General features: G+C 39.6%; 49 protein-coding genes, 1 riboswitch and 2 other annotated features (1 of these 52 running past the window's edge). Of the genes, 30 read left to right on the top strand and 19 right to left on the bottom strand.

Going from position 1 to position 52917, the window contains the following annotated elements; genetic code table 11:
* The first annotated feature begins 241 nt into the window (after window positions 1-241).
* The 13 genes from N780_RS02880 (at window position 242) to N780_RS02820 (ending at window position 16049) form a co-directional block, all read left to right on the top strand.
* Window positions 242-1891, top strand: a complete 1650-nt coding sequence (locus tag N780_RS02880; protein WP_036779769.1) for an acyl-CoA mutase large subunit family protein — start codon at window positions 242-244, stop codon at window positions 1889-1891.
* Window positions 1892-1911: 20 nt separating this feature from the next.
* Entirely contained in the window at window positions 1912-2739 is an 828-nt protein-coding gene (gene mce / locus N780_RS02875) for a methylmalonyl-CoA epimerase (protein WP_036779766.1), read from the top strand.
* A complete protein-coding gene (locus N780_RS02870) occupies window positions 2739-4286 on the top strand; it encodes an acyl-CoA carboxylase subunit beta (protein WP_036779764.1) in 1548 nt (515 codons plus the stop codon). The genes mce and N780_RS02870 overlap by 1 nt, the downstream gene beginning before the upstream one ends.
* An 88-nt stretch (window positions 4287-4374) precedes the next feature.
* Entirely contained in the window at window positions 4375-5502 is a 1128-nt protein-coding gene (locus N780_RS02865; protein ID WP_036779762.1) for a M20/M25/M40 family metallo-hydrolase, read from the top strand.
* 205 nt (window positions 5503-5707) lie between these two features.
* On the top strand, window positions 5708-6316 hold the full coding sequence (locus N780_RS02860; RefSeq protein ID WP_036779760.1) for a spore coat protein: 609 nt from the start codon (window positions 5708-5710) through the stop codon (window positions 6314-6316).
* Window positions 6317-6663: 347 nt separating this feature from the next.
* Window positions 6664-7869 (top strand): MFS transporter, encoded by a 1206-nt coding sequence (locus tag N780_RS02855; protein WP_036779758.1) that lies wholly within the window; start codon window positions 6664-6666, stop codon window positions 7867-7869.
* A 179-nt stretch (window positions 7870-8048) separates the two neighbouring features.
* Window positions 8049-8558, top strand: a complete 510-nt coding sequence (locus N780_RS02850) for a hypothetical protein (RefSeq protein ID WP_036779755.1) — start codon at window positions 8049-8051, stop codon at window positions 8556-8558.
* A gap of 269 nt (window positions 8559-8827) precedes the next feature.
* A complete protein-coding gene (locus tag N780_RS02845; RefSeq protein ID WP_036779752.1) occupies window positions 8828-9406 on the top strand; it encodes a hypothetical protein in 579 nt (192 codons plus the stop codon).
* A 24-nt stretch (window positions 9407-9430) separates the two neighbouring features.
* Window positions 9431-9658, top strand: a complete 228-nt coding sequence (locus tag N780_RS02840) for a hypothetical protein (RefSeq protein ID WP_036779749.1) — start codon at window positions 9431-9433, stop codon at window positions 9656-9658.
* Window positions 9659-9877: 219 nt separating this feature from the next.
* A complete protein-coding gene (locus N780_RS02835; protein ID WP_036779747.1) occupies window positions 9878-11149 on the top strand; it encodes a DNA polymerase IV in 1272 nt (423 codons plus the stop codon).
* A 250-nt stretch (window positions 11150-11399) separates the two neighbouring features.
* Entirely contained in the window at window positions 11400-12101 is a 702-nt protein-coding gene (locus N780_RS02830; protein ID WP_036779745.1) for an ABC transporter ATP-binding protein, read from the top strand.
* A complete protein-coding gene (locus N780_RS02825; protein WP_036779743.1) occupies window positions 12098-14374 on the top strand; it encodes an ABC transporter permease in 2277 nt (758 codons plus the stop codon). The genes N780_RS02830 and N780_RS02825 overlap by 4 nt, the downstream gene beginning before the upstream one ends.
* 110 nt (window positions 14375-14484) lie before the next feature.
* Window positions 14485-14733 (top strand) — a binding site (T-box leader).
* A 95-nt stretch (window positions 14734-14828) separates the two neighbouring features.
* Entirely contained in the window at window positions 14829-16049 is a 1221-nt protein-coding gene (locus N780_RS02820; protein WP_036779739.1) for an MFS transporter, read from the top strand.
* 43 nt (window positions 16050-16092) lie between these two features.
* Here the strand turns inward: N780_RS02820 and N780_RS02815 are convergent, their stop codons facing one another.
* From N780_RS02815 to N780_RS02795, 4 genes are all read right to left on the bottom strand, one after another.
* Window positions 16093-16533 carry a hypothetical protein gene (locus tag N780_RS02815; protein WP_156969060.1) on the bottom strand — a complete coding sequence of 147 codons (441 nt, stop codon included), beginning with the start codon at window positions 16531-16533 and terminating at the stop codon, window positions 16093-16095.
* Between the two features lie 464 nt (window positions 16534-16997).
* A complete protein-coding gene (locus tag N780_RS02805) occupies window positions 16998-18683 on the bottom strand; it encodes an O-acetylhomoserine aminocarboxypropyltransferase/cysteine synthase family protein (protein WP_036779731.1) in 1686 nt (561 codons plus the stop codon).
* Window positions 18684-18795: 112 nt separating this feature from the next.
* A riboswitch (SAM riboswitch) is annotated at window positions 18796-18907 on the bottom strand.
* Window positions 18908-19015: 108 nt separating this feature from the next.
* Window positions 19016-19906 (bottom strand): manganese catalase family protein, encoded by an 891-nt coding sequence (locus N780_RS02800; protein ID WP_036779729.1) that lies wholly within the window; start codon window positions 19904-19906, stop codon window positions 19016-19018.
* A 21-nt stretch (window positions 19907-19927) separates the two neighbouring features.
* Entirely contained in the window at window positions 19928-20143 is a 216-nt protein-coding gene (locus N780_RS02795) for a YuzF family protein (RefSeq protein ID WP_036779726.1), read from the bottom strand.
* Window positions 20144-20295: 152 nt separating this feature from the next.
* Here N780_RS02795 and N780_RS02790 point away from each other — a divergent pair, with 152 nt between their 5' ends.
* Together N780_RS02790 and N780_RS02785 are read left to right on the top strand one after the other, a co-directional pair.
* The gene (locus N780_RS02790; RefSeq protein ID WP_036779724.1) at window positions 20296-21423 is read left to right on the top strand and encodes an HAD family hydrolase; all 1128 of its coding nucleotides are present in this window, start codon (window positions 20296-20298) and stop codon (window positions 21421-21423) included.
* A gap of 190 nt (window positions 21424-21613) precedes the next feature.
* Complete coding sequence (locus N780_RS02785; protein ID WP_036779721.1) at window positions 21614-21979, top strand: hypothetical protein; 366 nt, start codon at window positions 21614-21616, stop codon at window positions 21977-21979.
* 15 nt (window positions 21980-21994) lie between these two features.
* On the opposite strand, the gene N780_RS02780 is transcribed toward N780_RS02785, so the two are convergent.
* From N780_RS02780 to N780_RS19395, 7 genes are all read right to left on the bottom strand, one after another.
* Window positions 21995-22423 (bottom strand): BrxA/BrxB family bacilliredoxin, encoded by a 429-nt coding sequence (locus tag N780_RS02780; protein WP_036779719.1) that lies wholly within the window; start codon window positions 22421-22423, stop codon window positions 21995-21997.
* Window positions 22424-22444: 21 nt separating this feature from the next.
* A complete protein-coding gene (locus N780_RS02775) occupies window positions 22445-23584 on the bottom strand; it encodes a conserved virulence factor C family protein (protein ID WP_036779717.1) in 1140 nt (379 codons plus the stop codon).
* A 253-nt stretch (window positions 23585-23837) separates the two neighbouring features.
* Window positions 23838-25421 carry a phosphoglycerate dehydrogenase gene (serA, locus tag N780_RS02770; RefSeq protein WP_036779714.1) on the bottom strand — a complete coding sequence of 528 codons (1584 nt, stop codon included), beginning with the start codon at window positions 25419-25421 and terminating at the stop codon, window positions 23838-23840.
* Entirely contained in the window at window positions 25414-26565 is a 1152-nt protein-coding gene (locus N780_RS02765) for a pyridoxal-phosphate-dependent aminotransferase family protein (RefSeq protein WP_036779713.1), read from the bottom strand. Before N780_RS02765 ends, serA begins: the two co-directional genes overlap by 8 nt.
* A 60-nt stretch (window positions 26566-26625) precedes the next feature.
* Window positions 26626-26851 (bottom strand) — a binding site (T-box leader).
* A 64-nt stretch (window positions 26852-26915) separates the two neighbouring features.
* Complete coding sequence (locus N780_RS02760; protein WP_052114845.1) at window positions 26916-29093, bottom strand: FUSC family protein; 2178 nt, start codon at window positions 29091-29093, stop codon at window positions 26916-26918.
* Window positions 29094-29285: 192 nt separating this feature from the next.
* Window positions 29286-29435, bottom strand: coding sequence for a hypothetical protein (locus N780_RS20010; protein WP_198135819.1), 150 nt, complete (start codon window positions 29433-29435; stop codon window positions 29286-29288).
* A 47-nt stretch (window positions 29436-29482) separates the two neighbouring features.
* Window positions 29483-29809: a CHY zinc finger protein gene (locus tag N780_RS19395; RefSeq protein ID WP_084599276.1), complete on the bottom strand. Its 327-nt coding sequence runs from the start codon at window positions 29807-29809 to the stop codon at window positions 29483-29485.
* Between the two features lie 178 nt (window positions 29810-29987).
* Here N780_RS19395 and N780_RS02755 point away from each other — a divergent pair, with 178 nt between their 5' ends.
* The 4 genes from N780_RS02755 (at window position 29988) to N780_RS02740 (ending at window position 33311) form a co-directional block, all read left to right on the top strand.
* Entirely contained in the window at window positions 29988-30311 is a 324-nt protein-coding gene (locus tag N780_RS02755) for a PadR family transcriptional regulator (protein WP_036779712.1), read from the top strand.
* Window positions 30304-30861 carry an HAAS signaling domain-containing protein gene (locus tag N780_RS02750; RefSeq protein ID WP_036779711.1) on the top strand — a complete coding sequence of 186 codons (558 nt, stop codon included), beginning with the start codon at window positions 30304-30306 and terminating at the stop codon, window positions 30859-30861. Before N780_RS02755 ends, N780_RS02750 begins: the two co-directional genes overlap by 8 nt.
* Window positions 30858-31757, top strand: a complete 900-nt coding sequence (locus tag N780_RS02745) for a DUF4097 family beta strand repeat-containing protein (protein ID WP_036779709.1) — start codon at window positions 30858-30860, stop codon at window positions 31755-31757. Before N780_RS02750 ends, N780_RS02745 begins: the two co-directional genes overlap by 4 nt.
* A 453-nt stretch (window positions 31758-32210) precedes the next feature.
* The gene (locus N780_RS02740) at window positions 32211-33311 is read left to right on the top strand and encodes an AI-2E family transporter (protein WP_052114844.1); all 1101 of its coding nucleotides are present in this window, start codon (window positions 32211-32213) and stop codon (window positions 33309-33311) included.
* Window positions 33312-33351: 40 nt separating this feature from the next.
* Here N780_RS02740 and ykzP read toward each other — a convergent pair whose 3' ends face one another.
* On the bottom strand, window positions 33352-33519 hold the full coding sequence (gene ykzP / locus N780_RS20005) for a protein YkzP (RefSeq protein WP_036779706.1): 168 nt from the start codon (window positions 33517-33519) through the stop codon (window positions 33352-33354).
* A gap of 49 nt (window positions 33520-33568) precedes the next feature.
* On the bottom strand, window positions 33569-33796 hold the full coding sequence (locus N780_RS02730; RefSeq protein WP_036779704.1) for a hypothetical protein: 228 nt from the start codon (window positions 33794-33796) through the stop codon (window positions 33569-33571).
* 161 nt (window positions 33797-33957) lie between these two features.
* On the opposite strand from N780_RS02730, the gene N780_RS02725 reads away from it, so the two are divergent.
* Entirely contained in the window at window positions 33958-34179 is a 222-nt protein-coding gene (locus N780_RS02725) for a hypothetical protein (RefSeq protein ID WP_036779701.1), read from the top strand.
* Window positions 34180-34206: 27 nt separating this feature from the next.
* On the opposite strand, the gene N780_RS02720 is transcribed toward N780_RS02725, so the two are convergent.
* A complete protein-coding gene (locus N780_RS02720) occupies window positions 34207-34959 on the bottom strand; it encodes a TraR/DksA C4-type zinc finger protein (RefSeq protein WP_036779698.1) in 753 nt (250 codons plus the stop codon).
* A gap of 219 nt (window positions 34960-35178) precedes the next feature.
* Here N780_RS02720 and N780_RS02715 point away from each other — a divergent pair, with 219 nt between their 5' ends.
* From N780_RS02715 to N780_RS02695, 5 genes are all read left to right on the top strand, one after another.
* On the top strand, window positions 35179-36372 hold the full coding sequence (locus tag N780_RS02715) for a dicarboxylate/amino acid:cation symporter (protein WP_036779694.1): 1194 nt from the start codon (window positions 35179-35181) through the stop codon (window positions 36370-36372).
* Window positions 36373-36517: 145 nt separating this feature from the next.
* Complete coding sequence (locus N780_RS19135) at window positions 36518-37891, top strand: DUF6792 domain-containing protein (RefSeq protein ID WP_052114843.1); 1374 nt, start codon at window positions 36518-36520, stop codon at window positions 37889-37891.
* Between the two features lie 160 nt (window positions 37892-38051).
* A complete protein-coding gene (locus N780_RS02705) occupies window positions 38052-39704 on the top strand; it encodes a PTS transporter subunit IIBC (protein ID WP_036779851.1) in 1653 nt (550 codons plus the stop codon).
* A 3-nt stretch (window positions 39705-39707) separates the two neighbouring features.
* On the top strand, window positions 39708-40502 hold the full coding sequence (locus N780_RS02700) for an endonuclease/exonuclease/phosphatase family protein (RefSeq protein WP_036779691.1): 795 nt from the start codon (window positions 39708-39710) through the stop codon (window positions 40500-40502).
* 18 nt (window positions 40503-40520) lie between these two features.
* On the top strand, window positions 40521-42182 hold the full coding sequence (locus tag N780_RS02695; protein WP_036779688.1) for a glycoside hydrolase family 13 protein: 1662 nt from the start codon (window positions 40521-40523) through the stop codon (window positions 42180-42182).
* Between the two features lie 111 nt (window positions 42183-42293).
* Here N780_RS02695 and N780_RS02690 read toward each other — a convergent pair whose 3' ends face one another.
* The gene (locus tag N780_RS02690) at window positions 42294-43655 is read right to left on the bottom strand and encodes a DUF2254 domain-containing protein (RefSeq protein WP_036779686.1); all 1362 of its coding nucleotides are present in this window, start codon (window positions 43653-43655) and stop codon (window positions 42294-42296) included.
* Window positions 43656-44052: 397 nt separating this feature from the next.
* On the opposite strand from N780_RS02690, the gene proC reads away from it, so the two are divergent.
* From proC to N780_RS02665, 5 genes are all read left to right on the top strand, one after another.
* Window positions 44053-44892 (top strand): pyrroline-5-carboxylate reductase, encoded by an 840-nt coding sequence (gene proC / locus N780_RS02685; protein WP_036779683.1) that lies wholly within the window; start codon window positions 44053-44055, stop codon window positions 44890-44892.
* 34 nt (window positions 44893-44926) lie between these two features.
* Window positions 44927-46060 (top strand): glutamate 5-kinase, encoded by a 1134-nt coding sequence (gene proB / locus N780_RS02680; RefSeq protein WP_036779680.1) that lies wholly within the window; start codon window positions 44927-44929, stop codon window positions 46058-46060.
* Between the two features lie 20 nt (window positions 46061-46080).
* Window positions 46081-47340, top strand: coding sequence for a glutamate-5-semialdehyde dehydrogenase (locus N780_RS02675; protein WP_036779677.1), 1260 nt, complete (start codon window positions 46081-46083; stop codon window positions 47338-47340).
* Between the two features lie 141 nt (window positions 47341-47481).
* Window positions 47482-48069 (top strand): GDSL-type esterase/lipase family protein, encoded by a 588-nt coding sequence (locus N780_RS02670; RefSeq protein ID WP_052114841.1) that lies wholly within the window; start codon window positions 47482-47484, stop codon window positions 48067-48069.
* Window positions 48070-48403: 334 nt separating this feature from the next.
* Entirely contained in the window at window positions 48404-49582 is a 1179-nt protein-coding gene (locus N780_RS02665; protein ID WP_036779675.1) for a pyridoxal phosphate-dependent aminotransferase, read from the top strand.
* Between the two features lie 398 nt (window positions 49583-49980).
* On the opposite strand, the gene N780_RS02655 is transcribed toward N780_RS02665, so the two are convergent.
* The 4 genes from N780_RS02655 to N780_RS02635 all read right to left on the bottom strand — a co-directional run.
* The gene (locus tag N780_RS02655; RefSeq protein ID WP_036779670.1) at window positions 49981-50595 is read right to left on the bottom strand and encodes a PH domain-containing protein; all 615 of its coding nucleotides are present in this window, start codon (window positions 50593-50595) and stop codon (window positions 49981-49983) included.
* A 44-nt stretch (window positions 50596-50639) separates the two neighbouring features.
* Entirely contained in the window at window positions 50640-50999 is a 360-nt protein-coding gene (locus N780_RS02650; RefSeq protein WP_036779667.1) for a Lin0512 family protein, read from the bottom strand.
* Window positions 51000-51606: 607 nt separating this feature from the next.
* Complete coding sequence (locus tag N780_RS02640) at window positions 51607-52605, bottom strand: sodium:calcium antiporter (RefSeq protein WP_036779660.1); 999 nt, start codon at window positions 52603-52605, stop codon at window positions 51607-51609.
* Window positions 52606-52648: 43 nt separating this feature from the next.
* Window positions 52649-52917: the 3' portion of a histidine phosphatase family protein gene (locus N780_RS02635; RefSeq protein WP_036779658.1), read on the bottom strand. The gene runs 307 nt beyond the window's last position; 269 of the gene's 576 nt are visible here — the last part of the coding sequence; the start codon falls outside the window, past its right edge; the stop codon is at window positions 52649-52651.

The following is a 52917-nucleotide window of genomic DNA, read 5'->3' as shown; positions in this document are numbered from 1 at the left end:
CGGTCCTTTCCGGCTTAAACATCTCATCTTCAAGTCTTCCACATAAGGGAGCTTATATGGAACAAATAATAAAAAGCAATGAGCCTAGAGGCTAGGTAGATATTAAGAAAGATAATGAGTAATCATTCATTTTCCCCCATTTTTCATGATACAATGAAATTGTCGAAAAATTGAAAGGGTTTTCTTGGTGTTTATCGAATAGTATTCAAAATGACAAGATTTTGATAAAGGGGGCGTTCGTATGGGTTCAACCTATAATGAACATAAAAAAAAATGGGAAGAGCAGGCCAAAAAGGCGATTGAACGATTTCCAGAGCGTAAGGATTCGTTTGAAACGAGTTCCCATATTGGAATCGATCGTTTATACAGCGGTGAAATAAATGAGAAATATGTCGAAAATATAGGGTTTCCCGGGCAATATCCATATACTCGAGGTATTCAACCTACGATGTACAGAAGTCGTTTCTGGACGATGCGTCAGTATGCGGGTTTCGGGTCTGCTCAGGAAACGAACGAGCGATTCCGTTACTTACTAGACCAAGGACAGACGGGCTTATCAGTGGCATTCGACTTGCCAACTCAAATCGGATATGACTCTGATGATCCGATGGCAGAAGGGGAAGTGGGAAAAGTAGGAGTGGCCATCGATAGTTTAGCTGATATGGAAACGCTATTTGACCAAATCCCGCTTGATAAAGTAAGTACATCCATGACCATAAATGCGCCAGCATCAGTTTTATTGTGTATGTATATTGCGGTTGGTGAAAAGCAAGGTGTTTCAAAGGAGAAATTAACAGGCACGATTCAAAACGATATCTTAAAAGAATACATTGCTAGAGGTACATATATTTTTCCTCCTAAACCATCCATGCGTATTATTACAGATATCTTTGGTTACTGCCAGGAGTATTTGCCTAAGTTTAATACAATTAGTATATCTGGATACCACATTCGGGAAGCGGGTTCTACTGCTGTACAAGAGGTAGCTTTTACGATTGCAAATGGACTGGCTTATGTAGATGCAGCAATTGAATCAGGCTTAAAAGTAGACCAATTTGCACCACGTCTTGCGTTCTTCTTTAACGCACATAATCAATTTTTTGAAGAAGCAGCTAAATTTAGAGCAGCTCGTCGGGTGTGGGCAAAGATTATGAAAGAACACTATAAAGCAGAAGATCCAAAAAGCTGGAAGCTCAGGTTCCACACTCAAACAGGTGGATCTACCCTTACAGCTCAACAGCCTGATAACAACATTGTTCGTGTCGCTCTACAAGCTCTGTCTGCAGTAATGGGAGGAACTCAGAGTTTACACACAAACTCACGGGATGAAGCATTGGCCTTACCGACTGAAGAGTCTGCACGGATTGCATTAAGGACTCAACAGATCATAGCGAATGAAAGCGGCGTTGCAGATACGGTTGACCCGCTAGCTGGTTCTTATTATGTAGAGGAACTGACTGACAAGATTGAAGAACAAGTCAATCAGTACTTAGAACAGATTAGAGACATGGGGGGTGCCGTTCAAGCTGTTGAAGAAGGATACATGCAGCGAGAAATTCACCATGCGGCATATGAAACGCAGAAGAAAATAGAGAGTGGTGAAGAAGTCATCGTTGGTATGAACCAGTATAAAATTGACGAAGAAGTGAATCCAGAATTATTACGTGTTGATGAAGCATTAGAAAAGGCACAAGTTCAGAAAACAGAAAGCATCCGAAACAATCGTGATCAGGCTAGAGTTGAACAAGCGCTCAATCGAATTAAAGAAGCCGCTCAAGATCAGACGGATAATCTAATGCCACATATTTTAGAGGCCGTGAAAGCCTATGCAACTGTAGGTGAGATCTGTCATACATTGAGAAGGGAATTTGGAGAGTATATTGCACGCTAAACTCGATAGGGGGAAAGGTTATGAATCGGAAAATTCGCGTACTTATTGCAAAACCTGGACTTGATGGGCATGATCGTGGAGCGCTCGTTATATCCCAAGCATTACGAGACCATGGCATGGAAGTAATTTATACAGGACTTCGTCAGTCACCTGACCAAATTGCACAAGCCGCCATACAAGAAGATGTGGATATAGTCGGGTTATCTTCTTTATCAGGAGCCCATAGATCACTTTTTCCTAAAATTGTCGATACACTAAAGAAATATAATGCCGCGGACATCCCTGTCTTTGGAGGTGGTGTTATTCCACCTGAAGATATTCCATATTTAGAGGAGAAAGGTATTAAGAAGATTTTTACGCCAGGAAGCTCAACAGATGAGGTAGCGAAGTACATTAGGCGCCTTGTGGATCCGGACAAGTCAGAAAGCGTGAAGCCTCCTGAGAAAATTGCTCATATAGGAATCGCGGTTCATCATATCGAACAAGCGCTTCCTTTCTACACAGATACGTTAGGTCTATCTTTGAAGCATGTGGAAGATGTGCAAAGTGAGGGAGTAAAGGTGGCGTTTTTGCCAATTGGCGAAACCCAAATCGAACTATTAGAGCCTCTTAATGAAGATTCTCCTATCCACAAGTTTATAGAGAAGAAGGGAGAAGGGATCCACCATATTGCTTTTGAAGTTTCAGATATTAAAGACCGTTTGAAAAATTATAGAGAAGACGGCGTTCCTTTATTAAATGAAGAGCCAAAAAAAGGAGCCCATAATGCAGATGTTGCGTTCCTGCACCCTAAAGCATCTCATGGTGTGTTATATGAGTTATGCCAACACGGAGGTGAAAAGTCTTAATGGATATCTATGATAAGATCAACGAATTGTATGATAAACGACGTGCTGTTGAGATGGGAGGGGGAGACGAACGAATCCAAAAGCAACGCGATAAGGGTAAAATGACAGCTCGTGAGCGTATTGATTACTTACTTGATGAAGGAAGCTTTGTAGAGTTGAATCCTTTTATTGAACATCGCGGTACTGACTTTGGCATGGGAGGGAAGGATGCTCCTGGGGAAGGCGTTGTAACAGGGTTCGGTAAGATTAAAGGGAATGATGTATATTTATTTGCCCAGGATTTTACCGTTTTTGGGGGTGCTTTAGGAGAAATGCACGCTAAGAAAATAGCAGCGGCTATGGACTTAGCTGTAAAGAATGGTGTCCCTTTCATCGGCTTAAATGATTCAGGCGGAGCTCGTATACAAGAAGGAGTCACATCTCTAGATGGGTATGGTCAAGTTTTCTACAGAAACTCGATCTATTCCGGTGTCATTCCTCAAATATCTGTCATAATGGGACCTTGTGCAGGAGGAGCTGTGTACTCTCCCGCTATTACAGATTTCGTTATTATGGTAGAAGAAACCTCGCAAATGTTTATTACAGGACCTAAAGTAATTGAGACCGTAACAGGCGAGCAAATCTCTTCTGAGGACCTTGGTGGTGCGCATGTACATAATAGTAAAAGTGGGAACGCGCACTTGAAAGCAAAGACTGAAGAAGAAGCGTTAGATCAAGTTCGATCCTTAATTGATTACCTTCCTGCTAATAATAATGAGAAGCCACGCCAAATTGAAATGGATGACGAGGATCACTATCGTTCTAACTTAACGGATTTAATACCGTTTGATCCAATAAGGCCATACGACGTTCGGACAATACTCAATGAAGTAGTGGATGAGGACTCTTTCTTTGAAATTCATCCTGACTTTGCCAAGAACATCGTTGTTGGGTTTGCTCGTATAAAAGGAAAAACGGTGGGTCTTGTATGTAACCAGCCCAAAGTCATGGCTGGAGGGCTTGATATCGATTCTTCTGATAAGGCCTCAAGATTTATACGTTTTTGTGATTCGTTTAATATCCCTCTCATTACCTTTGAGGATGTGACTGGATTTTTCCCTGGTGTCAAACAAGAACACGGGGGCATTATTAGACATGGCGCCAAAATTTTATATGCATACTCAGAGGCAACGGTTCCTAAAATCACGGTCATTACCCGTAAAGCATATGGTGGTGCGTATGTTGCATTGAATAGTAAATCAATTGGTGCTGACCTCGTCTATGCATGGCCAAATGCCGAAATAGCGGTCATGGGGCCAGAAGGAGCAGCGAATATTATTTTTGCTAAAGACATTAAAGGAAGCGAGAATCCTGAAGAAACACGCCAAGCTAAAATCGATGAGTATCGGGAGAAGTTTGCGAATCCTTATGTAGCAGCCGGACTAGGTATGGTGGATGATGTTATTGATCCAAGAGAAACTCGAATCTCACTTATCCAAGCCCTTGATATGCTAAAGAATAAACAAGAAGATCGTCCGAAGAAAAAGCACGGAAATATTCCATTATAATAAACATCGTTTGACACTTGAGATGGCTTTCGCTAACGTACTAATAGAGAGTCATCTCTTTTTTACATAATTGAAGGAGGCAACAAACATGCTTACAGTGAATCGCGATCGTTTGATTGAAGAATTTCTGGAACTGGTACAAATCGACTCTGAAACCGGAGACGAAGCGAAAATAAACGAAGTATTAAAAACCAAGTTTACAGACCTTGGTGTCGAAGTATTTGAAGATAATGCGAAAGAAGTAACGGGTCATGGAGCAGGAAACTTAATATGTACGCTTAAAGGGAATAAAGAAGGCGTTGACACTATATATTTCACTTCCCATATGGATACAGTTGTTCCAGGCAACGGCGTAAAACCAACTATTAAAGATGGGTATGTTGTTACTGACGGGACCACGATTCTTGGAGCGGATGATAAAACAGGCCTAGCTGCCATTTTTGAAGCGATTAAAACCCTTAAGGAAAATGAAGTAGCACATGGCGATATTCAATTTATTATCACAGTCGGAGAAGAATCTGGTCTAGTTGGAGCTAAAGCGCTAAAGCCTGAGCATTTAACGGCGAAATACGGTTACGCTCTTGATAGTGACGGGAAAGTCGGTAATATCGTAGTAGCTGCGCCAACGCAAGCGAAGCTAAATGCCGTGGTGAAGGGGAAAACAGCTCACGCCGGAGTTGCGCCTGAAAAAGGAATCTCTGCCATCACCCTTGCAGCACGTGCTGTTTCTAAAATGCCACTAGGACGTATTGATGAAGAAACGACTGCTAATATTGGACGTTTTGAAGGTGGTCAGAAGACGAATATTGTGTGCGACCACGTTGAGATCTTAGCAGAAGCACGTTCTCTTGTGCCGGAAAAAATGGAAGCGCAAGTAGAGAAGATGAAGAAAGCTCTAGAAGAAACGGCCGATGAAATGGGTGGCAGTGTTGATATCGAAACAGAAGTTATGTACCCAGGCTTTAAGCATAGCGAAGGAGAAGAAGTTGTAGAGGTTGCTCGTCGTGCAGCGAAGGCAATTGGACGTCCTACTGAACTTCTGACTAGTGGTGGAGGAAGTGATGCGAATATTATTGCAGGGCATGGAATTCCTACGGTCAACCTTTGCGTAGGGTATGAAGAGATTCATACGACGAATGAACGTATGCCTCTTGATGAATTGGAGAAAACAGCTGAAATTGTAGCAGCGATTGTGCAAGAGACGGCGAATAATTAATTTACAGGGCTTCTATCTCTAAGGATAGAAGCCCTTTTTGTTGTTTGGAAAAAAGCTACTCTATTATTGTTTCAACTTATTGAAACTGTTACGAACATAGCGATTCACTTGCGTTATGAACAGGGTACTTTCACTTTCGTCTTTTACATAGAACCTTTTCTATAAGTGAACACTATCCATTGACTTAATTTATAGGAGGGGTATCATGCAACAACAGCCAAATTCAAATGATAATTCGAAAACAAACGCTCCATCTACAAATCATGGAGGTCATGAACTTTTTGACGCGCATGAAATCATTGCTTCAGTTATTAGCTTAATGGATCAATACCAAATGTATGAGCAACACATTCAAGATCAAAAGTTGAAGGACATTCTAAATCGCCAATATACATTTATCGAGACCATGTATAATACAATCGTCGAGAGCTTCAGTACAGGGAATAAGCCATCGGTTTCAACTCAAGTTTATAAAATGGAAGAGGATCATACAACCGTTTACGGATTAAAGCCTGGACAGCCTAAAAAGCCAAATCAATCCGTACAAGAACTATCGGATAAGGGGCTATCTGCTTACATGTTAGGGCAGACAAAGTCACTGGCTTCTTTATTCTCCATGACCGCGTTGGAAATGACAAATCCCGTACTGAGACGAGTTATTGCAGATAGCGTACCGAATTTGATCGAAATGTCTTATGAAATATTCTTATATCAGAACAAGCATGGCTATTATCAAGTACCTCAATTAGCTCCTCAAGATATGAACCAGATGCTACAAAGCTATGCCCAAACAAATCAACAACCTATGCAATAACGAGTAAGAAAGGATCACCATGTAGGTGGTCTTTTTTTTGTTACTAAAAAAATTTATTGCTCTTAACCCTTGGCAGTTCTTAAACGTTACCGCTGGGTATCTATGCTACAAGAAAGTACGTACTTTTTTCTTTATACCTTAAACGGCATAATAGCAATTGTTGCAAAGGTGGTGAGCCAATAGGCTAGTCGTTAACAATGGTTAAAGACTGTTACTTTTTAGTGCCTACCGTACTTTAAAGTACGTACTTCCGTAATGAAGAAGTACATTGCATAATGTGATTTACGCTCGAAAGGTAATGGCGCCTTACCTTTTAGTTGAAAACATTTTAAAGGAGGATCTCTTTCATGAGTTCTAACGCACAAACTGCAAATCAAACTCAAAATAAAGGAGGCACTCTGGCGCTCTTAGCGCTAGCGATTAGTGCATTTGGTATTGGAACAACAGAATTTGTTCCTGTAGGACTTCTCTCATCGATTGCTGATGATTTATCAATATCGATTACGCTGGCAGGTTTATTGATCTCAGGTTATGCAATAGGTGTTTCAATTGGGGCGCCGGTTCTTACCGCATTAACCTCGAACATGAATAGGAAAACGCTTCTCATGTCTTTAATGGTTTTGTTTATAGTGGGTAACTCAGTAGCTGCATTATCAACGAGTTTTACAGTCTTATTTATAGTTCGCTTTATTACGGCTTTCTCACACGGAATATTCTTTTCTATTGGCGCAACGATTGCTGCCGATTTAGTTCCCCACCATAAGCGGGCCAGTGCGATTGCCTTTATGTTTACAGGACTTACAGTTGCAACTGTAACAGGCGTTCCACTTGGGACATTTATTGGACAAGCCTTTGGTTGGAGAGCAACATTCTGGGGTGTAGCTTTACTTGGTCTAATTGGTGTTATTTCTAGTGCCATATTAGTTCCAAAAGACCTTAAAGAAGCACCACCAGCTAAATTTAGTGAACAGCTTAAGATATTAACTAATGGAAAATTGATCTTAGCTTTTGTTATTACAGGCCTAGGGTATGGAGGGACGTTCGTAGCCTTTACGTATCTATCTCCGATTTTAGAAGATATCACAGGATTCAGCGCAAGTTGGGTAAGCATAATCTTAGTACTTTACGGACTTGCAGTCGCAATAGGTAACACTATTGGTGGTAAAGCATCTAACAAAAACCCACTTAAAGCTCTGTTTTGGATGTTCGTATTCCAAGCTATTATATTATTCATTTTAACGGTAACAGCGCCATTTAAAGTGCTTGGTTTAATTACAATTTTCTTTATGGGTCTGTTTGCATTCATGAACGTTCCTGCTCTGCAAATCCTTGTTGTGAACCTAGCTGAAAAATATGTACCATCTGCTGTCAACGTTGCCTCGGCGTTAAACATTGCAGCCTTTAACGTTGGTATTGCGATCGGTTCTTTCGTTGGTGGGTTAGTTGTAGACTCTATCGGCCTTGAGCACACTCCATGGGTCGGTGCGGTCATGGTAGTAGGAGCCATTCTATTAACAGCTGTTCTTCGATCAATGGAACATAAAGTAGATTAACGTTTCCAGAAATGGGGAGGTTATATGAACTCGCTATTTATAAAAGAGTAGATCCTCACTTCCAGCCTCACAGAAGTAAGGGCTTAAAGATACACCCTGATTTTTGTGATGAGTCAGGGTGTATTTTATTGCATATGGTTCCAGTTTCAGGATAATATGAGGTCAGGGGGGAGGTACTAATGGTTCAAGAAAAACGTCGTAGTCCTAATTATCTGTATATCGCTCTTTATTTTCTTGGTTTGGGAATCATGATTTGGGTTCTTAAAAACATCTCATTGAGTCATGCTTTGTGGTACGGAGTGCCTTTATTGTTCTTAAGCTTACTCATCGCATACTTTAGTTCTAAAAAGGTCAAATCTAATGTACATAAGTATCTGCAAGAAAAAGGAGTGACCCACGGCATCATTTTTCCGATCATAACGATCTTGCAGGCGGTTTGTTTTATTGTGTTTCTTTCTCTAGATCGCGGAACGGTAATCATTAATGGCCAAAAGGCACCTGAAGATTATATGTATACCGAATTCAAATCGAAAGCAGCTTTAACAGGCTTATTCTTTTTGATGGGGATTCGAACTATTCTCACAGGATGGTATGAGAAGAATAAAGCTTCGATTTGGGGTGGCCTAGGTATCATTTTGTTTTCCATTGTTGTGGTATACAGGCAAGAATTAGCCTCTGCCATATGGTAAAGGTGTCGAAACATAATTAGCTTACACTAGCGAAAGGGGAGCACTGTTAATCGGTGCTCTTCTTTTTGCTATTATTGGAAATAAGCCGATATAACTAAAGGGGGTATATAGGCTATGTCTAAAGGTACATGCGTTCGCATTTAAAATAGTCTTTTGACCTATTGAAATGTGACAACCTATAATGCTATATATTCAATTGTTCTAAAAATGATTGAAAATTCTAACAATAATAGTATTATTAGGTTAACACTATAGAGAAGGGTGATGATATGGATCAGGTTTATTCACTAGTCGAGCTGTGGGACATCTTTAAGTTGGCGATTTTAGTAAGCTTAGTGGGGGCTTTGATTGGTCATTATAAGAGAAATGCTTGTATTTTACTACCGATTGTTAGTATTGATTTTAAGTTCAAGGGGTTTGAGGAGTGGAACCGTTCTTCCCATCGGGGATTGATCAAGTGGCTTATGCTTGTTGTGACGATTGCGAATGCTTGTATTAGTTTCCTTTTATTTTTAGTAGGAATTCGGTACGGAGATAATAAGAATACAGATCCAATCTTATTTGAGCTAGGCGTAATAGGAGATTTAATCATTGGAGTCGGCGCTGGTATTATTGCAAAGAGTACTGTGACGTTGACAGGGACTGAAAATCAGCTTTCCATTATTGTGACGTCGTTACTTGCAGGTTATGCAGGGTTATCGTACATTCAAAAGTATCAAAAAGAATCTCTTGAAAATGCTTGTATTGATTATGAACAAAAATTAGCCTGTTCAGAAGAGGATCGAAGTCCACATGTGTACCGTAAGAAAGACTCTTCCGATGAAATTGCGGCAACAAAGGAACCATAAATACTCCACGGAAAGAGGTTTGTTATGAAAGTCCGATTAACTCAAGAAGAGAGAGAGCAACTGGAATCATATTTAAAGGTACTTCAAAATCCTTTTGAATCCATTGCGAAGCGCAGGCTTGCGAAAAGTAAGTTTGATATGATTTACAATCGAGCAGCCACAAGAACAGCGAATTCGCTAGGTTCTTGTGTAAATAAAGAAAATCAAGCTGCTTGTTCAAACGAAGGGGAAGAAAATCCTTCCAACCTGTAGAGAGAAGAACCAAACTCCCTATAGTTGGAAGGGTTTTTTTCTGCTTCATCGCTTTACTAAGATGACGCGTGCCAGACCCCCTTTACGGTAGTAAAGGGGGTCTGGCACGCGTTCATTCTTTACTGTGTTAAACCGTGAATTGATGGGAAAGCGTAAGAGAGGTATATATGTTACAATAACCATAGAACGAATGTTCGTTAGAGAGGAGGTGTTCTGGTTTTGTCGAAGTGGTATCCGAAGAAAGGAAGAGTCATTTTTCATGTGGATATGAATAGTTTTTATGCTTCTGTTGAGATGGCGTACAATCCTGAATTAAAGGGGAAACCTCTTGCAATTGCAGGAAACCCTGAGGAACGAAAGGGGATTGTAGTTACCGCAAGTTACGAAGCCAGGGATAAAGGTGTGAAGACGACGATGCCTTTGTGGCAAGCAAGACGACTTTGTCCCAATATGATTGTTATGCGTCCTAATTTTGAACGTTATCGAAAAGCATCAAGGGAAATGTTCTCTATTCTTTCCCAGGTCACGCCTCTTGTACAGCCTGTTTCGATTGATGAGGGGTATATGGATATAACAGATTGTGCTGATCAGGGCACCCCTCCAGAGATTGCAAAGTGGATTCAAGATTCCGTTATGGAACAGCTTGAACTTCCTTGTTCAATAGGGATTGCTCCAAACAAGTTCCTTGCCAAGATGGCTTCGGATATGAAAAAGCCAATGGGAATAACTGTACTAAGGAAGCGTGATATTCCTAGTAAATTGTGGCCAATGCCCGTTCGGGAGATGTACGGTGTCGGAGAGAAAACAGCTGAGAAATTAAATGCCAGCCATATCGAAACAATTGAAGACCTGGCAAAAGCCGATGTTTATGCTTTAAAAGCGAAGCTCGGTATTAACGGAGAACGACTACAAAATCGTGCGAATGGAATTGACGATCGTCTAGTTGATCCAGATGCAGTGAGTGAGTTCAAAAGCATTGGAAACTCTCAAACATTGCCCCATGACACAACGGATGATAATGAGATTACGAAATTACTGCGGCAGTTATCACAAAAAGTAGCGGACCGGATGGAGAATAAAGAAGTCGTTTCAAGAAATATTCAGTTAATGATTCGCTATCATGATCGAAAGACGATAACAAGGAGTAAGCAATTACCTGAATATATAAGCAAAGTGGAAGAGATCTATCAATATGCAATGAAGCTTTGGGAAGATCATTGGAACGGAGAGCCTATCAGGCTTATGGGAGTCACAGCACAAGACCTCAGTGAAAAGCAAGATGCGACCATGCAACTTGACTTATTCACATATGAGCACGAAGCGAAAAATGAAAAATTGTATTCTGCTATCGGAGAACTTACTGATAAATATGGCACCAATCCTTTTAAGAAATTAAAAGATAAACCAAAGGCAACCCCAACAACGAGCTTTCAAAAGGACTTTCTTGATGACTTCAAAAAAATAAACCGAACTGACAAAGGAACAAACTAGCTCACATCGCTAGTTTGTTTTTTTAGTGATGCGCAGTAAGAAAGCGTGCCAGACACCCTTTAATCAATTAAAGGGTGTCTGGCACGCTTTCTTACTTTATATAGGTAAAGGGATAAAGGTTTTGAAGTGAAACGGATTATTTAGTTCAAAAAATATTGTCTTCTTTCATATACTAAGGTAAGATGAATTCAGGAGTAGAAATGAAATGATTTTATATATATATTTCAAATTTTAAATTGGAGATGATTATATGAGTATCGTGCTATCAAATGTGAATAAGATTTATCAAAGTGGTGAAGTAACTGTTCATGCGTTAAAGAATACATCTATTGAAATTGCTGACAAACAAATTGTGGCTATTCTCGGACCATCAGGTTCTGGTAAATCTACATTGCTCAATGTAATTGGTGGCATTGACCGTCATGATGAAGGGGAAATTACAGTTCATGATAATAAATTAACGAAAATGAAAGATAAGGAACTAACAGAATACAGAAGGCACACCCTAGGTTTTATCTTTCAACAGTACAATCTAATGCCAACATTAACAGTTGAAGAAAACGTAGAAGTAGGAAGAGAGTTAAGTCAAAATCCTCTAAAGATGAAAGATACGTTAGAGAAGGTTGGCATGTGGGACAAAAAGGATAAGTTCCCCTATCAATTAAGTGGGGGAGAACAACAGCGCGTTGCAATCGCGCGAGCCCTTATAAAAAATCCTCGTGTTCTTCTGTGTGATGAACCAACAGGGGCATTAGATGAAGAGACAGGAAAGAAAATCCTTAGTCTTTTAAAATATGTAAATGAGGCGTATGGAACAACCGTCTGTATTATTACTCATAACAACGGTATCGGAGAGATGGCTCACAAAGTAGTTAGAATGAAGAGCGGTGAAATTATTGAGCACTATTATAATGAGAAACCAGTTGATCCAGAGAAGGTGAAATGGGTATGATCCTTAGAAAAAGCATTCTTCGTCAATTTAAAGAAAAGAAGTTTCAGTATTTTGGAGTAATCATTCTTTTAATGTTATCCATTATGCTTTATGTGTCCATGTCGATGGGGATCTCAACTTTGGATAACCGAAATGATCAATTTAAGGAAGAATTCATGCAAGAAGATTTTCATATGATTTTAGCTAATAAACTTTCTTCAGATCAGCTTGAAAAATGGGAAAAGGAATATAATCTTTCCTTAGAAGAACGACTTTACGGAGATGTTTCTTACAAGGATAGCGATACAACTCTTAGGTTATTCTCAAAAACAACCGAGATTAATATCCCTTATGCCTCGAAAGGGAAACTGCCTGAAGAGGCAGGTGAAGTCGCTCTATCTCCAGTCTTTGCAAAAGCTCATAACATCGCTGTCGGAGATGAAATCGATATAAATAATCGAACATTACAAGTAACAGGCTTTATGTATATTCCAGATTATATTTATGTTCTTGAACGGGAAAGTGATCTTTTGAGTGATCCGAATACGTTTGGGATTGGAATGACAGCCGAAAATACACTTCAATCTATTACAGATAAAACAGTAGCTCAAATCTTAGGACACGGAACTTCAGACGAAGAGAGTAATACCTTTAAATCAGCTGTTACGGAAAACTATTCTTTATTAAAGTGGATGAACCAGGAAGAGAATCCTCGTATTCAATTCGTAGAATCAGAGATTGAAAGTTCAGAGACGATGATTACAACACTACCGCTATTCATATTAGCATTATCGGTTTTGATGGTGCTTATGATAATGAAACGACGCTTAGAAATGCAGCGTAAAGAAATTGGTACCATGAAAGCTTTAGGATATCGTAATAGAGAACTGACCAAGTATTATATGACGTATGCGACAATCATTGGCCTCATTGGGTCCTTTTTAGGGGTGGCAGCTGGTGCTGGTTTATCGATTCCCATTACGGATCTTTATTCTAATTACTTCAACTTACCTAGCATTTCCTACTTTGATTGGGATCCTAAAGTACTTGTAATTGGCTTCTTCGTGCCAAATGTTATTTTGCTTATCATGACGTACTTTGTTATCAGGAAACCTTTGCAACAGTCTCCGCTAGATTTATTACGACCGAAGGATACATCTAAAGGGAAGAAGTCGTTGTTAGAACGATTTCCGATTATGAATAAAGGGAGCTTTATTTCTCGATTTCGTATTCGACTGTTAGCTAGAAGCAAAGCAAGGGCGTTTTATATACTCTTAGGAGTCATGTTTTCTAGTATTCTGTTGATCTTTGGAGCCACGATGTACAAAGGAATGGACGGAATTGTAAATTCAACCTATAAAGATATCATGACTTATAATTACGCTGCTCATTACAAAAGCTTACAACAAGCAGACACAGATCAAGGGGAAAGCCCCTTTACAGTAGCTGAGGCAGAGATCACCAGAATAAATGGAGAAAAGGCCAAAACTATTGAGCAGCAGTCTATGATTTACGGAATAGAACCAGAGACCGAACACATTCAGCTTCAAAACGTAGATGGAAAACTGCTTAATTCAACACTTAAAAATGGGGTGGTAGTAAGTGAACCTTTTGCAAGTGCGCTTGGTCTTTCAAAAGGGGATACAATCACTCTTAAAAATGCGTACAATAATAAGACGATTAAAAAAGAAGTTACAGGTATAGCTAAGGTTTTTATCGGCTTCTCTATTTATAGTGAGCGAGAAGAAATCAACGAATTTCTTGGCTATCCAAAAGGGGTATATACAGCCAAGTGGACAGAAGCTTTGCCTGAATACTCAGAAGATGTGCTATTTATAGAGGATAAACAAGATATTATTGAGAACTTTGAATCAACGTCTTCTTTAACACGTTATTCTGTATTTGGGATAGCAGGTTTCGCATTCTTAATTGGGGTTATTGTCTTAACCCTTATTACGAATTTAATTGTAGAAGAGAATTCGCCTTCTATTTCTCTATTTAAAGTCATGGGGTACAATGACAAAGAAATTTCAAGGTTGATTATTAACGTTTATACACCAATCGTACTTCTAGGATTCATTTTATCTGTTCCTATTGGGATTCTAAGCATTGATCAGCTTATGAATTCAATCGTTGAACAGACTGGGTTTGCCATGCCTGTTCAGTTGAACTGGCTGATGATTCTCGTGAGTCTTGTGATTATCCTATTAACGTATTACGTCTCAGTTTTCTTCTCTAGAAGAAAACTGAAAAACGTATCCCTCCAAGAAGCATTAAAGAAACAACAAGACTAGAGTTAAATATGCTTTAGCCAGATAAAGGGTGCCAGAGACCCTTTAGTCTTTTAAAGTAATGTATTGGATTTTACATGTTTGTATAATTATGTTACTTTTATCTGAATTATAATAAAGCTATGAAGAGAAGAGTAGGCCAAATTGTTTCTTACAGAGAGCTCTCGGTTGGTGGAAAGAGGGTAGAAGCGTTTGACTGAAGCAAGCCTCTGAGCTGCACATGGGAACAAGTTGTGGGATCATGTGCCAGGAGCTCCTGTTACAGAGCTAGGGTATAAGCATATACTGCCGTACCTGAGAAGGTTAATATGGTGACATATTAATAAACTGGGGTGGCACCGCGGAAATGACCCGCCCCCAAGATGAAACGGATCTTGGGGGTGGGTTTTTATGTTGAATTCTATCCAGATTCATTTTTCCTGAATCACAACTAATCTTGCTGTAGGAGGGAAATGGAATGAATCGTGTAAAGAATGACAAACAGCGGTTTGCTTCTGTACTTTTGTTAGGAGCGCTTGCGATTTCTACAATTGGAGACTGGATTTTCCTGATTGCTTTAAATTTAATGATATTGAATAAGACGGGATCTCCTTTTGCCGTAACTATTCTATATTTATTAAGGCCTGCTGCTATGATAGTAACTAACATATGGGCGGGTAGCCTCGTTGATCGAGTCGATCAGCGAAACGCTATGATAGGATTAGACCTCTTTAGAGGGGCGCTTGTCCTCATTATTGCAACAACAACGAACATACCGTTGATCTATGGTCTTGTCCTATTCATGTATATGGCGAGTGCCATAAGTGAACCAACAACTTTATCTTATATGACAAAACTTGTACCAGTGGAGAAGAGGAAGCGTTTTAATGCTTGGAGGAGTCTGTTTGATTCAGGTGGTTTTGTATTAGGTCCTGCTATTGCGGGTTTATTATTCATGGTAAGCAGTTTAAATGGTGTTATTGCAATAAATGGCTTATCCTTCATTATAGCTGCTCTCCTCGTATTAAAGCTCCCCCGCATGAAGGTCTTTGAACATGAAATAGGGGGATCAGAAATGATTTCCATAAGCTTATTTCTAAAAGACTTGAAAGCCGTATGGCACTTTACGAAAAATTCTCGACGAATAATGGTGACATACTCTTTAGTTGGTTTGTTAATGATTGGGGCTACTGCTATTGACTCTTTAGAAGCGGCTTTTTCGAAACATGTATTATATCTATCAGATAAGGAATATGGATTTCTGGTAAGTGTAGCGGGGGCGGGGTATGTGTGTGGTTCATTAACTATTATCATATTGGCTAATCGCTTTGATAACCGCTTCATGATTTGGGGAGGAGCTATTCTTGTAGCTTGTGGATATGTAATCTATGGATATTCGACTATTTTTGTTCAAGCTGCAGTAGGTTTCTTTTTACTTTCCTACTTTATGGCTTTTGTTCAAACTGGATTTAACACTTTTGTACAACAATCGGTCCCAACCTTTATGCTTGGACGAGTTTCAAGTATGTATGGTTGGGTTGAGGCGTTCCTTGCAATAGTAGCAACTATTGGTATAGGGGTTGCAGCTGAAATGATTTCAATACAAGAATCTGTAACGGTTGCGACCCAATGTATGTTTGGAGTGGTTGTTATTCTCCTTGGTGCTTCTCTAATTCAAAAAGTTGCATCGCTCAAGTAAACGAATGCCACTATGCAAAGGAGGCTCTCTTAACAGAGAGCCTCTATTTAGATGAAGATGGTAATTCATATCGCTTACCAATCGTAATTCCATCGACTAAAGGAATTTCTTCGTCAATAATTCGCTGGATGGTCTGATCTGTTAATTCACCTGACTTTTTAACCGTTATACTTCTAGTTAAATAAGTTACTTGCTCAGCTGCGATACTTAAAGGAGGCTGTGTACCTTCTTTGTTACGGGTGATATAACTTGGATACATGAGACTTACAAAGCGTTCGTTTTTGGTTTGATTTTGAATTTCTAAATTAATTGTAAATGTAATCTTCTCCTCGTTCTCGTTTGTTACATGATAGGAAAAGTTTTGAATGGTAATCGGTTCATCTGACGTTTGAACTGTTGAGCACGACGAGAGAAGAACAGTAAGAATGATAAAAGCTCCTAGCCATTTCGTGTTCATAGAAAAGACTCCAATCTGATGATTCATATCCCCCCACTAGCAGGGGGATAAATCGTTTTCATTAAGAACACCCATCTCATTTATATGAAAATCGGTTCTATTATACATTATTATCTGTCCCTTATTGTGGCGCTGAGCCTTGGAATGGGAATATGGATACCAAAGCTTGAAGAGATTATGCGTAATTTTAAGCTTAGGGAATTTGAAAGAAGGAGTCAAGTTCAGGCTAAGGGTTTGGCTTTTAATCAAGAGTTTATAGATCTTACTTCCACGCCAGCAAAAGTGGTTGGTGATAACTACTCTAAAAAGCTCAAAGTTATAGAAACTTTGAGCTTTACTTTCATTTTATGGGACTGCTGAACTTTGGTCGAGGAGTGCTGAATTTATTATCCAGAAATAAGCTCACTGATCATCGTTAGTTTAGGAGGGGAATCGTATCCTTTTGTTGGTCTTTTTTAAACGACTGCTCAAAAAAAGGTTTGTGTTCCTCGTTATACTTTTGCTGGCTCTTCTTTTACGCTTGAGGTACGAATTTTAATGGCTTCTTGATATAAATTATTCGTTTGAAGTAAGTCTACTTGATGTTCTTTTATGACGACATCACCTTGTCTTCCGCTTAACGTGCCTTCGTGATAGGCAACTAGCTTAGTTTTCGACCCTAATTCTATAGGACTCCCTGGCTTTTCTGTCACATAGACAATATCTGCATCTTGAATACCAGCTTCGGTCACTCTAAAACCTAAACGAGACAATTTAGAAAGTTCATCTTCAGAAAACTGACTTCCTATAATGGCAAGTGTCTTAGGTCTTATAGTTGTTTTATCCCTGTATAAACTTGATTGCAGATGAATAGAGGGAGACTTGGCTGATGGTTTCAAATTCGAAAAGCCTGTTGCCTTCTGAATCGCATGCTCTAGGTCTTGAATTAGGTCCTGTGCTGATTCGAGTCCAACTGACAACCGAATTAAATCTTCTGTTACCCCTGTTTTCAATAGATCTTCGTGATTCAACTGCTGGTGAGTCGTCGAAGCGGGATGGATGATGAGGGACTTTGCATCTCCCACGTTCGCTACATGAGACCAAAGAGTGATATGGTCAATTACATTTCTTCCTTCCTCACGACCACCTTTAATACCGAAAACAATCATTGATCCTGCTCCCTCACCTAAGTACTTCTGTGAAAGAGGGTATGATGGATGTGAAGAAAGGCCAGGGTAGGAGACCCATTCAACACCAGGGTGGTTCTCAAGATAAGTGGCGATTTCTTTGGCATTTTCAACATGACGTTTGATACGCAAATGCAATGTCTCAAGTCCTTGTAGGAGATGAAAGGCATTATGTGGACTTAAGCAGGCGCCAATATCTCTTAGTAATTGAACTCTTAATTTAACAGCGAATCCTGCTGCTCCAACATCAAGGCCGTATCTGAGACCGTGATAACTAGCATCTGGTTCAGTAAAGCCAGGGAAGTTCTCATGATTCCAGTCAAATCGACCACCATCAACGACAACTCCACCAATAGAAGTTCCGTGACCTCCAATCCATTTCGTAGCAGAGTGAACGACAATATCCGCTCCATATGAAAGAGGTTTACAAAGGATAGGCGTGGCGAAAGTGCTATCCACTATTAGGGGGATGTGGTATTCATGTGCGATATCAGCTACAGACTCTATATCTAGCACATGTAGACTAGGGTTACCGATTACTTCAGCAAAGATTGCCTTTGTCTTTGGTGTGATGGCATCGCGGAATTGTTCAGGATTTGTACTATCGACAAATGTAACATGGATTCCGTACTTAGGGAGCGTTACGGCAAACAAGTTGTAAGTCCCACCATACAAGTTAGTGGATGCGACAATTTCATCACCTGCACTTGCGATATTCAAAATCGCTAGTGTAATAGCCGACATGCCGGATGATGTTGCTACTGCAGCCACCCCATCTTCTAAAAGGGCAACACGTTGTTCGAAGACATCAACCGTTGGGTTACCAAGGCGTGTGTAGATGTTGCCTGGTTCTGCTAGTGAGAATAAATTCTGAGCATGGTCTGTATCATTAAAGACATATGAAGTGGTTTGATAAATGGGTACAGCGCGTGAACCTGTTGTGGGGTCAGGTTGCTGTCCTCCGTGTAAACTAAGCGTTTCCTTTTGATATGATTGGGATTGATGAGTCATAACAATTCCTCCTTGGTTAAATGAATGTCTAGGAAAAATTGCCGTACAGGTTAGGGGGAGAGGGTATATAAAAAACCCCCTTCATAAGAAGAGGGTGTATGTAACAGTCCTCATCTTATCTTCCAGATCCACAGACCTGTAGGATGTAGCACCACTCAAGCACACGTTGCTTGAAGGTTGCCGGGCTTCGCAGGGCCTAGTCCCTCCGCCACTCTAGATAAGATATTTTTTTGTCTTTCATCGTAAGAGCTTGTTAAGAATTATAAAACAAAATGATGAGAACCGTCAATATATATTCAGATTATTTTATATATTTTGACTTTTAGTTGTATTTACATATTTTCCATTAAGCGTTTAGCGATCCGTCTATAATCATCTGCATCCACTCCAGGAGCAAATTGTTCTGGAATATCATCCAGGTCAGGAACAGGTGCTCCTTTAGGCGAACCTTCAATGACTTTTAATGGGGCGCCTGTTTCAGGATTTTGTCCTTTCCATATTTGTTTGACATCTTTGTAATCCGTATCACTAAAGGTGTATAAAATATTATCTAAACCTTGTTCTTCATATTTTTTTGCGTAATCGAATTTGGAGTTATCAAGGTTTGGAACGGGAAGCATTTTAGTAACATCTACACCTGTTGCGATCTCTAACGCTTTTGCATAAGCAACGACGTGAACCCCTCCACGGACTAGTAAATAACCAATCATTTCTCTAGCTGTAGGATGATCAGTCATCTCATAGACTCTCATTTTGTGAGTGCGAGCTCCAAGTTCTAAGAAGAAGTTGTGTAAGAGGTCTAACACTAGATTCCCGCTGTTAAATACATTATCCCCTGACCATGCGTTGCCCATTGAATCTCCGACTAACGCTGTTTGGGCCGTTGAGATAAACTGATACGTGTTACGAGCATCTTTGCCAGCTTGCAGGGGTGTAATGTCAGGCGGGCCTGGGAACGTATTATCTTTAGAGAGCAAGTTAATTGATGTTGTCACTAATTCTACATGCCCCATCTCCTCAGCAGTGATGCTTGCAACTAAATCGTAAAAAGGCTTTAACTTTTTCTTTCCACGGAAGTTAAAGGATTGGAACATATAGTTATTAAGTGTTGACATCTCACCGAACTTACCACCTAATAATTCTTGCACAGCAGCCATCGCGTTCGGATCACCATGCTCTGGAATTGGTAGTTCTACTAATATACGATTCTCTCGTTTAAACAAAAGAACGCCTCCTTTTTCAGTTTAGGAAGAGGGGAATACCCAAACGATTTGCTGAGTTCGAATGAAAAACGGGGTATTATTCATTTCTACTACGATATGGTCTGGAAGTACGTTTGTCAGCTTCCCTCGTACAGAGCCTTGTGTGGTTTGCACGGTAACCTGATTGCCCGTTACAGATTGAAGGGTTTGGTAAACATAAGGGTCATAAAATGATTGTAAGTATGAGGAGTTATCCATATGCTTCTCTCCTTTGTGATCATCTCTTCATCACCTTATGCCTGTTTAGGGTTGTCCTATCACCAATAGTTAGAGTAAGAAAGCTTAGTCTGTTCTTTTGTGCTTTACCTTGCTACAATAGGACATAATTCTAAGAAGAGTAGGTGAGCCAATTGGGAAAAACAATTCTGTTTGATGTTGATGGTGTTTTATTGAGTGAGCACAGGTATTTCGATGCTTCAGCCTTGACGGTGTGGGAGCTTATACATAGTGAGAATTATTTAGGCCTTCAATCAGATCGGTTCCATACAAATGTGACAGAGAGTGAAGTAGGAGAGCTTCGGGCAGAAGTTTTTCAGGATGATGAAGTTTTGTATCTTATTAAATCAAAAGGGATTAACGCGAACTGGGACATGGTTTACTTAACATTTTCTTTCCAACTCATTCGTTTGCTGTCAAAGTTAAGTGAGGCAAACGAGTCGTATGTAAAGAAAGTCCTTCAAGAGAAGACGTTAAATCGCGAGACACTCCAAGAAATTGGGGGAGAGCTTTATAAGGCTGGTATAGAACCAGACTATAAAACGTTTGTTCCAGTTATGAAAGAGGCAGAAGCAATGCGTGTTGAGTTACTCACGCATTTGAATCATATTGCTTATGAAATGACAGGGATTGAGACAATGGCATTTACTCGCAATAGTCAGCTTTGGGAACTTGGTAGAGAGACCTTCCAAGAGTGGTATGTAGGAGAAGGTTTAACAGAAAAATCCATTGGGCGCCCGGCTTATCAAAAAGGAAAAGAAGGGTTTGTCCATATCGAAACCCCACTAGCTACAATGGAAGAACTTGATGAACTATTTACGAAGCTTAAAGAAGAGGGCTATACACTTGGTATTGGGACAGGCCGACCAGCTCTTGAAACAGTTGAGCCTCTTGAAAAGCTTGGTATTCTTTCTTACTTTGATCGTAATCGTATGGCGACTGCATCTGATGTGTTAGAAGCCGAGCATAGGTACGGAGACAAAGCCCCGCTAGCGAAACCAAATCCATTTACGTATATGTTTGCTTGGTTAGAGCGTTCAAGTATTGAAGAAGCACTGGAGTATACGTTTACTGAAGAAGAGAAAGATTCAGTTGTAATTGTTGGAGATTCGTTGGCAGATGGACTAGCCGCGCAAAGCCTTGGCTGTCATTTTGTAGCTGTCTTAACCGGACTATCAGGTCAAAAAGCAAGACAGGAGTTCGAACAAAATAACCAGCATAACATCATAGACAATATAAAAGACCTTTACGAAGCTTTATAATCCAAATGCTTTAACAAATTAGTGCAATGATGCGTGCCAGACACCCTTTAGTGCTTTAGCGAAACAGTGGGTGTCTGGCACCGTTTAATACTTTAACTTGTTAACGGGTGCTGAGTTGATGGAACAAGGTTGTTTATTGTAGGTCATAGAGAAGAGAAGGTGTTCATAGAATAGTAGCGGAGGGGATTGTATGCTAGAGTTATTCTTATGGACATTGGCTAGCTTTATCGTGGTCATGGTAAGTAGCGCATTCGGTATACGGGAATTGTTTGTGAATGAACGTTGGTGGTGGCCGACTAGTACTCTCTTGTGTCTAACAGTATTGTGCGGAGCTATAGCAGCCTTAACTAGCCTATTTGCGTCGCAAATTATAGAACTAGACAAGCCCGCTGCAGGTTTATACTACACCGTTCGCATAGCGTTTGCTCTTAGTATTACTAGTTTTACGGCATATTTGATCCTTATGTTGAAAGTGGATAGGGAGCACTCCACATTGACGAAGGGATTGAGGCTTGTTGAAAATCGTCGCCAAAAGAAAGAGGGTGCATCTCAATAGATGCACCCTCTTTTTTTAACAAAATTGATCGTATGCGTTGGTTAAGTTTGCTACAATCTCTTCTACTTCATGGTCCTCAATCTCTTCGCGAGGGATAAAGTGAACGACTTGGCCTTTTTTCATAACAGCCATAGAAGGGGAGGATGGTTCATAGCCTTCCAAATACTCTCTCATACGATTTGTAGCTTCTCGGTCTTGTCCCGCGAAAACAGTTACAATGTGATCAGGACGTTTTGTGTGATTAAGTGATTCTTTCGCAGAAGGTCGAGCTAATCCTGCTGCGCAGCCACATACGGAATTAACAACGACAAGGGCCGTGCCTTCCATTTCGCTAACGAAAGCATCTACCTCTTCAGGAGTTGTGAGTTCTGTGAAACCCGCGCCTGTTAGTTCATCGCGCATCGGTTGAGCTACTTGTTTCATATATTCTTCATATGCGTTCATTTTATATTCCTCCTTAGAATCTTACTGTTCTTTTCTTGCCTGAGTCATTTGGTGCCATACAGAACCTTTTGCTTCTTCTCCGCCTTCAATGCGGCGAAGTGCCATTTTAGCTTGCATGCGTACTTCAAATTCTGAATCTTGAATGGCTTCTTGTAAAGCGGGGATAGCTGATTCATCACCAAGCTCGTATAAAAACATAGCTGCTCTCCAGCGTACAAGCTTATTTTTATCCGATAATGAAGCGATCATCTCAGGCATGGCTTCCTTGAATCCTAAATCAGATAAACAATCTCCAGCTGTACGACGAACGGTTACAGATTTATCTTTTAAAGCTTTGTAAAGATAAGGAAGTACTTCAGGTTCTTCAATCATTCCTAAATAAGCAGTTGCAAGGCGGCGAATAGAAGCCTTCTCATCGTCTAGCGCTTTATCTAATACAGGGAGGTCATTATACGTTGGATTCATACGGTCGAGTGCAGCATAGCGCACTTTCCAATCTGACTCATCTAACGTTTCAAGCGTTACTTGTTTCGCTTCTTCGTGACCCGTTTGAACTTCACCTGCGCCATCTTCAAAAGCCTGTTCTACTAATGACGCTAGCCGATCCTCATCGTAGCTGGCTGAAATCTCCTCAGTGATCTCTTGTCCAACTTCTTCAGGGTCACCGTAACGAGGATTTTGTTCAACCCATTTTCGTTCCATAACCATATTAGGTGAGGCAGGAGAAGCCTTCATGGCTGCGTTCATAAATCTCTCTGGAAGTCCTACTCGTTGCTCGTTATCGCCTTCTTCAAGCTTAATCTGCATTGGAATTCCACGAAACATTTGTATATAAACGTTTACTTCTCCAAATGCCTCTGTATCTGGTGCTCTTTCATCAGTCTCTTCCATAGGTTGTTCGACTGAGCCAAATACAGAACGTACTGCAGGTAGTATATGTTCCCAAGCGTGCTTAGGATTTCGATCTAGTGCAATAAAGTCTGAAACATGATATAGACTTTTTACCCCTTCAATTGCAAATAGTTGTTGAATGTAATCCGGCGCATCTGATGGATCATCGTTTCTTTTATAGTTTCTCGATTCTCCGTCAGCTAATTGTTCATTCAAGTTAATCTTCATTGAATTGGGGCTTGGTGTCGGTTCAATTGACACAATATTCATTTTGATGTCCCCCTTACTCGTATACTCTTTGTTGATTTTAACAAACACAGCCAAGGAGTTCCATTATTGCGTCTGATTCTTTGTAAAAGAAGAGGAGGTATGGTTATAGCTTTACCGGGTAGAGTAGATATGAACACAGTTTAAAAAAGGTGCTTAGGACCAGAAAAAGGAATCCAAGCGACCTGAAAAGAAAAATTGGCACAAAACGAACGAAGCTGCTCAGCTTTTTATCAAAGAGAGCAGCTTCGTTTATTTATAAATCTATATTTTTGGCTGAGTGAATATGGCCAACTTGAAGCAGTTCTCCTAAGACCTCTTCAGAGAGAGCTTTGTCGATCGTTAACATCATAATCGCTTGACCACCAACTTGTTTACGACCAACTTGCATGGTTGCGATGTTTATTTCATGCTTCCCTAGTAAGCTACCAACATGACCGATGATTCCGGGCACGTCTGTATGTTGAATGTAGAGGAGACGATCAGTTGGTGCGATGTCGATCGTATACTGATTCACATGAACAATACGTGGCCCTAAACCATCAAATAAAGTTCCGGCTGCGCTGTATTCTCCTTCGTCTGTTGTTAATGTAACACTAATTAGACCAGAATAACCTAGACTAGCCGTTGTGTTCTCAACGGAGTAGCTTAAACCATATTGCTTGGCGAGGTGAGTTGCATTTACTATATTCACCTTTTCACCGAGGTAATGGCTAAGCAATCCTTTTACAAAAGTGCGGGTTACAAGCTCTGTATTGAAATCAGTCAATGTGCCTGCATAGCTGATCTTGATGTGTCTTGGAGGTTGTTTGGCGAGCTGAATCATCATTTCCCCAAGTTTCTCACTTAGTAAGTAGTAAGGCTCAAGAATTTTTCTCGTTTCGTCGTTAACAGCCGGCATATTGACGGCGTTTTGGAACGGTTGATCTGATAAAATATTCAAGATTTCTTGACTCACATCTTCTGCTACATACAATTGGGCTTCAGATGTCGATGCGCCTAAGTGAGGGGTTACGATAACTTCTGGTTTACCGACGAGCGGGTTATCTGTTGGTGGTTCTTCTTCGAACACATCCAAAGCAGCTCTTGCCACAATTCCTTCATCAATGGCTTCAAGGAGAGCGGTCTCATCGATGATACCGCCGCGAGCGCAGTTGACAATACGAACGCCTTTTTTCATTTTTTGAAATGCACTCTTATCAATTAAGTGGTGCGTTTCCTTAATGAGCGGTGTGTGGACAGTAATGAAATCTGCATTTTCATAAATTTCATCCAGGTCACCTTTTTGGATGCCTATTTGAGAAGCTCGTTCTTCTGTTAAGAAAGGATCGTAGCCGATTACATTCATTTGAAAAGCTTTCGCCCGTTTTGATACTTCTGTTCCGATTCTTCCCATACCGACTATGCCAAGCGTCTTTCCTTTAAGCTCAACGCCTTTATACGTCTTCCTATCCCAATTTCCCTCTGTGAGTGCTTTATGAGCTTGAGGGATGTTTCTTGCCGAAGCCATTAGCATAGCGAAAGTGTGTTCACAAGTGGAAATGGTATTTCCGTTCGGTGCGTTGACTACTATAACTCCGTGTTCGGTAGCAGCTTCAAGGTCAATGGTGTCAACACCAACACCAGCTCGACCGATGACTTTTAAATTTGTGGCACTTTCTAAAATCTCTTTTGTTACCTTTGTTTGAGAACGTACGATGAGACCGTCATATTCTGGAATCGTTTCCTTTAACTCTTCAGGCGATAGGTCAGTTTTTTGATCTACTTGGACTTGATCAGAATCTAGAAGCGCTCTGATTCCGTCTTCACTAATTGGATCACTTACTAATACTTTAAACATGTTTAACATACACCTCCTGGGCTGCTTTAACGCCTGCACCTAGTTCAATATCTACACCAAGTTGTTGCAAGCCAATTTCAATCATAGATAGCGTTGTTAGGACATCGGCTGGGGAGCAGTATCCCATGTGACCGATTCTGAATATTTTCCCTTTTAATTCTTTCTGGCCGCCTGCTAACGTTAACCCGAATTGTTTAGAGAGAAGGCTCCGAAGTTCATCTGGTTTAAACTGCTCCGTTTCTCTAACAGATGTCACGGTAGGGGAGGCATCTTCTTCGTTTGTAAGAAGCGGTAACCCAAGCGCTTTAATTCCAGCGCGTGTCATGTCTTTCATAATTTGATGGCGGTCGAAGACATGTTCAAGCGTCTCCTCCTCCATCATTTTACTTACTTCCTGAAGCCCTTGTATTAAAGAGACAGCAGGTGTATAAGGAGTCATACTGTTCTCAAGCTGCTTTTGATAGGCTTTTATATTTAAATAGAAAGATGGATTCCCTTCTTCAAGCTTTGCTTCAGCTCTTTTACTTAAGGCAACAAATGATAACCCTGGTGGCAGCATCATTGCTTTTTGTGATCCTGTGACAAGGACATCCAAATTCCATTGATCCATATTACCCGGTACTCCTCCGATACAGCTAACCCCATCTACTAAGACAAGGGCCTCGCTATATTGATGAACAGTTTGAGAAAGTTGTTGAATAGGGTGCATGACGCCGGTTGAGGTCTCATTATAAGTTAACAGAACTGCTTTTGCATCCTGATGTTCCTTGAGGGTACTCTTAAGTTCTTCAGATGTAACAGAGCGACCCCATTCAATTTCTAATCGATGAGTGTTGTAGCCATTATGTTCACATACATTTGCGAAGCGGTCTCCAAATGCTCCTGCAACAACTACGATTACCTTCTCCCCTTTAGCGACTGTATTCGTAACAGCTGCTTCTAGGGCTGCTGTTCCGCTCGCAGTCAGAGTATAAACAGGTTGAGATGTTCCGAAAATAGGCTTTAGACGTTCGCTCGTATCCGCAAATAACCTAGCGAATGACGGGGAGCGGTGTCCAATCATTGGTTGGTTCATCGCATGTTTGACGCGATCTGGAATTGGTGTTGGTCCTGGAGCTCGAAGAAATGTTTGATCTTGTAGCATTTGAAATCCCTCCTGTGTATTTAAGGTAAAATAAAAACGCCCCTTGCTAACGTATTGCTAGCAAGGGGCGTTGTCATTAACGCGGTACCACCCTTTAATAAACGACAAGCGTCGTTCTCTCATTTGGTATAATTACCAGTCTGATAACGGTTGACGCCGAGTGTGCCTACTCTAGGTTTCGGACACTAGTTTAGAAGGGCTACCCATAAACTGTGCCGTCGATTCTCACCTACCATCGACTCTCTGAGGGTCACAAATTTATGTTGGTCTTCATCATTACTTTTCCTTATTTTTTAGAAGTTTAGCACGTTAAATCGTCTCTGTAAACAGAAAAGTTCTACTATTTAAATTTATTCAGGAGGTCTTGATATCGGGGCGCCCATATCCTGAGCAAGTAATACAAGGGACTGGTTAATGCGCCAAATGTAGTAGAGCTTGTACACGAAAATACGTTTTGATAAATCGTTATCCTGGTCAGGATAACGTTCAATACGCTCACGATCGTGTTCTAAATCATAGATGACCTGATGTCGTTTCGTGCGTAACATCTCACTAATTGCTGCAATATTATGATTAACGTGAGCTTGAATGTGGTCAATGGTTTCTTTTAATTCAGGATCGATCGTAGGTGCTTGTTCTCTAGTCGCATTTAAGTGTTTCGCATAATAATTCGTAGCTACAAGAATCGTTAACCATCTTTCGATATCAGATCTTGAGAAACGTGCTGGACGTTTACGGATAGATTCAGAGTCAATCTTGAATTGGTGAAGAGATTGATCAAGCTCGAAGGCAATTTCAGTCAAGTTTTCGGTCGTGTTTTTCCCTTTCAGGCCCATTAAATACGTTTCAATGTACTGAGACAAGGAATCTAAAAATGCAATGGTCGTATCCGTTACTTTTTCTCTCGTTTTGTTCGGCAGTACTAATGCGCTAGAGAAGAATCCAATATATGCACCTAGGAATGTATCGAATACACGCGCTAGCAATAGGTGATACGTAATTCCCCCTAATAATAGGTCGTATAGCATCGCGATAATCATGGTAATCCAGAACATCGCCAGAGAGTAGGAGACATTAAATAAGTAAAACGCCATAAAAATGCATAAAAAGATAAACGCAACCTGCCACGTGCTATGGCCACTTAGTACTAAAGAAACTCCGAAACCAACAATCGCACCAGCAATAGTACCAATTGTACGTTCATTTGCTTTAATAAAAGTTCGTCCGACCGTATCAGTTCCCATAAATACTATAAAGGCTGAAAGTAAAATCCAGTACTGATGTGTAGGTGTTAATAAATAACCAAGCGCAATGGCTAAGGCACCTGCTAGTAGAGCTTGAAGTGCTTTTTTGGTCGTAGGCTCAAGTCCTTCTTGTTTCTCATCTTGAGAGGGTTCCCCTGTTGGTTCCTCTTTATTTGTCCGTTCTATATTCTTGTGGCGAACTTCATGAAGTTCAAATGCCCCTTCAATGACGTGGTTTGCCATCGTATTCAGGCGGCGTAACAAGAATAACCACTCATCATACTCTTGTTGGTTAATTTCTTGAGCAACTGTTCGAAGTTGCTGTACACTCTTTTCAGCTTCTAAAAGCTGTTCTAAGACATCATGGTGGCGCAAAACCTTAACGTTTTTGGTTGATTGGATTAATTGTACAAGGGCATTCTGTACATCGTTATGACTAATTGCTTCTTGTTCTTTAAGTTGCTTAATGGTAGGTGTTAAAGTTTCCATTAGCATTTGAACATCAAACACATAAAGCCGAAGTTGATTTGCTGTTATTCCTTCCCATACATCGTAGGGGTCTACGTCGCCTAGTTGTGATGATATATTGCGGGCATATTCATTCAACTTTAAAACATTGCGGTTTAAGTAACGTAGCTGACTTTCATCCTCATCAGGATGTTGAATAATATGAATCACCCTGGAGAGAATCAAGTTTGTTTGAATGTGGAAGGACGTCATGCTTCTTTTTAGTACATTTTCAGGCTTATTCTTGAGTACAACAAACTTATAGAAGTATGCATAAAACACACCAATAGCTATACCAATGAAGTATATTGGCAAATCGTTAAATTGAACATTTAAGATTGTTGAAAAATAAATCGAGATAAAACCAATCATGTTTAGTGAGAAGTATCGGGAGCCGTAACGTGATAGATAAAAAGCTAAAAATACAACGCTCAAGATTGCAACATCTGATAGGTGGAAGTAGGAAGAGGTCCAGGCCCCGATAGTAAGTGTTATTCCACTTGATAAAGCGAGGAGTAGCGTTGTGACTTTTTGCTTTTGACTCGTATCGTCAAATACAGCAAAGACACCTAAGAGCCCTACAATTCCGGAGAAGATCGGAACGGTAATTAAACTGTAATCGAGCCAATCTAGTAGAAGATTTGTAGTGAGTACAGAGGAAATCACGCTTAGCGTGGCCTTTGCTGCATTGACTAGTCGGGTCAGACCAGGATCTGCCGCCGTAATTCTTGCAAGCCAATGTAGTAAGGTTTGATAGAGAGTCTGTTTCATTTTCATATTGTTATCATAAACGATTCAGCGCGCTTCATCCAATCCAAATGCCTTATTCGGTAGAATTCTATCTATTCTGTTAATTCGATGAAGGAACTGTGAAGGTTTTCGTTCATTTTTAGTAGCCCATACTAAACATTCTCTGAAGAATTAAAAAAGACATTGCTTTGAACAATGCCTTTTTGGGGGATCATAGAATTAGTCTTCATCGATCGTAGTTTGTGTTGGGTGTGTAGCTTTTTTCATTTCTTCCTTTGACATTACATTATCTTGGGCTCCAAGTGCCTCATTGTACGGTTTTCCTTTTTGACTACCTTGCTTTTTCCCTTGCTTATTCTTATTCGACATCGTCACGCCTCCTTTACGCCCATTAGTGTATCTCTCTTAGGAAAGTTCTATGCCTCAAAGTAAATATGGTAGTGCAAAGCACATCCTTCATTCCATGCATGTTTACAGTGGGGGCAGGTGAAAGGGGCACTTAAATAGGTGTTAATTGAGAATTGCGATTGACAATGGCCACAAAGTATAGCTGTTTCTTCGAACTTTGTTTTTGGCCAGCGACGAATAGGATGTTCACAAGTCTCATCATGACATTTATAACAAGGGTAATATGTACGGCAGCAATAAAATTTAATCGCAACAACGTCTTTACTAGTGTGGTAGTGCACACAACGCGTTTCTTCATCAACGATTTGACCGAAAATCTTAAGGGGTGAGCTCATTTTACAAACCTCCTTTTTTATATAGTGTACTGAATGAATGAAGCCTTGAACATCTTTTTCCTCACTACCTTGTATTATTCAGTAGTATAAGGTAAGATAATTTTAGTTGATTAGGAAACTTTTTCCTGACTAGTGAGTATTATTTAGTACTGAATAATATAAAGTAGGGGGTGGATAAGTGAATGTTCAATTTAAAAAGGGAGCACTAGAGTTATGTGTGCTCGTTATGATTGCTTCTAGAGATCAATATGGCTATGAACTTGCTCAAAATATTTCTAATAAGATACAAATTGCAGAAGGTACTCTTTATCCCTTGCTACGACGCCTCACCAAAGAAGAATATCTAACTACGTATTTTGCCGCATCTACCGAAGGACCATCCAGAAAATATTACTCCATTACTCCTGAAGGAAGAATTTACAAAGAAACCCTCATCCAAGATTGGAACATGTTCACAAGTGCTGTGACAGAATTAATTGAGGAGGAGAATAAAATTGAATAAGGATCAATTTATGTATAAGTTAGCAAAGCAATTGAGTAAACTTCCTGAAAAAGACCGTAAAGAGCTTCTTTATGATTATGAAGAACATTTTGATACAGGGATGATGAAAGGGCATTCTGAAGAGGAGCTTGCGCGCCAGTTAGGTGATCCAAGGAGAATCGGCAAAGATTTATTGGCTGAATATAGACTTGAACGAGCGCAGGTTGAAAAGTCAGTTAAACATATTTTACAAGCCATATTCGCTACAATGAGCGTAAGCTTCTTAAATTTAATCCTTGTTCTCGGCCCTGCCATTGGTGTGATCAGTCTTTATATAGGGTTATGTTCTATGGCCATCGGTCTGGCAATAACACCATTCCTTTTTATCGGTAGTATGTTCATAGGCACTGTTGAGCCATTCTTCATTAACTTGTTCATTTCCATTACGCTAGGTAGTGGTGGTTTGTTGATGGGGTCAGCTTTATTTTTCGTAGGAAAATGGCTCTATAAATTAACGCTTTCTTATATCCGTTTTAATATAAGAATTGTAAAAGGGGAGAGTGCGGTATGAAGGTATTTATAAAATGGGTGAGTGTGGTTTTTGTTATTGGGATTATAGGTACTTTTATTTCTCTTCAAGTAACAGGGGCCTTCACTCATGAGGTGGTAGATGTATTTGAAGAAAAGAAAGTAAAGGGTTCTTCAATAAAGTATCTCAGTGTCGATACTTCATCTGCAGATATTTACATTGAACCAAGTCAGGACGATACGGTCTATGTACAATGGGGCGGCAAAGCGAGTAAAGGTGTGTGGGAGGATTATGAATTAAAAACTACAAATAAGGGAGGGGAACTTTCTGTAAAGCTTCGCCAAAAGGATATTCTAGGCTTTCAATTTGGGTTCATTCAGAAAGACTTGAAGCTTACAGTAATGCTCCCGAAGAAACTGTATGAAGGTTTATCTCTATCTTCTTCTTCAGGTGATATTTATATAAATGAACAAAGATCCAATAACATGAGTATAAAAACTAGTTCAGGTGATATGGAATTAGTAAAGGTTGAAACATCTGGTGAACTTAACTCGCGTTCATCCAGTGGAACGATTCGTTTAAAAGAGGTTTATGCTGATCGCTTACTGACTGATACGAGCAGTGGGGATGTAATCGGTGAGAAGATAGAAGTGTTACAAGTAACAAGTGATTCCTCATCAGGCACTATCGATTATAGCGAATTAACATTAACAGGTGATTTACAGATCAAAACTTCAAGTGGTGATGTTTATCTCCTCTTTGCTAAAGTGCCTGACTCCTATATCATTGATTATCAATCAAGTTCAGGTGATGAGCGAGTGAATCTAGAAGGAATTGAATATGAACGAAAAGCTGAAAACGAAGTTAAGGGACAAAAAGGAAATGGGGATCAACGTATCGAGATCCGCACAAGCTCAGGTGATTTCAACGCTCAATAAACCTTTAGTGATAAATGATTTCAATAAACAACTAAAGAACGTTCTAATGTGTAACAGGTGATATCGGTCACCTGTTTTTTTATGGAAGAAAAAACTTAAATAGATTTTGAATCTTTAGGTTTCCAAAGAAGCTATTTAGGAAAAACAAAAGTTAGACTGAATCTTTAATGAAGGTTCTAAGCACTCTTAGCAATAATTGAGCGCTGACTAATGGCTTTAAGGATCGATAACTTATCTTGCGGGGTTAACATTCTCCAGCTAGCAGCTTTGATTTTCATATTGAATCTCCTCCTTTTTGATTGGAAAACAAACAAAAGCAAGGGAAACTATTCAACTATGCATTCATCTGATCATTTAGTAGTTTATACCGTCATTCAAACAAAATTAAACAACAAAAATTTCTACAAATTTTGCGACAATTAGGGTTTGAAGCCCTTTAGAAGGAGGAATTATATGTGGTTTAAACATCCATTCTTTAAATATGCAACAGGAACTGTAATTGTACTTATTGGCCTTTATATCCTTGAGTTATTAGGTTTCTTTGGTCCTATAAAAACCATTCTTAAAACGCTTTTTTATCCTATATTAATTGCAGGTTTTTTATTTTATATTTTAAGGCCGATTGTGTCGAAATTAACGAGAACAAAAATTATGAATAAAACGATGGCCATACTTACTGTGTTTCTTTCCATAGTTACAATCATGTATGCGGCTATCTATTTTTTAGCCGGTACGATTCAAGAACAAGTGAAAAACATTAGTTCTAAACTACCAGAGCAATTAAAGAAGTCAGCTGAAGAAGCTCAGAAAACGATTGAGAAGAATGACATGGGGATGGTTTCTGTACAGAATTTGAGACAGAAAGTAAGTAGTGGAGCATCAGAGGTACTCCAATCATTAGGTGATAACGTGATGCAGGTTGTATCAGCCATTACAGGCGCTACAACTGTTCTAGTCATTGTGCCGTTCATCTTATTCTATTTCTTAAAAGATGATCATAAATTTATTCCTTATATGCTTCAGTTCATACCAGACCGTCACAATGCTAAAGGGAAAGATGTTCTAAGAAGAATTAGTGAAACGGTATCTGCATATATTACGGGGCAGGTAATCGTAGCGCTTGTTGATGGAGTATTAATGTATATCGGTTACTTAATTCTTGGACTAGATTACGCTTTAATATTAGGGATTTTTGTTTCTTTAACAGCCGTTGTTCCTTTCTTTGGTCCCATTATCGGTGTAATCCCAGCGGTTATCGTTGCTTTAACGCAAGACCCTGCAATGGCCCTTTATGTCATTATTACACTTATTATCGTGCAACAGTTAGAAGGAAATTTAGTAGCACCGCTTGTGCTTGGTAAGCGATTAAACATACATCCGATTACAATCATTTTGCTGCTTATCGTTGCATCGGCTCTATACGGATTCATTGGCATGCTTGTTGCTATTCCGTTGTATTCAGTTATAAAAGTAGTCTTTAAAACAGTATCAGAAGAGGTGGACAGAGAATGGCTTTTCCGAGATGTTTTTAAAACTAAAAGGTCAGACTCTTGATTTCTAAATAATAATTAAAAAATAAGAGGAGAAGCTCCTCTTATTTTTTATGGTCACCTTGCATGCCGTGCTTTGAATTACGGTTCGCCCCGCGTTGCATATCTTCTTGACTCTTCGTTTCATCTGTTAATTCCACATTTGCCATGCTTTCAGTAGGAGTGGAATTGTTCTTTAATGCTGCATCTCTCGTTACCTTACGTTTTGTCATTGATTTTTCCTCCCTTCTTGTTCTATTAGTTTTTACGTTTCGGACCATATCATGCATCTGTTTCAGAGCGAATGGCTTTCATCATGTGATCATACTCTTCAGGATGGACAAACACATCTTTATCCCAATTTTGTTCCATCCAGCTGATTAGTTCTTGTGGTGAATTAAAAACTTGTCCGCTTGTATCACTTGAGCGAATCATGTACCGACCATTGTCAGAATCAATTGTAATTTGGTTAGGGTACGCCCCTTCTTTGGTTTGTAGTTCAAACTCCATTAGAATACCTCCTTAATATGGCATGCTCGAATCTTGGGGAATGTTTCCTTTAAAACTTAAACAGAACGTGTTTTATCAATTCATTCAATATTAAATGATTAAGATAGCGCCATCCTGGGAAACGTGTAATAGAAGCGTTATACAACAGGAGGTTAAATCGTATGAGTAATAAGAAACGTAATGAAGATCACCAAATGTCTGAAGCATTTACTGCAAACAGTAAGATAAGTAAAGCATTTAGTGGTGAGGACCATGAAGATGGAGGGATGGAAGGGGAGAATTTATCCCAGTACTACATGTACAACAATACACCTGCCATCGATATTGATCCACTAGAAGATACAGATCATGACACAGAAGACCAAGTGAAAAATAAAGAGTAAAAGCCTCGCCCTTCGGCAAGGCTTTTTTTATTCTTCTTCGACGTAACTGTCACCTTCATGATAAGGAATGTCTCCCATAATAGACATCATTCCGTCTTCATCTAAGTCTTCTTCGTATTCTTCATGTGCGGCATTTGGGTAAACCGTAATGTTCTTTCCATACAAGTCGTTACCGGTGAAGTTCTCGTAATCTTCAACATAGCTTACAGGTTCATCTGAATTAATATACGTTTCATCATACTCTGATATATCCTGGCCAGAAAAGTCCGAAGGCGTTTCCGATGTACCGTATCGTGCTACATCTTGCCATGAATCCTCTGAGTCATAAAAGTTAGAACCAGCTGCTTCATCGGAGTGTCTTCTAAGTCCAGGTTGAAGGATTTCTTCTTCTACTGGACGTTCTTCGTGCTCTTGTTGATTTGGGCTATGTTCAATACAAAACGTAGTGGTGGGTAAGGCGTCAAGGCGATCCTTTGGAATATCTTTTCCGCAAGCTTCACACTGTCCATACTCACCATTGTCCATTCGTTCAAGGGCGTGGGTAATATCTTTTAATTCTTGTTCTGCGTGTTCATTTAAAGCAATATCTTTTTCTCGTTCATATAGAAATGTTGCAGTATCTCCTGGGTGGTTATCATAATTGGATAGTTCAGAGACAGAATCTTGATCTGCTTCTGACTCAAGGTCGTAATGATCATTGTGTTCAAGGTGAGTTTCTAGCTCTTCCTTTTGTTTCATCAATTTGTGACGAAACGTTTGTTGCTCTTGTGATGAAAGCATACGATTCCTCCTAACAAACGGTATTAACGATAGTATTAGCGGTGCTTCATGAAATCATGCTGTATATATGTGGGGATTTGTAAAATGATAATATTGGTATGAAAACGCTATATAAACTGAATATTCCGAATTTATGTTTTTTCCTTAACAAAAGGGAATCAAGGGTCTATACTTGTATCCATCAAGAGAAAACACGTGTTCACCTGAGGAGGACAAAGCATGAAAATAGGATTATTACCACGACTCTTAATCGGAATTGCACTAGGTATCATTAGTGGGTTAGTACTTCCTCAATGGGGAATTGAACTGTTCGCTACTTTTAATGGCTTGTTCGGAAACTTTCTAAACTTCATTATTCCGCTTATTATTTTGGCATTCATCGCACCAGGAATAGGTGAATTAGGTAAGGGTGCAGGCAAGCTTGTAGGTTTAACAGCAGGTGTAGCATATGGCTCAACTGTACTTGCTGGACTGTTAGCATTTATTGTTGGAAGTAATGTGTTCCCGAACATTTTAACCGTGGGAAGCTTAGGCGGTAATTTTGAAAATCCTGAAGAATTTTTATTAGAAGGGTTTTTCCAAGTAGAAATGCCCCCTGTTATGAGCGTTATGACAGCGTTGATTCTAGCTTTCGTAATTGGAATTGGTCTTGCTTCTATTAATGGAAACGTACTTCAGAAAGGATTTGAAGATCTTCGAAGCATTATTGAAAAGGTCATTCAGTACGTCATTATTCCTTTATTACCTATACACATCTTTGGTATATTTGCCAACATGACTTACGGTGGTCAAGTTGCAACGATTATGTCAACGTTTATCAAGGTATTTGCTATTATTATTGTTTTACATTTAGTTATGCTTACATTGCAATATACAACAGCTTCCGCATTATCAAAGAAAAATATCTTCACATCCATTAAAAATATGGTTCCTGCTTATTTCACAGCACTCGGAACACAATCATCTGCTTCGACGATTCCCGTTACGCTTCGTCAAACAAAGAAAAATAATGTGAAGGATAAGATTGCAGAATTTGTTGTTCCACTATGTGCAAATATTCATCTCTCTGGTAGTACGATTACAATTGTGAGTGCTGCTATGGCTGTTATGTTTTTAAACGGAATGGAAGTTACTTTTGTTGAAGTATTCCCTTTCATCCTTGCACTAGGTCTTACAATGATTGCAGCTCCTGGTGTTCCTGGGGGAGCGGTTATGTCAGCGATTGGACTACTTCAATCCATGCTTGGTTTTAATGATGCAATGCTTTCGCTTATGATTGCTCTTTATTTAACACAAGATAGCTTCGGTACAGCTACAAATGTAACTGGTGACGGAGCGATCTCAATTGTGGTAGATAAGTTAATGGGGAACCAGGTGGAAACTGAAGAAGTAAACGAAAAGAAATCAGCATAGATTGTATTGATAAGAGGGTGAAATCACTTAAGATTTCACCCTCTTTTTGTATCAGGTGTGGTTGAAAATATCCTTCTAATTGAGGACGTGTTGCAATGTATTTTTTGCTACACTAAAAATAGGGACAATGAGGAGGGGAATGAAGGTGCAAAGGATCATTTTAAATGATGATTTAATTCGAGCAAAGGTCGTGAATATTGAATTTGAAGGAACAACACCTGAAGCATTTCAAGAGTGGCTTAAAGCTCAGGGCACTTTGGCAGAAAGAGAATTTGATATAACCATTTATCCTTCTTCCTTTAACACATCTGAACGAGATACGGGGTTTGATGGAACGGTGCTCCACTTCTACAATCCAACAAAAAGTGTGAACGAGATGTACACCATCTTTCGAGGAAGTGAGCATGTAGAGGTTTCAGACTGGAGACCCAAAGACTGGGTTTACAATATGCTTGGGATTTTTGTAGGCCAAGGAATATCTCAATATCGATCAGCTCAAGCATTTGACGAATATCTTACAGAACATATCCGACGTCATACGAACATCCCGTTAAGGAAAATAGCAATGGGCTTTTCATTAGGTGGAAACTTGGCTCAAACACTTCAACTTGTTGAAACACGATTTGATAATGTATACACGTTTAATGATGCCAAACCAAGCGTTTACCAGCTGGCTGCAATTGATAAGGAATTTCAAAATGATATTGAGGAAGCCTTCCATAAGCCATTAGTGCCTTTTTCTATGATTTATGGAATTCCTATTTATCAACTAATAAAAGTAGCAAGCAAAAGATATGACCTGAAAGATGGGAGGGTCTGTAAAGTTAGCCTCACAGGAGATCTATTGTATGCTTTTCACCAAGTTCCTGGATTTTTAGAGACAGGCCACGAAAAACTTGTTCAAAATGTTAAAGATAATTCTTTACGAAGCGTTATAGAAAGCATACCTCTATCATTCTTTCGTGAACTGAGGGAAGTTCTATTCTCCTACAGCATTATATATGAAAAGGAAGGTTTTGACGCACTGTGGGAAGAGGTAACGGGGATTGATGCAGCGGTTGTTGAGGGTTTATTTAGGTCTATTGTGGATTATAGAGAAGAAGGGTTTCACTTCGGCTTAATCAAAACACTTTTGAAGGTTCTGAAGCAAGGGTTTGGTAGTTTTGGAGAAGTTTATGACCGACTACCAATATTGTCGAAGTTATTGATCCGATTATATAATAATGCTCCCAATTTAATAAAGTTACTTATGGAAAATGGATATGTAACGCACGAAGAATATATTAAATGGAAAGAAAATCTCCATATAATAGATGAGTTTATTAAAGTTCACGCTAGTGAGGCAAGCCTTGATGATATGAAAGTGGATATACGCCTTTGGGGAGCTATCTTAACGGTATATCAGTTAAATGAGAAGGTTATTTATTCGCTCATCGAAGATATTGAAGTAGGTGTAGAGTCTCACGATTTGGATAGCCTTATCTATTATTTACAAACATATGATAAAATATTTTTGTAAAATTATTAGATTAGTATTGCTTCATGGAAAATTTTACGGTACTATTTGATTTATAAGTTGCGAAAACGTTTGCACAAACGTTTTCATTTTTTACATAATTGTGAAAACGATTCCAGATAATAGGGATAAGGGGAGTGGGAACATGTCTAAAATTAAGCAATTGCCGATCTTTTCATTTGATTTTTGGCAAAAGTTCGGTAAAGCATTGATGGTTGTAGTTGCTGTAATGCCAGCAGCTGGTATTATGATCTCGTTAGGGAAAGCACTTGATATGGTTGTAGATGATCTTGTGTTTATGCAAGCGTTTGCGCGAATCATGGAAGATATAGGTTGGTCTATTATTGGTAACCTTCATATCTTATTCGCCGTAGCAATTGGTGGGTCTTGGGCTAAAGAACGTGCAGGAGGAGCGTTTGCTGCGCTTCTTGCTTTTATCTTTATTAACCGAATTACCGGTGCAATATTCGGTGTAAACTCAGCCATGTTAATTGGAGGAGAGGAAACCGTAACATCATTTTTAGGTACTGAAATGCCTGTCGGGGATTATTTTATTAATGTCTTAGGTGCACCAGCCCTGAACATGGGGGTATTTGTTGGAATCATTTCTGGTTTCTTAGGAGCTAGTCTTTTTAATAAATATTATGCCTTTGACAAGTTACCAGATGCATTAGGTTTCTTTAATGGAAAACGTTTTGTACCGTTTGTTGTAATGGTAGGTTCTGTGTTTGTATCACTATTATTGGCGCTTGTATGGCCTCCTGTTCAAACCGTTCTTAACAACTTTGGTGAATGGATTGCAACATCACGCGATACCGCACCAATTTTAGCTCCATTTGTATATGGTGCTATGGAACGATTAATGCTTCCGTTTGGTCTTCACCATATGTTAACTGTTCCAATTAATTATACGGAACTAGGTGGAACGTACATTATTCAGACTGGAAAAAATATAGGACAAGCAGTAGCTGGTCAGGATCCGCTATGGTTGGCTTGGGCAACAGATCTTTACAACTATATGTCTCAAGGTAATATGGAAGCTTATAATGAACTGAAAGAGAATGTTACACCTGCTCGTTTTAAAGCAGGTCAGGTTGTTACATCAACTGCGGCTTTAATAGGTATTGCCCTTGCGATGTATAAAAACGTAGACGAAGATAAGAAGAGTAAATATAAATCTGTATTCCTTTCAGCTGGGCTTGCCGTATTCCTGACAGGGGTGACGGAACCAATTGAGTTTATGTTTATGTTTGCTGCGCCTTTATTATACGTTGTTTATGCGATCATGACAGGTTTAGCCTTTGCTGTTGTAGACTTAGTAGATTTACGTGTACATGCATTTGGTATGGTTGAATTAATTACTCGTACACCTCTTATGATTAATGCAGGGATTGGGCGAGATTTAATTAACTTTGTCGTAACATGCCTTGTATTCTTTGGACTGAACTTCTCAATTGCGAATGTTATGATTAAAAAAATGAAATTACCAACTCCAGGGCGTAAAGGCAATTACATTGATGACGGCGGAGAAGGAGATCGTACGGCAGATCCTTCTATGAGTGAGAACGGAGAAGATCATTCTCAATCCGGTCAAGTTATTGCATTACTAGGTGGTAAGGAAAACATCTATGAAGTAGACGCTTGTATGACACGCTTACGTGTAACAGTGAATGATTTAGAGAAAGTAGCTAAAGAAGATGAGTGGAAGCGTAACGGAGTTATGGGACTTGTTGTGAAAGATAGAGGTGTTCAAGCAATCTATGGCCCTAAAGCAGATGTTCTAAAATCTGAGATTCAAACAAAGCTAGGAGCTTAATATATGAAACTACTGACATTGAATGGACACGCATGGCAGGAAGACAATCAAATGACTAAAATTAAACAGGTTGCAGCAAGAATTCATAAAAGCCGTTATGATGCCGTTGCGTTACAGGAAGTAAGTCAGCATAAAGATGCTCATTATGTGTACGACCATATCAGGAATGATAACTATGGGTATTTAATACAACAGGAATTAAATGCGTTAGGGAGTACTGATTATGAATTAGTCTGGGAGGTTTCCCATTATGGATATGACGTTTATGAAGAGGGGATTGCGCTTCTTGTAAGGCATCCGATTCAATCTTCAGAGTCATTTTATGTGACAAATTCGACCTCCATAGACTATTGGAAATCACGAAAGATTGTATCTGCAAAGTGTGTGATCAATGAGGTGCCTGTAAGACTCTACTCTTGTCATCTAGGTTGGTGGGGTGATAAAGACGAGCCTTATGATACTCAAGTGGATGTACTTATGAGTCACGTGAATGTTGAAGGCTTATCTTTCCTTCTGGGTGACTTCAATGCTTCTGATGAGAGTCGTGAGGAAGGGTATGATTATATCCTTGCACATGGATGGATTGATACACATAAAGTAGCTCTAGAACAAATTGGTGAAGAAACAATTAAAGGGAACATTGCCGGTTGGGACCAGAACAAAGAAGGGATCAAAATTGATCACATCTTTAGTAATCAACATGTGCATGTACAGCAGTCAGAAGTTGTATTTGATGGGAGAACAACACCGATTGTATCCGATCATTATGGCTTAGAGGTTACGTTTACAATCGGTTAAAGAAATGAGGGAATAATGATGGAAAGAGTATGGTGGAAAGAAGCTGTTGGGTACCAAGTGTACCCTCGAAGCTTTCAAGATTCAAATGGCGATGGTATTGGTGACTTACAGGGAATGATTAGTCGGCTTGATTACTTGAAAGATTTAGGTATAGATTTTATTTGGATTTGTCCTATGTACAAATCTCCTAAAGATGATAATGGTTATGATATATCAGACTATCAAGATATATTAGAAGAGTTTGGTACAATGGAAGATTTTGACGAGCTTTTACGTGAAGTACATAAACGTGGAATGAAGCTTATTATCGATCTTGTCTTAAACCATACGAGTGATGAACACCCTTGGTTTTTAGAATCAAAGTCCTCCGTTCAAAGTTCTAAGCGAGACTGGTATATATGGAGAGACCCTCTGAACGGTGAAGAACCAAATAACTGGGAAAGTATCTTTGGAGGGTCTGCTTGGGAATACGATGAGACGTCTGGACAATACTATATGCACTTGTTCTCAAAGAAACAGCCGGACTTAAACTGGGAGAATGAAGAAGTTAGAGAAGTATTGTACGACACAGTAAATTGGTGGCTTGATAAAGGTATTGATGGCTTCCGTATTGATGCCATTAGTCATATTAAGAAGCGCCCAGGTCTTCCTTCTCTTCCTAATCCTAAGGAAGAGAAGTATGTTTCCTCTTTTGATATGCACATGAACCAGGAAGGTATTCACAAGTTTCTTCAAGAGTTTAAAGATAAGACTTACGGAAACTATGACGTTATGACTGTAGGGGAAGCCAATGGTGTAAGTGCTGATGAAGCACACCTTTGGGTTGGTGAAGAAGGAAAAATGGACATGGTCTTTCAGTTCGAACACTTAGACCTTTGGGACCAGGATGCCGACCAAAAGTTAGATGTGTTAGCATTGAAAGAAGCTTTGACTCGTTGGCAGAAAGGTCTTGAAGGAGATGGGTGGAATGCCCTCTTCATTGAGAACCATGACAAAGCGAGAAGTGTTTCAACTTGGGGTAATGACGGTAAGTACTGGCGTGAAAGTGCTACATCTTTAGGAACGATGTATTTCTTCATGCAGGGGACACCGTTTATCTATCAAGGACAAGAAATAGGGATGACCAATTTTAAGTTCCCTTCAATTGAGGATTTTGATGACGTTGCTGCTAAAAATACGTATCAAAACATGATTGAAGAAGGCTACACTCATCAAGACGTGATGAAGGTGTTATGGAGTACTTCTCGAGATAATAGCCGTACACCAATGCAATGGAGTCAAGACGAACATGCTGGCTTTACGACCGCAAATCCCTGGATGAAAATTAATCCCAACTATGAAACGATTAATGTAGAATCTCAGCAGAATGATCAAGATTCTATCTTAGAATACTATAAGACTATGATTCAATTGAAAAAACAATACGATTTATTTACGTATGGGACATATGATTTGGTAAACGCTGATGACGCACAAGTTTATGCTTATACAAGAACTTTAGAGAATGAAACAGCTTTAGTAATTACAAATCTTACAGAATCTGATGTGGTGTTTAAATCTCCGGTATCTGTAAGTCCTCCTTCTCTTGTATTAAGTAATTACAACATGAATGAAGACACAAGTGATACTGAATTAAAACTCTCTCCCTATGAAGCACGTGTTTACGTATTCTCTGCCTAAGTCATACTATCTAATAAAAGAGGACAAAACCAAAATGGTTTTGTCCTCTTTTTTATTATTGGATGCAGTAGATTATATCGCTTAGTTCTGTAGGGGTGCTACATTTAGGCTCTACTGATAAATGGTTTTTAAAAGCTCTTCTTTTAATGGTTCAAACTCATCTTCCTTGCGTGTGTTCTTTGTGACTAATCTCAGGTTGTCAATAAGGTAATAGCAATCATTCTCAAATAGGCTGCAACCGTTTAACCCTTTAACCGTTTGGAAAGCAAATTCCCATATATCATCATGGAATCTCTCATCCATCCCTTTAGCCATTAAAGAAAGCATAGACAAGATTTCAGTAATAATCGTTACATTATGGTGGCTGTATTCTCGTATGTTGGCAAAGCCTTTGTGCAAGTAATATTTAAAGTCTTCCTGACAAAGCATTAGCCTCAGATTACCTTCTTCATCATACAAATATGGAGAGAAGTCAGTAACACTACCAACTTCTTGAAGTAGTTCTGTAATTTGATGAAGAGTGTTCGTAACAGTTAACGGGTCATCATTTCCTAGGGCTCTGATAGCTACTTCAGCAAGTTTATTAACTCCGTATTCAAGGTCTTGGATCTCTGTTTGTTTTTTACCTAGAACAACTAACTTTAAATATTTCTTTTTATCGAAATTTTCTTTATTTCCCCAATAGCTGAATAACGGCGTGTTACACAGTACAAACTCCCCTATACGCGGGTGAAGTTCTATAATTAAACGGTCTTCTTTTGCCTTATGAATGAGTCGTTGGAAATCTGCTAACTGAAGATAGCCAGAGCTTTCTGCATTGACTACTACCCCTTGTTCAGAAGGAAGTTGGGCGGTGGACTCATTTGGATCTTTTCGAAATGGTTGTATCTCTTTCATCAGAGAACTTTGAATAATACTCTTTGAATTCTCTTTCATGCGTGCGGTAATGTTGTGAACTTGTAGCCAAGTGGTCGTGTGGTTAATGAAATACACAAATGTAATGGCTGCAAGAAAGACGGTCGCTATGGAGAGAAACGGGATAGCTAGAAGATATTCTACATCTTCATTAGATACATATAGAAAGTTTAGTAATACATAAATAAAACTACCGTTGAAGATTCCCATAACGTGTTGGGTATTTCGATCGCTTATGTAATTTAGGAGCATTTTAGACGAAAACTGCCCGCTAAATGTAGTAAGTGCAACCAAGATCGAGTTAATCGTGAAGGCACTAAGCGTTAAAACTCCTCCAACTAAGGAACCTATAAGGGTCTGAGTTGTACTTGCGCTAAAGGCTACTAGTTTAGGGAAATAAGATGCTATATCTAGCTTATAATCCAATATAAAGGTTATAGCAGAGAGGCATATGGAAGCTATAATATACCACATGGGCATAAACCAAAGTGTGGACTGTAATTCATTCTTTCTTTCGCGTTTTGACATTGTTAAATATCTTTTTAGTATATAGAACATCCATTCGTACTCCTTTAGTGGTTATATCTATTATTTCCTCAATGTCGACTTTGTTAATCTAAAAATAATTAATTGACGTAAAATTTTTATGATACTAGCCCAAATGGAAGGGGATTGTTCGAGTGTGCAGGAGTAAGGTTTAGGTTGAAGTGTTAGAATATTAAGAATTAAATTATATTTATTAAAATCTCCTTTCCATAATCTTCATAAATCGTTCTGAGAAGAAATCAGACCTCATGAGACGTCAAAAGAAGTGAATAAGACTAAATGGAACCGTTTTCATTAACTATTTCGCCTCTTTGCACCCCACTTAATCGAAAGCCCTTGCATATATTTTTTTGAATGTTACGATAATCTTCGTTGTTACAAAAGCGAAAAAAGGGAGCGTGTTAAAGTAGTGACACAAACAATTGCTTTTTTAGGAGCAGGATCTATGGCTGAAGCGATGATTTCAGGTATGGTTCAGTCAAACCAAGTCACTCCGAGTCAAATTATCGTATCAAACCGAAGTAACACGAATCGTTTAAACGAGTTGAAATATAAATATGGCATTCAAGCGAAAAAGCGTGAAGACTTAGATTTTGCAACGATTGATCTATTTATATTGGCAATGAAACCAAAAGACATTGATTCTGTATTGGAATCTATACGGCCTCACTTATACCCACATCAAACCATCATTTCTGTCTTAGCAGGAATTACAACTTCACACATGGAGAGTCACTTACCTGATAAGCAACAAGTGATTCGAGTCATGCCTAACACTTCTAGCATGATCGGGGAATCTGCCACGGCGATAGCGCCAGGAACCCATGCCCCTAAAGATCGAGTTTACCTCACTAAAGCATTAATGGAATCCTTCGGAGAAGCTTACATCATCGATGAGGATCAGATGGATATTTTTACAGGGATTGCCGGCAGTGGACCTGCTTATTTCTATAATCTTATGGAGCATATTGAACAAGCGGGCATAGAAGCAGGACTTGAAGGAGAACTTGCGAGGTCTATCGGTGCGCAAACCATACTTGGTGCAGCTAAAATGATTCAAGAAAGATCAGAGAGCCCTACTGAGTTAAGAGAAAATGTGACATCTCCTAATGGTACCACAGCAGCTGGGCTAGAGGAGCTTGATCATCACGGTGGCGGAGAAGCCATCGCGGCAGCAGTTAAAGGTGCTACATCTCGTTCAAAGGAAATGAGCAAACAGATGAAACCAACCCTAGTTGCAACAAAATAACATGAAACAAACTATTGAATTGCAGGAGGAACGTATGATTACAGAAACCGAATCGAAACGTATCGTCATTAAAATTGGAAGTAGTTCTCTAACGAGTATGCATGGGGAGATTAGCCGTCGGAAACTAGAAAAAATAGTAGACGAAGTCGTTCGTTTAAAAGATGAAGGCCATGAAGTGTTGCTTGTATCTTCTGGTGCAGTAGCAGCTGGGTATCGAAAGCTGGGTTGTTTAGAGCGACCAACAGATCTTGCAGAGAAGCAAGCTGCAGCCTCTATTGGCCAAGGACTTCTTATTGAATCCTATTCTGATTTATTTCTTTCACACGGTTATGTAGGATCACAGATACTCATTACAAGAAGCGATTTCTCTGATGAGGACCGTTACAATAATGCTAGAAGTACGATAAACGTTTTACTTGATCGAGGCATTATCCCAATTGTTAATGAGAACGACACGATTACGATGGACTTTCTGAAATTCGGAGATAACGACACGCTATCTGCAAAAGTAGCGGGACTTGTAGATGCAGATCAGCTTATTATTCTTTCTGATATTGAGGGACTGTATAATGAGAACCCAAATGATAATCCAGACGCAAAACTTGTAGAACAAGTTCAAGAGATCACAGATGAAATTGAGGCCTCTGCAGGAGGATCAGGAAGTTCGGTAGGTACAGGGGGCATGAAGTCTAAGATTGATGCCTTTAAGATTGCGATGGCTTCTGGGATCGCTTCTTTCTTAGGGAAGGCTTCGACTGCGAACATCGTTTATGATGCAGTTCATCATAAAGCAAAAGGTACTTACTTCACTTCTAAACCAGACACGACCAACCTTAATCAAAAGAAGCAGTGGATTGCCTTTAATTCTGGACCAGAGGGTGAAGTCATTATTAGCATGGATTCTAAGGATATGATTGTTCAACAAAAGAATAGCTTACACCCTGCACATGTAACGAAAGTTCATGGTGATTTCGATAAGGGGGCAGTTGTTCGTGTTATTGATGTCTCCGGAGAAGAAGTAGGTCTTGGTGTTGTGAACTATTCTTCAACAACCTTTAAGTCCTTTATTGGTCAACCGATTGATCGATTATCTAAATATAAACAAGCAGCCGTGGAACGTGAAGATTTTGTATGCCATCTCGATTTTGCATTACCTGTAAGTGTTTAATATAGAGGAGGAATAGATACATGATTACGAAAGAACAAACGAATGTAGAAGCACAAGCCATTCAAGCAAAGAAAGCATCAAAGACACTTTCCATCCTAACTACAGAGGAAAAGAATAAAGCATTACATGCCATTGCAGATCAAATAGAAGCGAATTGGGAAGAGATCCTTAAAGCAAATGAATTAGACCTTATCAAAGGTCGTGAAGCAGGGTATGAAGAAGCGTTTATGGACCGTTTATCTCTTACAAAAGAACGGGTGTCTGAATTTGCAAATGGTCTACGGGAAGTGGCTTCTCTTGATGACCCTACTGGTATTGTTCAATCAGACTGGACACTTGATAATGGACTTCAAGTACAAAAAGTGACTGTCCCTCTTGGTGTGATTGGCATGATTTATGAAGCTCGCCCAAACGTTACGGTAGATGCAACAGGGCTTGCTTTAAAATCAGGTAATTCTATTGTTCTAAAGGGAGGATCTTCAGCGATTGAATCAAATAAAAAAATCGTGGAAGTCATGAAAGAAGGGTTATTGAACACAAGAATTCCTAAGGATGCCATTCAATTTATAGCCAGCACAGATCGTAAAGCCACTAATGCTTTGTTTACTATGAAAGAACATATTGATGTATTAATCCCTCGTGGAGGTGGGTCTTTAATTCAAGCAGTTGTGAACAATGCAACGGTTCCGGTACTAGAAACGGGAGTTGGGAATTGTCACATATACATTGATGAAAGTGCTGAGGTTGATCAAGCCATCTCAATCCTTATGAATGCCAAAACCGATCGACCTGCTGTATGTAATGCGGTAGAAACCGTCATCGTTCATGAAACATGGTTGAATGCCCATAAAGAAGCGCTAATACAGGCTTTACAAGAAAATGGAATATCTGTACATGGCGATAAATTGGCTGTTGAGGCCATACCAGGTGCAACAGAAGCGAAGGAAGCAGATTGGGCAGAAGAGTATTTAAGTAAGCATATCGCGGTGAAAGTTGTAGCTGATGTTATAGAGGCAATTGAACATATTGAAGTGTACGGTACGAAGCACTCAGAAGCGATTATTTCAGAAGATCTTCAAAATGTTGACCTCTTTATGAAACTTGTAGACGCCGCAGCTCTTTATCACAATGCATCAACACGGTTTACCGATGGTGGGGCGTTAGGATTTGGTGCAGAAATTGGCATTTCAACTCAGAAGCTTCATGCCAGAGGGCCAATGGGGCTGCCGGCCTTGACGACAATTAAATTTCAAATGAAAGGCACTGGGCAAGTCCGCTAGATCAATTTACAATTAAAAGAAAAGCTGTATATTGATATAAAAAGGAAGGGATCTGATTGTATGATTGGGTCCCTTTTATGTTTGTTGAGCTAGCATAGGGTTGATATAATGGCTAATAAATTTTAAAAGGAGAAGGATATAATGAGGAGGATGGTATGCTTTGGAGACAGTATTACCGCAGGACATGGATTTACTGAATCCCCATTAACGAAACAACTTCAAGAAGAGTTAGGGGATCTGGTTATTATTAACAGTGGCGTGTCAGGTGATACAACTGAAGATGGGATAGAGCGATTTGAACGAGAAGTTTTAGCTCATAACCCCTCAATGGTAACGATCCTCTTTGGTTCAAATGATGGGGCGGATCATCGCAAGGTATCACTAACACTGTTTAGAAACAATTTATTACATATGGTAAATCATTTAAAGGCGTCTAGTGTGCTTTTAATTACTCCCCCTGCTGTAGATGAAAAGGTCCAACAAAAACGAACAAATGGGAAGTTACGGTCGTATTCAAATGTTGTTCAAGAAGTGGCTGAAGAAACAGGGGTCGAAGTTTTTGATTTATTTGGAGAGATGTTACAAATGAAAGATTATACATATTTAGTAGATGGACCTGATCATGATGGTCTTCATTTCTCTCTTGAAGGATACGCTCTCTTATCCTCGAAAATTCAAGAATTTGCAGATCGTCATTCATTCATAAATAAGGGTGATGTTTTCCGTTAACACTATAACTGACCTAATTAAGTTGGAGGGATTGGTGTTGAAAGAGCGATTTACTTATCAAACACCCAAATTTGAACCTTATATTTGTGAATTTAAAACGCGAAAAAGAGAACGGGAAGTCATTCAATTTGCCCGTTTCTCTACCAACAACCTGGCTTACAGTACGGACACTTCTAGATTTACTTCTAGATTTTAAAAGCTAACCATTTTGGTTAGCTTTTTTATGTGCCGTAACGGATGTTCAAATGAATTTACTAGTAAGAAAATTCGGTCTTTACAAATTGGTTGAATAGGTCTATTCTGTTTTATTAAGACCGTTTAGAGGGGGAGAGGCATGAAGCAGTTTACATATTCAAAGGCGCTAGAGCGATTGCCTGAGCAATTCTTTGCAAAGTTAGTAGATAAAGTAAAAAGAGCAGAAGCAGGCGGAAAAGAGATGATTAATTTAGGACAAGGAAATCCGGATCAGCCGACACCTCCGTTTGTTACAGAATCTTTAAAGCGAGCCGTTGACAACGAAGTCTATCACAAATATTCTCCATTTAAAGGGTTTCCATTTTTAAAAAGATCAGTAGCAAATTTTTATAAAAGAGAGTACGATGTTGACCTTGATCCAGAAACTGAGGTAGCCATAATGTTTGGAAGTAAAACAGGTCTTGTTGAGGTGAGTCAATGCTTTCTAGATGAAGGGGATACGGCTCTCGTCCCTGACCCTGGTTATCCCGATTATTGGTCTGGGGTTGCGATGGCAAATGCTAATATGGAGAAGATGCCACTCTTTAAAGGGAATCAATTTCTCCCGCAATATGATCAGATATCTGAAGAAACGTTACATAAAGCCAAGTTAATGTTTTTAAATTATCCAAATAACCCTACTGCTGCTACAGCAACAAAGGCGTTTTTTGAAGAAACAATTGATGTAGCCAATAAGCATGATATATGTGTGGTCCACGACTTTGCCTACGGTGCGATAGGTTTTGATGGAGAGAAGCCACTTAGCTTTCTGCAGGTGCCCGGTGCTAAGAATGTAGGTGTGGAGATGTATACAATGAGTAAGACATTTAATATGGCAGGTTGGCGTGTCGCATTTGCCGTAGGAAATAAAAGCGTCATTCAAGCTTTAGAACTCGTTCAGGATCACTATTATGTAAGTTTGTTCGGAGCGGTTCAAGAAGCTGCAGCTGAGGCATTAGACAACGGCGAGGAATCAGTAAAAGAGTTAGTAGAGCTTTATGAAACAAGAAGGAACCAACTTGTAGAAGGGTTTCGTGATATAGGTTGGCGTGTAGATGCTCCACAAGGATCCTTCTTTATGTGGCTTGAGATTCCTGAAGGTTTTACTTCTGAATCTTTTGCTGATTACCTTATAGATGAGATTGGAATTGTAGTGGCACCTGGTGTAGGTTTTGGGGAATATGGTGAGGGCTATGTACGGATCGGTTTACTAGAATCAGAAGAACGGTTAAGAGAAGCAATCGATCGTTTTCGTACGCTTTCATTTACCAATCAATAAATTAGGAGAAGCTCACTCATATAAAAGTGAGCTTTCTTATTTATACTTAGTAGCAACTCCGAACTAATTAATAACAAAAAAGAAAACCCACTTCAAGGTAAGGGGTTTTGGGAGTGGCGCTTCTTTACACGTTTTTTAAACTGTTCTACTTTGCGTTGGCATACCCTGAGTTCTTTCCATGTTTGGGCTCGATCTAGTAGATCTCGAAGCTCCCTGTACTCGATTGATTCCTCGTGTGTTAGTTTAATCTTAGGCTTCGGAAAAGGAATCACATCTCCCATGCTCACATCACCTCACTTCTAGGCTGTCCCTTTAGTGTATGAGTGTGGAGGAAGGGAATATGCTTTTTCGTTCATAGAAAAAGCAGCCACCTAAAATAATCGGTAGCTGCCTGGAAACTAGTTTTGAATATAGCGCTCAAATACTTCTCCGAAATCCTTTACCGTGTATTTTTGTTTACTTTCAACTAACCAGTTAAACGCTAACTGATTAATGGATTTAAATTCTTCAAATACACGGTTATCTTTAATATCTGCCCGGTGCAGTGTATTAGAAGCATAATCAAGACTCTGCTTTGTAAACTCGTAATACGCATCATTTTCGCTCATAATCTCAGCTATTTTAAGGAGTGCTTTGTACAAGTCTTTTAACTCTTCGATGTTCTTCTTGTGGACGTCAATGGAGAAATCCTGATTGCCCATTGAAAACTTAACTTCTACATCTAAATCAACAGTACCAGCTGTTTCAAGGGCAACATTCGATATAGTATGTTTGTAATAATCGTAGCGGTGAAGCATACGTTTTTTACTTGTTGCGCTAGTACCATCCAAGTGAATTAAAGCTTTGTTCGTAAAACAATACTCATCAGCGGCAGATTTAATTAGGAAGAAGATTTTTTCCCCGTCTTCATGCATCACATAATCATCAGCATCAGCTTTATCATAATCCTCAGGAAGAATAACTTTACCTACATCACTTAAGCCGAGGGCATCAGAAGCCACCTTTTTAAACATATTCTCTCCACCTTTCTGTCCGAGCTCTGTAAATAACTTAGATATTAGTAGCCAACTTCAACAGAGGCGTTGACGATGTACATTAAGTCGTTTTTGTCTTCTTTTTCTTCTAAATGGATGCCACTTGTTGTAAGCATACCTCCATCCATCACTTCAACTGTAACAGTACCATAAGGAATGGCGCTTCGAACTTCTTCAAGATCTAATTTATCATGATCACAAGGTGCTGCTAGTTTTATGTTAACGACCATGTTGTCTAAAGACTGTTCAGGTAAAATATTCTTAATACCAGGCATTGAATTGGTATGTATGGCGTTTTTCACAGCACGAACAGCTGCTTTTGTGACATTCTGACCGTGAACATCAACGCCCATACCTGTTTCAATAAATACGAGTTGTTCCATTCTATCTCTCCTTTCAATAATCATCCCTATTGTAGCATATGGTCATTGTCTTGTGGCAATGGGGATGAATAGGTCCTTTGCTTGAAAAGTGCTTCGGCTTGCTGTGGGACCACTCGCTTTCCTGCGGGGAGCTGGGAAGCCTCCTCAATCGCTACGCGCTTTGCGGGGTCTTCCCTAGGCTCCTTACCCCGCGGGAGTCTCGCAGTCCCACAGCAAGCCCTGATGTTTAGGTGTTGAACGGACCTCCGCAAAGACCTTAAGCCCCAACACCAATAATTGGCAGGTTTTAGTTAGGGTAATACGGAATAGGTGGGAGGGGAAACTGTGAGACTCCTGTGGGAAGAAGAGTCAGACCGACTAAAACCGTCACATCCTGCGACAACGTCGAACGCCCCCACATCGTGTGGGGCCCCACGGAAAGTGGGTGGTTTCCCGTTATGCCTTATTCTCAACAAAATCAACGGAAAAGAAACTCTATCTATCTCTACCTCAACCAGCTCAAATCCAAGTCTCACGTATAACACGCTTATGTGGAAGATTGAAAAACTAACAAGGAAACGAAAACAGGGCATATAAAAAACAACCAGCCGAGGTGGCTGGTTGTTTTTTATATTGTAGAATGGGTGTAGATTAAATAGCTTGATGCTAAGTAAATCAGCACGATTAAAGTAGAAGGAATAACATACGTTAGTGAATTGGCTGATTTCTTTCGCAAAATGGCGTAAAGAGTTATTGCTATCAAGAGCATTGATCCAGTTATGGAGTATACATGAGCTTCGTTTCCTGCTTGAAGAAGGGGGCCGTCTCTGAAAAAGATATCTGTTCCGGCCAGGATGAGCAGGTTAAACAAGTTGCTTCCAAGAATACCGTTCATCATTAAGGAGTAATTTCGTAATCGTATAGCAATAAATGATGATACAGCTTCAGGTAATGAAGTGCTTGCAGCGATTAGCAATGAACCTACAAATGTAGATCCAAGTCCGCTAATTTGTGCAATGCGATCTCCCGTTACTGTAAGAAGACTTCCGGCAAGGATTGTTCCGATTGCAGCAAGTGCGAAGTAGAGAATGGCTTGATTTAAACTCGTATCTTTAATTCGTTGTTGGTGTCTTGCATTCGCTTCCTCTACGGGGCTTTCTACCTCATTTGAGGTGAACTCTGAGATAATTTTAATGCCAATTAGGTAAAATGCAATTAGAATGATGGAATCGAGTCCAACTCCCCATATGGAATATGGAAGTGAGATGATAAAGGATAATAAGATAATCATCGACATTAATAGGCCAAGTCCTGCTGTTGCAGCATGTTCATTGGTTGAGTAACGCAATAGGCGAGACCTGCGATAATAAAGATCAAATAAGGCTAGTATAAGTACGTTAAATAGGTTGCTGCCTAATAGGTTGCCTAAAGCAAGGTCAGGATTATCGATAGTTACAGCGGTAATACTTGTCGTAATTTCTGGCAAGGAAGTTGCGGCACCAAGTAATAGGCCAATCATTGCACCTGTTGCTGCTGATTTTTTTTCGATGATATCTGCGTAAGTAGATAAGTTTACAGCTAGTAAAAAGGTGATTATAGCAGCTATCGTAAAGAGGATATAGGTCAAAAAAATACACTCCTGTGTTCATTGTAGAATTTATTTATTATGTTTAAGAAAGGTGATGAGTTTCATTGTATGTTGAGATTTGCCACATTTCATTTAGATGTTCAATGTTACTTATACACGCGTTCATTAACTTAGTCTTTCCAGAACCAATTTCTCCTTCTGATAGGACAGATAGTATGGCGTTGATTACAGCACCATGAGCAACCAATAGAATTTTTTTGTCTTGAAATTGTTGTTGAACTTCGTGCAAACCATCAAAAATTCGTTTCTGGAATGGTTCCCACTCCTCTTGGCCTGGATAATCGCGTTCCG

This window comes from Pontibacillus chungwhensis BH030062 (genome assembly GCF_000770675.1).
Lineage (GTDB): Bacteria > Bacillota > Bacilli > Bacillales > BH030062 > Pontibacillus > Pontibacillus chungwhensis.
This window is presented reverse-complemented; position numbering and strand designations above follow the sequence as displayed.

Bases quoted from the DNA above. Each gene is read 5' to 3' on its own strand.
- N780_RS02760 (WP_052114845.1), bottom strand. From the start codon at position 29,093: ATGAAAATGAAACAGACTCTCTATCAAACCTTACTACATTGGCTTGCA.
- serA (WP_036779714.1), bottom strand. From the start codon at position 25,421: ATGTTTAAAGTATTAGTAAGTGATCCAATTAGTGAAGACGGAATCAGA.
- N780_RS02690 (WP_036779686.1), bottom strand. From the start codon at position 43,655: ATGTTCTATATACTAAAAAGATATTTAACAATGTCAAAACGCGAAAGA.
- N780_RS19395 (WP_084599276.1), bottom strand. From the start codon at position 29,809: ATGAGCTCACCCCTTAAGATTTTCGGTCAAATCGTTGATGAAGAAACG.
- N780_RS02865 (WP_036779762.1), top strand. From the start codon at position 4,375: ATGCTTACAGTGAATCGCGATCGTTTGATTGAAGAATTTCTGGAACTG.
- N780_RS02765 (WP_036779713.1), bottom strand. From the start codon at position 26,565: ATGCTACAAGATCAAACATTTCTTCGAGCTCCAGGACCAACACCAATT.
- N780_RS02785 (WP_036779721.1), top strand. From the start codon at position 21,614: ATGCTAGAGTTATTCTTATGGACATTGGCTAGCTTTATCGTGGTCATG.
- N780_RS02815 (WP_156969060.1), bottom strand. From the start codon at position 16,533: ATGAATCATCAGATTGGAGTCTTTTCTATGAACACGAAATGGCTAGGA.
- N780_RS02655 (WP_036779670.1), bottom strand. From the start codon at position 50,595: ATGTTTAAAAAGGTGGCTTCTGATGCCCTCGGCTTAAGTGATGTAGGT.
- N780_RS02725 (WP_036779701.1), top strand. From the start codon at position 33,958: ATGAGTAATAAGAAACGTAATGAAGATCACCAAATGTCTGAAGCATTT.
- N780_RS02855 (WP_036779758.1), top strand. From the start codon at position 6,664: ATGAGTTCTAACGCACAAACTGCAAATCAAACTCAAAATAAAGGAGGC.
- N780_RS02665 (WP_036779675.1), top strand. From the start codon at position 48,404: ATGAAGCAGTTTACATATTCAAAGGCGCTAGAGCGATTGCCTGAGCAA.
- N780_RS02675 (WP_036779677.1), top strand. From the start codon at position 46,081: ATGATTACGAAAGAACAAACGAATGTAGAAGCACAAGCCATTCAAGCA.
- N780_RS02745 (WP_036779709.1), top strand. From the start codon at position 30,858: ATGAAGGTATTTATAAAATGGGTGAGTGTGGTTTTTGTTATTGGGATT.
- N780_RS02880 (WP_036779769.1), top strand. From the start codon at position 242: ATGGGTTCAACCTATAATGAACATAAAAAAAAATGGGAAGAGCAGGCC.
- N780_RS20010 (WP_198135819.1), bottom strand. From the start codon at position 29,435: ATGTCGAATAAGAATAAGCAAGGGAAAAAGCAAGGTAGTCAAAAAGGA.
- N780_RS02720 (WP_036779698.1), bottom strand. From the start codon at position 34,959: ATGCTTTCATCACAAGAGCAACAAACGTTTCGTCACAAATTGATGAAA.
- N780_RS02795 (WP_036779726.1), bottom strand. From the start codon at position 20,143: ATGGATAACTCCTCATACTTACAATCATTTTATGACCCTTATGTTTAC.
- proB (WP_036779680.1), top strand. From the start codon at position 44,927: ATGATTACAGAAACCGAATCGAAACGTATCGTCATTAAAATTGGAAGT.
- N780_RS02740 (WP_052114844.1), top strand. From the start codon at position 32,211: ATGTGGTTTAAACATCCATTCTTTAAATATGCAACAGGAACTGTAATT.
- N780_RS02730 (WP_036779704.1), bottom strand. From the start codon at position 33,796: ATGGAGTTTGAACTACAAACCAAAGAAGGGGCGTACCCTAACCAAATT.
- N780_RS02780 (WP_036779719.1), bottom strand. From the start codon at position 22,423: ATGAACGCATATGAAGAATATATGAAACAAGTAGCTCAACCGATGCGC.
- N780_RS02860 (WP_036779760.1), top strand. From the start codon at position 5,708: ATGCAACAACAGCCAAATTCAAATGATAATTCGAAAACAAACGCTCCA.
- N780_RS02775 (WP_036779717.1), bottom strand. From the start codon at position 23,584: ATGAATATTGTGTCAATTGAACCGACACCAAGCCCCAATTCAATGAAG.
- mce (WP_036779766.1), top strand. From the start codon at position 1,912: ATGAATCGGAAAATTCGCGTACTTATTGCAAAACCTGGACTTGATGGG.
- N780_RS02840 (WP_036779749.1), top strand. From the start codon at position 9,431: ATGAAAGTCCGATTAACTCAAGAAGAGAGAGAGCAACTGGAATCATAT.
- N780_RS02715 (WP_036779694.1), top strand. From the start codon at position 35,179: ATGAAAATAGGATTATTACCACGACTCTTAATCGGAATTGCACTAGGT.
- N780_RS02700 (WP_036779691.1), top strand. From the start codon at position 39,708: ATGAAACTACTGACATTGAATGGACACGCATGGCAGGAAGACAATCAA.
- N780_RS02695 (WP_036779688.1), top strand. From the start codon at position 40,521: ATGGAAAGAGTATGGTGGAAAGAAGCTGTTGGGTACCAAGTGTACCCT.
- N780_RS02845 (WP_036779752.1), top strand. From the start codon at position 8,828: ATGGATCAGGTTTATTCACTAGTCGAGCTGTGGGACATCTTTAAGTTG.
- N780_RS02825 (WP_036779743.1), top strand. From the start codon at position 12,098: ATGATCCTTAGAAAAAGCATTCTTCGTCAATTTAAAGAAAAGAAGTTT.
- N780_RS02850 (WP_036779755.1), top strand. From the start codon at position 8,049: ATGGTTCAAGAAAAACGTCGTAGTCCTAATTATCTGTATATCGCTCTT.
- N780_RS02830 (WP_036779745.1), top strand. From the start codon at position 11,400: ATGAGTATCGTGCTATCAAATGTGAATAAGATTTATCAAAGTGGTGAA.
- N780_RS02650 (WP_036779667.1), bottom strand. From the start codon at position 50,999: ATGGAACAACTCGTATTTATTGAAACAGGTATGGGCGTTGATGTTCAC.
- ykzP (WP_036779706.1), bottom strand. From the start codon at position 33,519: ATGACAAAACGTAAGGTAACGAGAGATGCAGCATTAAAGAACAATTCC.
- N780_RS02805 (WP_036779731.1), bottom strand. From the start codon at position 18,683: ATGACTCATCAATCCCAATCATATCAAAAGGAAACGCTTAGTTTACAC.
- N780_RS02870 (WP_036779764.1), top strand. From the start codon at position 2,739: ATGGATATCTATGATAAGATCAACGAATTGTATGATAAACGACGTGCT.
- N780_RS02820 (WP_036779739.1), top strand. From the start codon at position 14,829: ATGAATCGTGTAAAGAATGACAAACAGCGGTTTGCTTCTGTACTTTTG.
- N780_RS02670 (WP_052114841.1), top strand. From the start codon at position 47,482: ATGAGGAGGATGGTATGCTTTGGAGACAGTATTACCGCAGGACATGGA.